Annotated in this window: 54 protein-coding genes and 1 pseudogene (1 of these 55 only partly in view); 29 read left to right on the forward strand and 26 right to left on the reverse strand. The window is 74.2% G+C overall.

What is annotated here, in order from left to right; genetic code table 11:
* The 4 genes from AC6CH9_RS15595 to AC6CH9_RS15610 all read right to left on the reverse strand — a co-directional run.
* The coding region (locus AC6CH9_RS15595) for a 6-phosphogluconolactonase (protein WP_498155713.1) at positions 1 to 366 on the reverse strand (366 nt) is incomplete at its 3' end.
* Positions 366 to 1448 (reverse strand): Gfo/Idh/MocA family protein, encoded by a 1083-nt coding sequence (locus tag AC6CH9_RS15600; protein ID WP_498155714.1) that lies wholly within the window; start codon positions 1446 to 1448, stop codon positions 366 to 368. The genes AC6CH9_RS15595 and AC6CH9_RS15600, both read right to left, overlap by 1 nt.
* Entirely contained in the window at positions 1445 to 2518 is a 1074-nt protein-coding gene (locus AC6CH9_RS15605; RefSeq protein ID WP_498155715.1) for a Gfo/Idh/MocA family protein, read from the reverse strand. The genes AC6CH9_RS15600 and AC6CH9_RS15605 overlap by 4 nt, the downstream gene beginning before the upstream one ends.
* Complete coding sequence (locus AC6CH9_RS15610; RefSeq protein WP_498155716.1) at positions 2515 to 3270, reverse strand: FadR/GntR family transcriptional regulator; 756 nt, start codon at positions 3268 to 3270, stop codon at positions 2515 to 2517. Before AC6CH9_RS15610 ends, AC6CH9_RS15605 begins: the two co-directional genes overlap by 4 nt.
* 100 nt (positions 3271 to 3370) lie before the next feature.
* Here AC6CH9_RS15610 and AC6CH9_RS15615 point away from each other — a divergent pair, with 100 nt between their 5' ends.
* The 9 genes and pseudogenes from AC6CH9_RS15615 (at position 3371) to AC6CH9_RS15655 (ending at position 12943) form a co-directional block, all read left to right on the forward strand.
* Positions 3371 to 4972, forward strand: a complete 1602-nt coding sequence (locus tag AC6CH9_RS15615; protein WP_498155717.1) for an ABC transporter substrate-binding protein — start codon at positions 3371 to 3373, stop codon at positions 4970 to 4972.
* A gap of 150 nt (positions 4973 to 5122) precedes the next feature.
* Positions 5123 to 6079 (forward strand): ABC transporter permease, encoded by a 957-nt coding sequence (locus tag AC6CH9_RS15620; protein ID WP_064316380.1) that lies wholly within the window; start codon positions 5123 to 5125, stop codon positions 6077 to 6079.
* A 1-nt stretch (position 6080) separates the two neighbouring features.
* A complete protein-coding gene (locus AC6CH9_RS15625) occupies positions 6081 to 8180 on the forward strand; it encodes a dipeptide/oligopeptide/nickel ABC transporter permease/ATP-binding protein (RefSeq protein ID WP_498155718.1) in 2100 nt (699 codons plus the stop codon).
* Positions 8177 to 9019 carry an ABC transporter ATP-binding protein gene (locus tag AC6CH9_RS15630; RefSeq protein ID WP_498155719.1) on the forward strand — a complete coding sequence of 281 codons (843 nt, stop codon included), beginning with the start codon at positions 8177 to 8179 and terminating at the stop codon, positions 9017 to 9019. The genes AC6CH9_RS15625 and AC6CH9_RS15630 overlap by 4 nt, the downstream gene beginning before the upstream one ends.
* A gap of 62 nt (positions 9020 to 9081) precedes the next feature.
* Positions 9082 to 10008, forward strand: a complete 927-nt coding sequence (locus AC6CH9_RS15635) for a dihydrodipicolinate synthase family protein (RefSeq protein ID WP_498155720.1) — start codon at positions 9082 to 9084, stop codon at positions 10006 to 10008.
* Complete coding sequence (locus tag AC6CH9_RS15640; protein ID WP_498155721.1) at positions 10001 to 11074, forward strand: ROK family protein; 1074 nt, start codon at positions 10001 to 10003, stop codon at positions 11072 to 11074. Before AC6CH9_RS15635 ends, AC6CH9_RS15640 begins: the two co-directional genes overlap by 8 nt.
* On the forward strand, positions 11071 to 11787 hold the full coding sequence (locus AC6CH9_RS15645) for an N-acetylmannosamine-6-phosphate 2-epimerase (RefSeq protein ID WP_498155722.1): 717 nt from the start codon (positions 11071 to 11073) through the stop codon (positions 11785 to 11787). The genes AC6CH9_RS15640 and AC6CH9_RS15645 overlap by 4 nt, the downstream gene beginning before the upstream one ends.
* 167 nt (positions 11788 to 11954) lie before the next feature.
* Positions 11955 to 12278, forward strand: a pseudogene (locus tag AC6CH9_RS15650) (DUF1016 N-terminal domain-containing protein); the annotation flags it as partial.
* A gap of 140 nt (positions 12279 to 12418) precedes the next feature.
* Complete coding sequence (locus AC6CH9_RS15655) at positions 12419 to 12943, forward strand: PDDEXK nuclease domain-containing protein (protein ID WP_498155723.1); 525 nt, start codon at positions 12419 to 12421, stop codon at positions 12941 to 12943.
* 39 nt (positions 12944 to 12982) lie between these two features.
* On the opposite strand, the gene AC6CH9_RS15660 is transcribed toward AC6CH9_RS15655, so the two are convergent.
* Positions 12983 to 13498: a mycothiol transferase gene (locus AC6CH9_RS15660; RefSeq protein WP_498155724.1), complete on the reverse strand. Its 516-nt coding sequence runs from the start codon at positions 13496 to 13498 to the stop codon at positions 12983 to 12985.
* Positions 13499 to 13721: 223 nt separating this feature from the next.
* Here AC6CH9_RS15660 and AC6CH9_RS15665 point away from each other — a divergent pair, with 223 nt between their 5' ends.
* The gene (locus tag AC6CH9_RS15665) at positions 13722 to 14438 is read left to right on the forward strand and encodes a DUF2306 domain-containing protein (RefSeq protein ID WP_498155725.1); all 717 of its coding nucleotides are present in this window, start codon (positions 13722 to 13724) and stop codon (positions 14436 to 14438) included.
* Here AC6CH9_RS15665 and AC6CH9_RS15670 read toward each other — a convergent pair.
* Both AC6CH9_RS15670 and AC6CH9_RS15675 read right to left on the reverse strand, forming a co-directional pair.
* The gene (locus AC6CH9_RS15670; RefSeq protein ID WP_498155726.1) at positions 14414 to 15115 is read right to left on the reverse strand and encodes a response regulator transcription factor; all 702 of its coding nucleotides are present in this window, start codon (positions 15113 to 15115) and stop codon (positions 14414 to 14416) included. The genes AC6CH9_RS15665 and AC6CH9_RS15670 overlap by 25 nt on opposite strands.
* Positions 15112 to 16500 carry a sensor histidine kinase gene (locus tag AC6CH9_RS15675; protein ID WP_498155727.1) on the reverse strand — a complete coding sequence of 463 codons (1389 nt, stop codon included), beginning with the start codon at positions 16498 to 16500 and terminating at the stop codon, positions 15112 to 15114. The genes AC6CH9_RS15670 and AC6CH9_RS15675 overlap by 4 nt, the downstream gene beginning before the upstream one ends.
* Positions 16501 to 16751: 251 nt before the next feature.
* Between AC6CH9_RS15675 and AC6CH9_RS15680 the strand changes: the two genes are divergently transcribed.
* Together AC6CH9_RS15680 and AC6CH9_RS15685 are read left to right on the forward strand one after the other, a co-directional pair.
* Positions 16752 to 18617 carry a cation:proton antiporter gene (locus tag AC6CH9_RS15680; protein ID WP_498155728.1) on the forward strand — a complete coding sequence of 622 codons (1866 nt, stop codon included), beginning with the start codon at positions 16752 to 16754 and terminating at the stop codon, positions 18615 to 18617.
* A 47-nt stretch (positions 18618 to 18664) separates the two neighbouring features.
* Positions 18665 to 19480 (forward strand): MerR family transcriptional regulator, encoded by an 816-nt coding sequence (locus tag AC6CH9_RS15685; protein WP_498155729.1) that lies wholly within the window; start codon positions 18665 to 18667, stop codon positions 19478 to 19480.
* Positions 19481 to 19482: 2 nt separating this feature from the next.
* On the opposite strand, the gene AC6CH9_RS15690 is transcribed toward AC6CH9_RS15685, so the two are convergent.
* The 5 genes from AC6CH9_RS15690 to AC6CH9_RS15710 all read right to left on the reverse strand — a co-directional run bounded on the left by AC6CH9_RS15690 (position 19483) and on the right by AC6CH9_RS15710 (position 22955).
* The gene (locus AC6CH9_RS15690) at positions 19483 to 19653 is read right to left on the reverse strand and encodes a hypothetical protein (protein WP_156186415.1); all 171 of its coding nucleotides are present in this window, start codon (positions 19651 to 19653) and stop codon (positions 19483 to 19485) included.
* A gap of 90 nt (positions 19654 to 19743) precedes the next feature.
* The gene (locus AC6CH9_RS15695; RefSeq protein WP_498155730.1) at positions 19744 to 20862 is read right to left on the reverse strand and encodes a glycosyltransferase family 2 protein; all 1119 of its coding nucleotides are present in this window, start codon (positions 20860 to 20862) and stop codon (positions 19744 to 19746) included.
* Between the two features lie 175 nt (positions 20863 to 21037).
* Positions 21038 to 21763 (reverse strand): anti-sigma factor family protein, encoded by a 726-nt coding sequence (locus AC6CH9_RS15700; protein WP_498155731.1) that lies wholly within the window; start codon positions 21761 to 21763, stop codon positions 21038 to 21040.
* On the reverse strand, positions 21760 to 22266 hold the full coding sequence (locus AC6CH9_RS15705) for a sigma-70 family RNA polymerase sigma factor (RefSeq protein WP_498155732.1): 507 nt from the start codon (positions 22264 to 22266) through the stop codon (positions 21760 to 21762). Before AC6CH9_RS15705 ends, AC6CH9_RS15700 begins: the two co-directional genes overlap by 4 nt.
* A 20-nt stretch (positions 22267 to 22286) precedes the next feature.
* The gene (locus AC6CH9_RS15710) at positions 22287 to 22955 is read right to left on the reverse strand and encodes a YceI family protein (protein ID WP_498155733.1); all 669 of its coding nucleotides are present in this window, start codon (positions 22953 to 22955) and stop codon (positions 22287 to 22289) included.
* Between the two features lie 250 nt (positions 22956 to 23205).
* Between AC6CH9_RS15710 and AC6CH9_RS15715 the strand changes: the two genes are divergently transcribed.
* Positions 23206 to 23772: a COG4315 family predicted lipoprotein gene (locus AC6CH9_RS15715; protein WP_498155734.1), complete on the forward strand. Its 567-nt coding sequence runs from the start codon at positions 23206 to 23208 to the stop codon at positions 23770 to 23772.
* 75 nt (positions 23773 to 23847) lie between these two features.
* Here AC6CH9_RS15715 and AC6CH9_RS15720 read toward each other — a convergent pair whose 3' ends face one another.
* Both AC6CH9_RS15720 and AC6CH9_RS15725 read right to left on the reverse strand, forming a co-directional pair.
* Positions 23848 to 24288, reverse strand: a complete 441-nt coding sequence (locus tag AC6CH9_RS15720; protein ID WP_498155735.1) for a VOC family protein — start codon at positions 24286 to 24288, stop codon at positions 23848 to 23850.
* Entirely contained in the window at positions 24264 to 25052 is a 789-nt protein-coding gene (locus AC6CH9_RS15725) for a deoxyribonuclease IV (protein WP_498155736.1), read from the reverse strand. Before AC6CH9_RS15725 ends, AC6CH9_RS15720 begins: the two co-directional genes overlap by 25 nt.
* A 162-nt stretch (positions 25053 to 25214) precedes the next feature.
* On the opposite strand from AC6CH9_RS15725, the gene AC6CH9_RS15730 reads away from it, so the two are divergent.
* Together AC6CH9_RS15730 and AC6CH9_RS15735 are read left to right on the forward strand one after the other, a co-directional pair.
* The gene (locus AC6CH9_RS15730) at positions 25215 to 26804 is read left to right on the forward strand and encodes a GH39 family glycosyl hydrolase (RefSeq protein ID WP_498155737.1); all 1590 of its coding nucleotides are present in this window, start codon (positions 25215 to 25217) and stop codon (positions 26802 to 26804) included.
* A 163-nt stretch (positions 26805 to 26967) separates the two neighbouring features.
* Positions 26968 to 28113 (forward strand): ROK family transcriptional regulator, encoded by a 1146-nt coding sequence (locus tag AC6CH9_RS15735; protein WP_498155862.1) that lies wholly within the window; start codon positions 26968 to 26970, stop codon positions 28111 to 28113.
* A gap of 23 nt (positions 28114 to 28136) precedes the next feature.
* Here the strand turns inward: AC6CH9_RS15735 and AC6CH9_RS15740 are convergent, their stop codons facing one another.
* The 6 genes from AC6CH9_RS15740 to AC6CH9_RS15765 all read right to left on the reverse strand — a co-directional run bounded on the left by AC6CH9_RS15740 (position 28137) and on the right by AC6CH9_RS15765 (position 33286).
* Positions 28137 to 29174 carry a hypothetical protein gene (locus AC6CH9_RS15740; protein ID WP_498155738.1) on the reverse strand — a complete coding sequence of 346 codons (1038 nt, stop codon included), beginning with the start codon at positions 29172 to 29174 and terminating at the stop codon, positions 28137 to 28139.
* Positions 29167 to 29802, reverse strand: coding sequence for an ABC transporter ATP-binding protein (locus tag AC6CH9_RS15745; RefSeq protein ID WP_498155739.1), 636 nt, complete (start codon positions 29800 to 29802; stop codon positions 29167 to 29169). Before AC6CH9_RS15745 ends, AC6CH9_RS15740 begins: the two co-directional genes overlap by 8 nt.
* Before the next feature lie 4 nt (positions 29803 to 29806).
* Positions 29807 to 30859 (reverse strand): peptidoglycan-binding domain-containing protein, encoded by a 1053-nt coding sequence (locus AC6CH9_RS15750; RefSeq protein ID WP_498155740.1) that lies wholly within the window; start codon positions 30857 to 30859, stop codon positions 29807 to 29809.
* A 41-nt stretch (positions 30860 to 30900) separates the two neighbouring features.
* On the reverse strand, positions 30901 to 31428 hold the full coding sequence (locus AC6CH9_RS15755; RefSeq protein WP_498155741.1) for a hypothetical protein: 528 nt from the start codon (positions 31426 to 31428) through the stop codon (positions 30901 to 30903).
* On the reverse strand, positions 31428 to 31712 hold the full coding sequence (locus tag AC6CH9_RS15760; protein WP_498155742.1) for a hypothetical protein: 285 nt from the start codon (positions 31710 to 31712) through the stop codon (positions 31428 to 31430). The genes AC6CH9_RS15755 and AC6CH9_RS15760 overlap by 1 nt, the downstream gene beginning before the upstream one ends.
* 212 nt (positions 31713 to 31924) lie before the next feature.
* Positions 31925 to 33286, reverse strand: a complete 1362-nt coding sequence (locus AC6CH9_RS15765) for an enolase C-terminal domain-like protein (RefSeq protein WP_498155743.1) — start codon at positions 33284 to 33286, stop codon at positions 31925 to 31927.
* A 172-nt stretch (positions 33287 to 33458) separates the two neighbouring features.
* Here AC6CH9_RS15765 and AC6CH9_RS15770 point away from each other — a divergent pair, with 172 nt between their 5' ends.
* From AC6CH9_RS15770 to AC6CH9_RS15810, 9 genes are all read left to right on the forward strand, one after another.
* A complete protein-coding gene (locus tag AC6CH9_RS15770) occupies positions 33459 to 34871 on the forward strand; it encodes an ABC transporter substrate-binding protein (protein ID WP_498155744.1) in 1413 nt (470 codons plus the stop codon).
* Positions 34868 to 35848 carry a carbohydrate ABC transporter permease gene (locus AC6CH9_RS15775; RefSeq protein WP_197088843.1) on the forward strand — a complete coding sequence of 327 codons (981 nt, stop codon included), beginning with the start codon at positions 34868 to 34870 and terminating at the stop codon, positions 35846 to 35848. Before AC6CH9_RS15770 ends, AC6CH9_RS15775 begins: the two co-directional genes overlap by 4 nt.
* Positions 35848 to 36744: a carbohydrate ABC transporter permease gene (locus tag AC6CH9_RS15780; protein WP_087470567.1), complete on the forward strand. Its 897-nt coding sequence runs from the start codon at positions 35848 to 35850 to the stop codon at positions 36742 to 36744. Before AC6CH9_RS15775 ends, AC6CH9_RS15780 begins: the two co-directional genes overlap by 1 nt.
* Before the next feature lie 62 nt (positions 36745 to 36806).
* Entirely contained in the window at positions 36807 to 37763 is a 957-nt protein-coding gene (locus AC6CH9_RS15785) for an NAD-dependent epimerase/dehydratase family protein (RefSeq protein ID WP_498155745.1), read from the forward strand.
* A gap of 49 nt (positions 37764 to 37812) precedes the next feature.
* On the forward strand, positions 37813 to 42066 hold the full coding sequence (locus AC6CH9_RS15790) for a glycosyl hydrolase family 28-related protein (protein ID WP_498155746.1): 4254 nt from the start codon (positions 37813 to 37815) through the stop codon (positions 42064 to 42066).
* Between the two features lie 112 nt (positions 42067 to 42178).
* Positions 42179 to 43192: an aldose 1-epimerase family protein gene (locus AC6CH9_RS15795; protein ID WP_498155747.1), complete on the forward strand. Its 1014-nt coding sequence runs from the start codon at positions 42179 to 42181 to the stop codon at positions 43190 to 43192.
* A gap of 108 nt (positions 43193 to 43300) precedes the next feature.
* Positions 43301 to 44041: a ThuA domain-containing protein gene (locus AC6CH9_RS15800; RefSeq protein ID WP_498155748.1), complete on the forward strand. Its 741-nt coding sequence runs from the start codon at positions 43301 to 43303 to the stop codon at positions 44039 to 44041.
* Positions 44038 to 45186 (forward strand): Gfo/Idh/MocA family protein, encoded by a 1149-nt coding sequence (locus AC6CH9_RS15805; protein ID WP_498155749.1) that lies wholly within the window; start codon positions 44038 to 44040, stop codon positions 45184 to 45186. The genes AC6CH9_RS15800 and AC6CH9_RS15805 overlap by 4 nt, the downstream gene beginning before the upstream one ends.
* Before the next feature lie 92 nt (positions 45187 to 45278).
* A complete protein-coding gene (locus AC6CH9_RS15810; protein WP_498155750.1) occupies positions 45279 to 46958 on the forward strand; it encodes a hypothetical protein in 1680 nt (559 codons plus the stop codon).
* A 6-nt stretch (positions 46959 to 46964) separates the two neighbouring features.
* On the opposite strand, the gene AC6CH9_RS15815 is transcribed toward AC6CH9_RS15810, so the two are convergent.
* The 3 genes from AC6CH9_RS15815 to AC6CH9_RS15825 form a co-directional block, all read right to left on the reverse strand.
* Complete coding sequence (locus tag AC6CH9_RS15815; protein WP_498155751.1) at positions 46965 to 47120, reverse strand: hypothetical protein; 156 nt, start codon at positions 47118 to 47120, stop codon at positions 46965 to 46967.
* A gap of 392 nt (positions 47121 to 47512) precedes the next feature.
* A complete protein-coding gene (locus tag AC6CH9_RS15820; RefSeq protein ID WP_498155752.1) occupies positions 47513 to 48646 on the reverse strand; it encodes an RDD family protein in 1134 nt (377 codons plus the stop codon).
* A 68-nt stretch (positions 48647 to 48714) separates the two neighbouring features.
* Positions 48715 to 49953 carry an MFS transporter gene (locus AC6CH9_RS15825; protein ID WP_498155753.1) on the reverse strand — a complete coding sequence of 413 codons (1239 nt, stop codon included), beginning with the start codon at positions 49951 to 49953 and terminating at the stop codon, positions 48715 to 48717.
* A 66-nt stretch (positions 49954 to 50019) separates the two neighbouring features.
* On the opposite strand from AC6CH9_RS15825, the gene AC6CH9_RS15830 reads away from it, so the two are divergent.
* Positions 50020 to 50442: a MerR family transcriptional regulator gene (locus tag AC6CH9_RS15830; protein WP_498155754.1), complete on the forward strand. Its 423-nt coding sequence runs from the start codon at positions 50020 to 50022 to the stop codon at positions 50440 to 50442.
* 120 nt (positions 50443 to 50562) lie between these two features.
* On the opposite strand, the gene AC6CH9_RS15835 is transcribed toward AC6CH9_RS15830, so the two are convergent.
* Positions 50563 to 50988, reverse strand: a complete 426-nt coding sequence (locus tag AC6CH9_RS15835) for a winged helix-turn-helix transcriptional regulator (protein WP_498155755.1) — start codon at positions 50986 to 50988, stop codon at positions 50563 to 50565.
* Between AC6CH9_RS15835 and AC6CH9_RS15840 the strand changes: the two genes are divergently transcribed.
* The 4 genes from AC6CH9_RS15840 (at position 50987) to AC6CH9_RS15855 (ending at position 55232) form a co-directional block, all read left to right on the forward strand.
* On the forward strand, positions 50987 to 51997 hold the full coding sequence (locus tag AC6CH9_RS15840) for an aldo/keto reductase family oxidoreductase (RefSeq protein ID WP_498155756.1): 1011 nt from the start codon (positions 50987 to 50989) through the stop codon (positions 51995 to 51997). The genes AC6CH9_RS15835 and AC6CH9_RS15840 overlap by 2 nt on opposite strands.
* 313 nt (positions 51998 to 52310) lie before the next feature.
* Positions 52311 to 53924, forward strand: a complete 1614-nt coding sequence (locus AC6CH9_RS15845; RefSeq protein WP_498155757.1) for an MFS transporter — start codon at positions 52311 to 52313, stop codon at positions 53922 to 53924.
* Between the two features lie 5 nt (positions 53925 to 53929).
* Positions 53930 to 54574 (forward strand): DsbA family oxidoreductase, encoded by a 645-nt coding sequence (locus AC6CH9_RS15850; RefSeq protein ID WP_498155758.1) that lies wholly within the window; start codon positions 53930 to 53932, stop codon positions 54572 to 54574.
* Between the two features lie 55 nt (positions 54575 to 54629).
* On the forward strand, positions 54630 to 55232 hold the full coding sequence (locus AC6CH9_RS15855; protein ID WP_141388962.1) for a helix-turn-helix domain-containing protein: 603 nt from the start codon (positions 54630 to 54632) through the stop codon (positions 55230 to 55232).
* Positions 55233 to 55392: 160 nt separating this feature from the next.
* Here the strand turns inward: AC6CH9_RS15855 and AC6CH9_RS15860 are convergent, their stop codons facing one another.
* Together AC6CH9_RS15860 and AC6CH9_RS15865 are read right to left on the reverse strand one after the other, a co-directional pair.
* A complete protein-coding gene (locus AC6CH9_RS15860; RefSeq protein ID WP_498155759.1) occupies positions 55393 to 55728 on the reverse strand; it encodes a YnfA family protein in 336 nt (111 codons plus the stop codon).
* 391 nt (positions 55729 to 56119) lie between these two features.
* On the reverse strand, positions 56120 to 56376 hold the end of the coding sequence (locus AC6CH9_RS15865) for a sugar O-acetyltransferase (protein WP_498155760.1). It continues 379 nt past the right edge of the window; the window shows 257 of its 636 coding nt (coding positions 380–636); its start codon lies off the right edge, out of view; its stop codon occupies positions 56120 to 56122.

The following is a 56376-nucleotide window of genomic DNA, read 5'->3' on the forward strand; positions in this document are numbered from 1 at the left end:
GGCCGCCGCGATCGACTCCTCGTAGGCCGCGCACGCCGCGACCAGGTCGCCCGCGTTGCCGTCCGGGCCCTGGACCGCGCCCGGGGCGAAGTCCACCCGCGAGGCGATCTCGGTCTCGATCACGTTCCGGTACCGCTCGGGATGCTCCGCGGGCAGGCCCACGTACTCGTCGAGCATGAACGCCTTCACCCGCGCGAACGACAACCCGTCCTCACGGTGGCGCCGCACCAGCTCGTCGTACACCTTCAACGGCGACGACCCCGTCGCCAGCCCCAGCACCGCCTCCGGCCGCGACCGCACCACCTCCTCGATCGCGTCCGCAGCCAGCACCGCCAACCGCTCCGCAGGAGCGATCACGACCTCCATCAGACCCTCGCCTCCTCGGGCACCGCTCGGTGCTCCACCGCGACCACGTCGCCCGTCTCGACCGAGCGGTACGCCGCGTCGACCACGGCGAGCGACGCGCGCGCCTCCTCGATGCCGTAGTCCGGCCGCTCCCCGGCGAGCACCGCCCCGACGACGTGCCGCAGGTACGCCGCGGCGGCGACCTGCCCGGCGTCGGCGGCGATGGTCGTGCGCCCGTCCGCGCCGAACCGCGCGACGGCCGGTGCGTCGTCGTCCGCGACGGCGTGGCCGTGCGACCCGAGCAGCCGCACCGACGACGTGGTGGGCGTCCCGCCGGGCGCGAACGGGACGCGCCCGAGGGTGATCGTCGCGGTCACGCCGCGCTCCAGCTCGAGCGTGACGACCGCCGTGTCCTCGACCCCGGCCTCGCGGTGCGGCTCCAGGAAGAGCGACCCCGCGAACGCGTGCACCTCGACGGTGCGGAGCCCGGTGAGGTGGTGCGCCGCGTCGGCGCAGTAGCCGAGGAAGTTCAGCAGCTCGCCGCCGCCCGAGAGCGCGCGGTCCACGACGAGCGCGGGCCGCTCCACCGATGTCGCGAAGTGCGCGCCGGACGCGAAGAACTCGAGGTCCAGGTGGCGCGGCAGGCCCACGTGCCCGGCGTCGACCCAGGCGCGCAGGCGGCGCAGCGCGGGCGCGTGCGTGCGGTTCACGACGGCGCACGTCCGGCCCGTGCGGGCGGCGACCGCGGCGAGGTGGTCGGCGTCGGCGAGGGTGGTCGCGACGGGCTTGTCGACGAGCACGTCGAGGCCCGCCTCCAGCAGCGCCGTGGCGAGTCGCGCGTGCCGGGTCGGCTCGGCGCACACGACGACGAGGTCGACCGTGCTGCCCAAGGCCCCCGCGAGCGCCGCCACGTCGGCGACCTCGGCGTACGGCACCCCGGTGCGCTCGGCGACGGCACGCGAGTCGTCGCGCACCCAGGCGGGCGCCGACGCCTCCTCGACGACACCGACGAGCTCGACGCGCTCGTCCGCCCCGAGGATCCGCAGGTAGTCGGCCGCGTGGCGCACGGCGGACGCGAACGCGACGCGCAGGGTCGTGCTCATGCGGCCGCCTCCGCCGGGGCGTACCCGGGGACGTCGGCGACCTGCTCACGCCGCCCGGAGACGAGCGAGCGCTGCGCGGCGAGCGCGGTCGCGAGCGCGGCCCGCACCTGCGGCGTCGTGACGACGGGCGTCGCGTCGCCGCGCACCACGTCGAGCCAGTGCGCGAGCTGGATCCCCAGCGCCCCCTCGACGGAGACCGGCGGGGCGGTCGTCGCGTCGGAGTGCAGGCCGTCCTCCTCGGTGGTCGAGTGCGCGAGCGTGCCCTCCGTGCCCACGAGCACGACGCGCCGCACGAGCTCCCCGCGGCGCCGCAGCGCGTAGCAGAGCTCGAGCGTCGCGAGCGCGCCCGACGCCGTGCGGAGCTGCACGTGGAACGAGTCGGGCGACTCCATGTCGGGCGAGAACGTGCGGAACCCGCGGGCGAAGACCTCGACGGGCTCGTCGTCCAGCAGCCACGTCGCGACGTCCATGACGTGGGTCCCGTTGTGCACGGGGTGGCCGCCCGAGAGCTCGGGGTCGAGCTGCCAGCCGCGCCACCCGCCCGGCCACGCGTGGCCCGTGTACCAGGAGACGTGCGCGAGCCGGGGGGTGCCGATCTCGCCGCGGTGGGCGGCCGCGGCGAGCGCCGCCACGGCGGGCTGGAACCGCACGGTCTGCCCGACGACGAGCGTCGTGCCCCGGCCCTCCGTCGCCGCGACCATCGCGTCGAGCCGGTCGAGCGAGAGCGCGGCCGGCTTCTCGACCTGCACGTGCTTTCCTGCCTCGCCGGCCGCGATCGTGTCGCGCGCGTGGGCGGGCGTCGCGGTGACGACGTCGACTGCGTGGACCGCGTGGTCCGCGAGCGCCTCGTCGAGCGACGTGGTCGCGCGGGCGCCGGGCGCGAGCGCGGCGAGCGCCCGGGCCCGGGCGAGGTCGTGCCCGACGACCCACCGCACGTCCGCGCCGGGCAGGGCTGCCAGCGCGACGAGGTGCTCGCGCGCGAACGCGCCGATGCCGACGACGGCGATCCCGACGGGCGCCCCGGCGGGGCCTGTGGCGCTGGGCGGGTCGGAGGGAAGGGCGGGGTTCACGCGGTGGTCACCCCGAGGGCGCGGTCGATCGGCTCGTAGTGCGAGACGACGGCGGCGCGGAACGCCTCGACGTCGCCGGCCTCCGCGGCGTCGAGCATCTCGCCGTGCGCGCGGGCGGTCTGGTCGAGGTCGGCCGCGACGGAGATGCCGAGCTTGGGGACGACGGCGGTGTGCACGTCCCAGAACGCGGCGACGAGCTGGCCGACGAGGGAGTTGTCGAGGCGAGCGAGCAGTCCGGTGTGGAATGCGCGGTCCTGCTTGGGGAAGCTCAGCCCCTCGGCCGCCGCGGCCACCATCTCGTCCACGAGGCCGTGCAGCTCGGGGTTCGAGGTCCCGGCCAGGCTCGCGACGATGACGTCCGCCATGGCGAGGTCGAGCGCCTGACGGATCTCGACGACGTCGCGCAGCGCGCGCAGGTCGTCGCCGGGGGAGAGCACGCCGCGGAACACGAGCGCCTCGACGAGCGCGTCCAGCGACATGTTGCCCACGAACGTGCCGTGCCCGTGGCGCACCTCGACGATGTCGAGGGTCGACAGGGTGCGGATCGCCTCGCGCACGCTCGACCGGGAGACGCCGAGGTGCTCGCACAGCTCGGCCTCGGTGGGCAGCGGGTCGCCCGGGCGCAGGCCCTCGCCGAGGATGAAGTCCTTGATCCGGTCGGCGGTGGTGGTGCGCCGGGGAGCGGTCGCGCCGGGTCCGCCGTCGCGAGGCGCGTCGAGCGTGCTGAAGGTCCTGCGCCGTGGTGTCGCCATCTTGACCCCTTCGATTTCTGGTCCTAGTGTCATGCTACACAACGTCAGACATCAGACATCTTCTCTCCAGAACGATGTCGGTCTCATGTCAGGAGAACCAATGAAGCTTCACGTCAGCTCACCTCCCCGCAGGGGAGTCGCTGCGGTCGCCGCGGGCGTCGTGCTCGCGCTCGGCCTCGCGGCGTGCTCCGGCGGGGGTGCTGCGCAGGACGACCCGACCGAGGGCAGCGCCGCCCAGGGCGAGATCGACCCGGACGCCGTGATCGAGGCGGGCATCTCGTACTCCCTCTCCGGTGGCTTCGACCCGATGATCACCACCGGTGCCGTGACAGTAGCGGCCAACTGGCACGTGTTCGAGGGACTCACCGAGCTCGACCCCGCGACGCGCGAGGTCTACCCCGCGCTCGGCACCGAGCTCCCCGCCCAGGTCGACGACACGCACTACGAGGTGGACCTCCGCGAGGGCGCGGTCTTCCACGACGGCACCCCCGTCACCGTGGACGACGTCGTCTACAGCTTCGACCGCGTGCTCGACCCGGCGAACGAGTCGCTCTACGCCGGCTTCATCGACTTCCTCGAGTCCGTCACCCCCGTCGACGACGACACGGTGTCGATCAACCTCAAGTACCCGTTCAGCCTCGTGCCCGAGCGCCTCTCCGTCGTCAAGGTCGTGCCGAAGGCCCTCGTCGAGTCCGACTACGAGGCGTTCAACGCGCTGCCCGTCGGCACCGGGCCGTTCAAGATGACCCAGGCCACGCCGGACGACAAGATCACGTTCGAGCGCTTCGACGACTACACGGGCACGCGCCCCGCGCTGGCCGCGGGCCTCGTGTGGAACCTGCTCTCCGACCCGGCCGCGCGCGTCACCGCGATGAGCTCCGGCACGGTGAGCGCGATCGAGGACGTCCCCTACATCGACGTCCCGACCCTCGAGGGCACCGTGGACGTCGAGTCCGTCCAGTCGTTCGGCACGCTGTTCATGATGTTCAACACGGACCTGCCCCCGTTCGACGACGTCCGCGTGCGCCAGGCGTTCTTCTACGCGCTCGACATGGACAAGATCATCGACAACGGCCTGCTCGGCAACGGCGCGGCGGCCACGAGCTTCCTCCCGCAGAGCCACCCGAACTACCACGAGGCGTCCACGGTCTACTCCTACGACCCGGAGAAGGCCAAGGACCTGCTCGCCGAGGCCGGCGTGAGCGACCTGTCGATCACGCTCATGACGACCGACACCGGCTGGGTCGCGGACATCGCGCCGCTCATCAAGGAGAACCTCGACGCGATCGGCGTCGACACGACGCTCGACATCGGCCAGTCCGGCGGCCAGTACACCAAGGTCGACAACGGCGACCTGCAGGTCATGGTGGCGCCCGGCGACCCGTCGGTCTTCGGCAACGACCCCGACCTGCTCATGCGCTGGTGGTACGGCGACAACGTGTGGTCGCAGTCGCGCTACCGCTGGAACGACGACCCCAAGTTCGCCGAGCTCCAGACGATCCTCGACGCCGCCGTGCGCACGTCCGGCGACGAGCAGCAGGAGCTGTGGGACCAGGCGTTCGACCTGATCTCCGACGAGGTGCCGCTCTACCCGCTGCTGCACCGCCAGCTCCCGACCGCGTGGGACGGCTCGACGCTCTCCGGGTTCTCGCCCCTGCCGATCACCGGCCTGTCGTTCCTCGACGCCGGCCTCGTCAAGTAGCCGCGGGCTCGTAGCCCTCGGCGCCGACCGGCTCCGGGCCGTCTCGCCGGTCCCCTCGCCCGCCCCCTCGGGCGAGGGGCCCGGCACCCGCCCGGCACCCAGAACGGACTGACCCATGCACCGCATCCCCGACGCACCGGGAGGCCGACCGTGAGCGCACTGCTGCGGCTCGTCGGACGCCGCCTCCTGCAGCTGCCGATCATGATCCTCGGCATCACGTTCCTCGTGTTCCTCGTGATGTCGTTCTCGCAGGTCGACCCGGCGATCCAGGCCCTCGGCGAGGGCGCGTCCGTCGAGGCGCGCGAGGCGTACCGCGAGGCCAACGGCCTGAACGACCCGCTCCTCGTCCGTTACGTCGCGTTCCTCGGCGGCCTGCTGCACGGCGACCTCGGCACGTTCAGCGCGCGCCAGGTGCCCGTCGCCGACGAGGTCGCACGCGCCCTGCCCATCACGCTCCAGCTCACGCTCATGGGCCTCGTCATCGCCGTCGTGCTCGCGCTCGTCATGGGCATCCTCGCGGCGCTCTACCGCGACCGCTGGCCGGACAAGGCGATCCGCGTGGTGTCCGTCGCGTCGCTCGCGACGCCCTCGTTCTGGCTCGCCGTGCTGCTCATCCAGGTCGTCACCCTCGGGGCCGGCTGGCTCCCCGCGAGCGGGCCGCTGCCGGACCCGTCCGAGGACCTCGGCGGCTACCTCGCCCGCATGGCGCTGCCCGCGATCGCGCTCGCGATCCCCGTCGTCGGCCAGCTCACGCGCGTCGTGCGCACCTCCGTCGTCGAGGAGCTCGACAAGGACTACGTCCGCACCGCGATCGGCGCCGGCATCCCCCGCCACGTCGTCGTCGGGCGCAACGTGCTGCGCAACGCGCTCATCACGCCCATCACGGTGCTCGGCCTGCGCGTCGGCTACCTCATCGGCGGCGCCGTCGTCATCGAGATCATCTTCGCGCTGCCCGGCATGGGCACGCTCATCCTCAACGGCGTCACCAACAACGAGCCCAACCTCGTGCAGGGCGTGACCCTCACCGTGGCGCTCGCCTTCGTGCTCATCAACATCGTGGTCGACATGCTCTACGTGCTCGTCAACCCGCGGATCAGGACGGTGTGACGTGCGCCGACAGCTCACCGAACGACTCTCGACCCCCGGGCTGCGCCTGCGCGCGCTGCCCCTCGGGTCCAAGATCTCCCTCGCGTTCGTGCTCCTCGTGGCGCTCGCGGCGGTGTTCGCGCCGCTCGTCGCGAGCCACGACCCGCTCGCCACCGGCACGCCGGTCCAGCCGCCGAGCGCGGAGAGCTGGTTCGGCACCGACCGCCAGGGGCGCGACATCTTCTCCCGCGTCGTCTACGGCGCGCGGTACTCGCTCGTGATCGGCCTCGGGGCGACGGCGATCGCGCTCGCTGCGGCGGCCGTGCTCGGCTCGGTCGCGGCGACCGCGCGCAAGAGCGTCTCCGAGACGCTCATGCGCGTCCTCGACATCATCATGTCCTTCCCGGGCATCGCGCTGGCCGCCGTGTTCGTGTCCGTCTTCGGCCGCTCGCTGCCCGTGCTCGTGCTGACGATCGCGTTCCTCTACACGCCGCAGCTCACGCGCGTCGTGCGGGCCAACATCCTCGACCAGTACGGCGAGGACTACGTGGCCGCGACCCGCGTCATGGGCGCACGCACGGCCTGGATCCTCGCCAAGCACGTCGCCCGCAACTGCGCGGCGCCCGTGCTGGTGTTCACCACCGTGCTCGTGGCCGACGCGATCGTCTTCGAGGCGTCGTTGTCCTTCATCCAGGCGGGCGTGCCCGACCCGGAGCCCTCCTGGGGCAACATCATCGCCGCGGGTCGCGACCTCGTCATGGGCGGCTACTGGTGGGCGACGTTCTTCCCCGGCCTCGCGATCATGCTCACGGTCCTGTGCCTGAACATCCTCTCCGAGGGCATGACCGACGCGATGGTCGCGGCCCCTCGGGCGACCCGCGCGACGCCGGCGAAGGCCGTCGCGACGGACTCCGACGACGCGGCCGTCGCCGCCGAGCTCACGGCGATGGACGCCGACGAGCCGGTCGAGACGGCGGACGAGGCGCGCCTCGCCGAGTCCGAGCCGGTCGTGCCCGACGTCGAGCCGGACGTCCCGCACGTCGGGCGCGCCGTGCCCCTCGCCTCGCGCCTCGCCACGCTGCGTGCCGCCGAGTCGGCCCGCACGGACCGGCCCGTGTACGACGGCGACGCCGAGCCCCTGCTCGAGGTGCGCAACCTGTCCATCCGCTTCCCGCGCCACGGCGACGTCGCGGTCGTCGACGACGTCTCGTTCTCGGTCCGACCGGGCGAGACGATGGCCCTCGTCGGCGAGTCCGGCTGCGGCAAGTCGATCACGTCGCTCGCCGTCATGGGCCTGCTGGACCCCTCCGCGCAGATCAGCGGCGAGATCCGCTACGGCGGCAAGGACCTGCTCGCGATGGGCAACCGCGAGCGCGGGTCGCTCCGCGGCACCGAGATCGCGATGATCTACCAGGACGCCCTGAGCTCGCTCAACCCGTCGATGCTCATCCGGTCGCAGATGAAGCAGCTCACGCGCCGCGGCGGGACCCGTACGGCCGAGGAGCTCCTCGAGCTCGTGGGCCTCGACCCGCAGCGCACGCTCAAGAGCTACCCGCACGAGCTCTCCGGCGGGCAGCGCCAGCGCGTGCTCATCGCCATGGCGCTCACGCGCGACCCGAAGCTGGTCATCGCCGACGAGCCGACGACGGCGCTCGACGTCACCGTCCAGGCCCAGGTGGTCGCGCTGCTCGACGAGCTGCGCGTCAAGCTCGGCTTCGCGATGGTGTTCGTCAGCCACGACCTCGCGCTCGTCGCGCAGATCGCGCACCGCATCACGGTCATGTACGCGGGCCAGGTCGTCGAGCAGGCGCCGACGAGCGAGCTGCTCACCGACCCCCGTCACGAGTACACGCAGGGCCTGCTCGGCGCGGTGCTCTCGATCGAGCAGCGCTCCACGCGCCTGCACCAGATCCCCGGCACGGTCCCGTCGCCGCGCGACTTCCCGACGGGCGACCGGTTCGCGCCGCGCTCGTCGCGCCCCGACCGCGGCCTCGACGTGCGGCCCGTGCTGCGCGCCGTGGACGCCGACGGGCAGCACCTCGTCGCGATGCCGCCGGACGAGCCGGTCGGCGCCGTCGCGGGCGGTGGCCCCGCCCCGATCACCACCGGAGGGACGCGATGAGCGCCACCGACCAGACCCCGCCCGCCGCGGAGCGCGTGTCCGCGACCGACCACGACACCCCCGTCGTCGAGCTGCGCGGCGTGCACGTCGTCTTCAAGGCCCGCACGGGCACGCTCTTCAAGGCCCATCGGGTGCACGCCGTGAACGACGTGAGCGTCGCGGTCCGCCGCGGCAGCACGCTCGGGATCGTCGGCGAGTCCGGCTCGGGCAAGTCGACCATGGCGAAGGTGCTCGTGGGGCTCCAGGCCCCGACGTCCGGCGAGATCCGCTTCCGCGGGCAACCGGTCGACACGTACACGACGCGCGTGCGGCGCGACGTCGGGCGGGTCGTGTCCGTCGTCTTCCAGGACCCCGCCACCGCGCTCAACGCGCGCATGCGCGTGCGGGACGCCCTGCGCGACCCGCTCGACGTGCACCGCGTCGGCGACGCCGTGTCGCGCGAGGCGCGCGTCCGCGAGCTCGTGCACCTCGTCGGGCTGCCCGAGTCGGCGCTCGACGCGCTGCCCGGCCAGCTCTCCGGCGGGCAGCGGCAGCGCGTCGCCATCGCGCGCGCCCTCGCGCTGTCGCCCGACGTGATCGTCGCCGACGAGCCCACGTCCGCGCTCGACGTGTCCGTGCGGGCCCAGATCCTCAACCTGCTCGCCGACCTCAAGGCCGAGCTCGACCTGGGCATGGTCTTCATCTCGCACGACATCCAGACGGTGCGCCACGTCTCCGACGAGATCGTCGTCATGCAGGGCGGCCGCATCGTCGAGTCGGGCCCCGCCGCGCGCGTGCTCGACGACCCGCAGGACGGCTACACCCGCACGTTGCTCGCCGCGGCGCCCGCGCTGCTGTGAGCCGGGGCCGATCGCGGCCCCGCCCCGACCGAACCACCGCTGAACCAGAACCGGAGCTCCTCGTGACCACCCCCTCCTTCCACGGGATCGTCCCTCCCGTCCTCACCCCCCTCACGACCGACGGGGAGGTCGACGTCGCGTCGCTCGAGCGCCTCGTGGACCACCTCGTCACCGAGGGCGTGCACGGCGTGTTCGTGCTGGGGTCGACCGGCGAGGTCGCGTACCTCACCGACGCGCAGCGCGACCTCGTGGTGCGCACGGTCGTGCGCGCGGCCGCCGGCCGGGTGCCCGTCATGGGCGGGGCGATCGACCTCACGACGCCGCGCGTCGTCGAGCAGGCGAAGGCTCTCGTGGCCGCCGGCGCGGACGCGGTCGTCGCGACCGCCCCCGTCTACGCGCTCAACGACCTCGACGAGATCGAGCGCCACCTGCGTGCCGTCGCCGCCGCCGTGGACGTCCCGCTCTTCGCCTACGACATCCCGGTCCGCGTGCGCACCAAGCTCCCGGCCGACCTGCTCGTGCGCCTCGGCACCGAGGGCGTGCTCGCGGGCGTCAAGGACTCGTCGGGCGACGACGTCGCGTTCCGCCGCCTCGTCGCCGCGAACGCGGCGGCCGGCTCGCCCCTCGCCCTGTTCACGGGGCACGAGGTCGTGGTCGACGGCATGCTCCTGCTCGGCGCCGACGGCGTGGTCCCGGGCCTCGCGAACGTCGACGCCGGCGGCTACGTGCGCTTGTGGGACCTCGCGCAGGCGGGCAAGTGGGACGATGCCCGGGTGGAGCAGGACCGTATCGCCGCACTCTTCGAGATCGTCTTCCAGGCGCGCGGCCGCTCGGGCGACGCCGCGGGCGTCGGCGCGTTCAAGGTCGCCGCGCAGCGCCAGGGCCTCATCGACACGGCCACCATGGCGTTCCCGGTCGAGGCGCTCGACGGCGAGGTCGCCGACCGCGTCGAGGAGATCACGCGCGCCGCGGGGCTCCTGCGTGGCTGACGCCTCCCCGGACGCCGCGGCGCCGACGGTCGTCGTCGGCGTCGACCTCGGCGGCACCAAGACGGCCGCGGCGACCGTCGCGGCCGACGGGACCCTCGGTCCCGTGCGAGCCGTGCCGACCCCGGCCGCGGGCGGCCCCGACGCGGTGCTCGACGCCGTGGCCGGGGTCGTGCGCGAGGTCGTCGCCGCGCTGCCGGGCGCGGCGCGCCTGCGCGGGCTCGGGGTCGGCACGGCCGGGGTGGTGGACGTCGGTCGCGGCGTGATCGTCTCCGCGACGGACACCCTGCCCGGCTGGCCCGGGACCGACGTCGCGAGCGGGCTGCGCCGTCGGCTCGCCGACCTCGCCGTGCTCGCGCCCGAGGGACCGCCCGGGGACGGGACCGCGCTGCCCGTGTTCGTCGAGAACGACGTCGACGCGCACGCCGCCGGAGAGGTCTGGCTCGGCGCGGCCACCGGGGCGCGCAGCGCGCTGCTCGTCGCCGTCGGGACGGGCGTGGGCGCCGCCGTCGTGCTCGACGGGCGTCCCCTGCACGGGGCGCACCACGTCGCCGGGGAGCTCGGCCACATGCCGGTCCCCGGGGCGGAGCTGCTGCGCTGCCCGTGCGGCCGGACGGGCCATCTCGAGGCGATCGGTGCGGGACCGGCGATCCACCGCCGCTACCTCGCGCTCGGCGGCGACGCGGCGAGCCCGGACACGCGCGACGTCGTCGCGCGCGCGGCGGCCGGCGACGAGCTCGCGACGTCGGTCGTGCGGGACGCGGCGGAGGCCGTGGGCCGTGCGGTCGCCGGGGTCGTGACCGTGCTCGACCCGGAGGTCGTCGTGGTCGGCGGCGGGCTGGCGGGCGCGGGCGACCTGTGGTGGTCGGCGCTCGAGGACGCGCTGCGCGCGGAGGTCGTCGACGTGCTCGCCGACCTGCCGCTGCGCCGGGCGACGCTCGGCAACGAGGCGGCGATCGTCGGGGCGGCGCGCGGGGCGTGGAGCCGCGTCGGCCGGCCCGGTGACGAACCCGGGACGAGACCCTGCGGGCTGGGCGAGGAGACCCACCGAGAGAGGACGACGGCATGACCGGACCGCAGGAGACGCGGCCGACCTGGACGCGCGAGCGCGTGCTCGACGCGATGCGCGGTCGGCTCACCGTGTCGTGCCAGGCCTACCCGGGCGAGCCGCTGCGCGACCCGCGCACGACCGCCCAGATGGCGCGCGCCGTCGTCGCCGGGGGAGCGGCCGCGGTGCGCGCGCAGGGTCTGGACGACGTCGCGGCGGTCGTCGCCGCGGTGGACGTCCCGGTCGTCGGGCTGTGGAAGGACGGCGACGGCGGGGTCTTCATCACGCCGACGCTGCGGCACGCGCGCGCCGTCGCCGACGCGGGCGCGCACGTCGTCGCGCTCGACGGCACGCGCCGGCCCCGACCCGACGGGCTCACCCTGGCCGCGACCGTGGCGCGCCTGCGCGAGACGACGGACGCGCTCGTCATGGCGGACTGCGGGTCGCTCGGCGACGCGCTCGCCGCTCAGGACGCAGGCGTGGACCTGCTCGGCACGACGCTCGCCGGGTATACCGGCGAGCGGCCGAAGACCTCCGGGCCGGACCTGGAGCTCGTCGACGAGGTGGTCGCGGCGTGCTCGCTGCCCGTCGTCGTCGAGGGGCGCGTGCACACGCCCGCGCAGGCGGCCGAGGCGATGGCGCGGGGTGCGTTCAGCGTGTGCGTCGGCACGGCCATCACCCACCCCACGACCCTCACGTCCTGGTTCGTGGACGCGTTCCCGACGCACGGCTGAGTCGTCCGCACGACCCCTTGACAGCGCAAAGTCGCGATGCCCTACGTTCGGCGCAGCGCGCCGGGACGCGGCGCGCACGACAGTCAGGGGGACGTGCCGTGCCGTCATCGAACGAGGACCTCGAGCCGGCGGGATACGCCGAGCTGCTGACCGACCTCAAGGCGCGCGTGCACGCGACGCAGTTCCGCGCCGCGCGCGCGGCGAACACCGAGGTCCTGCGGCTGTACTGGTCGATCGGCCACGACATCCTCGAGCGCCAGCGCACGGCGGGCTGGGGTGCGAAGGTAGTGACCCGACTCGCCGCTGACCTGCAGCGGGAGTTCCCGGAGCAGCGCGGCTGGTCGCCCTCGAACTTGAAGAACATGCGCAGGGTCGCCGAGGTCTGGCCGACGCTCGAGGAGTTCGGCCAACGTCCCGTTGGCCGATTGCCCTGGGGGCACGTGATCACCCTCCTCGAGCGGCTCACCACCCGTGACGAGCGTGACTGGTATGCCGCGGAGGCTGCCGAGAACGGCTGGACCCGACCCGTGCTCGAGTATCAGATCAAGTCCAGCGGCGCGATGCTCTCGGGGCTGCGCCGACGAACTTCACCGCGGCGCTCGACGCCCCAGACTCGGAGCTGGCACAGGCGATGGTCAAGGACCCCTACGTCTTCGAGCACCTCGGACTCGTCGCGAAGCGCGCCGAGCGCGACGTCGAGCAGGCGCTCATGGACCGACTCCAGGACACGATGCTCGAGCTCGGGCGCGGGATGGCGTTCGTCGGGCGGCAGGTGCGTCTGACCGTCCCCGACGACGAGAGCGACGCCGTCGACGAGTTCTTCGTCGACCTGCTGTTCTTCCACGTCGAGCAGCTGCGCTACGTCGTCGTCGAGCTGAAGGTCGGGAAGTTCGAACCGGCCCACCTCGGCCAGCTCGGTACGTACGTCGCGATCGTCGACGACCAGTACCGCCGGCACGAGATCCACGCCCCGACGGTCGGGATCCTGTTGTGCACGGGCCGGAGCGGCGCCGTCGTCCGCTACTCGCTGGCGAGCACGAGCGCGCCCGTCGCGGTGGCGGACCTCCAAGGGCTGCCCGACGAGGCGCGCGGCGCGCTGCCGAGCGTGGCGGAGCTCCAGGCGGTGGTCGCGGACGAGCTCGAGCAGCGCTCGTGAACGAGACCGGCGCGGGCGTGCGCCGACCAGGACGCGTCGTCAGGCGCGACCCGTGCGCTCGAGGACGCCCCGCACGAAGGCGGCCTGGCCCGCGTGCTGGAGGCTGTCCACCGCGACGCTCACGAGCCGGACGCCGAGCGTGACCGGCGGGTCCCACGCCTCGTCGACGACGCGGTCGAGGTCCTCGTCGGTCAGCGCGGCGAGCACGTCCTGGGACTCGACCTGGACGGCGTGCACGTAGCCGAGCAGGAGGTCGTCGCTCGCACGCACCCGACCGACGTCCGCGGCGGACTGCCCGTAGCCCGTGGCCCCGTCGTCGAACGGCAGGTCGAACCGGCGTGCCCAGCCGTCGCGCGTCCACACCTGCTCCCGCCCGACGGCGGCGGCGACCTGCGCGTCCTGGCCCCGGGCGAGGTGCCACGCGAGCCAGGCGATCGTGTTGGCGCGCGGGTCCAGGCGCGCGGTCAGCGCGTCCTCCCCGAGACCGTCGACGGCGCGCGTCGCCGTCGGTCCGATCCGGCCGAACAGGTCCTCCAGCATCGTGCGGGCGTCCACGTCTCTCCCTCTCGTCGTCGGCCACCGTCTCCAGCAGCCTCCGACGACCTGCGCGCGGTCGCGACCCGAACGGCACTCCCGTCCGAGGGGGCCGCCGGGCCGCCCGCGCCCCGAACCCGTTCCCCCGCGCCCGTGCGCGCGACCGCCGCTCAGGGACCGGTCAGGGCCACGACCAGGGCGTTCCCGGATCCGTCGGGGCGAGCCGACGTGGTTCGGTGCCGTCATGACCGCCACCCGGCTCGTCCGCCCCGCGCACGTCGCCCGTCGCGCCCGCGGCGCGCGCACCGCCGTCGCGACGCTGACGCTCACGTCCCTCGCGATCGCGGCGTTCGCCGTCCTGCCCTACCTCACGGCGTCCCTCCCCGCGCTGGCCCGCGACGACGTCGGGCTCGCCGCCGCGTACGCCGGGGCGCCCGGGTTCGTGCTCGGCGCGTTCTACGCCCACGTCGTCGCGGGCGGGGTCGCGCTCGTGGTCGCCTCGTTCCAGCTCTGGGCCGGGCTGCGTCGCCGGTACCCGGGCGTGCACCGCTGGACAGGACGCGTCTACGTCGCGGCCGTCGCGGTCGGCGGTGTGGCCGGGCTCGTCCTCGTGCCCGTGAACCAGGCCGGGCTCGTCGGGACGCTCGGCTTCGGCGCGCTCGCCGTCCTGTGGCTGTGGACGACGTGGCGCGGCTACCGCGCCGTCCGCGGCGGCGACGTCGCCGCGCACCAGGACTGGATGACGCGCAGCTTCGCGCTCACCTATGCCGGCGTGACGCTGCGGCTGTGGACGACGGCGCTCGTCGTCGCCCAGGCGCTCGCCCTCGGCGACGCGGTCGACCCCGAGGTCGCGTTCGACCGTGCGTACGCGCTCGCGCCGTTCCTCTCCTGGGTGCCCAACCTCGTCGTCGCCGAGCTGATCGTCAGGCGGCGCCGTCAGCGCACGAGGCCCGACTCGTAGGCCGCGACGACGAGCTGGACGCGGTCGCGGCAGCCGGTCTTGCGCAGCGACTCCGACACGTGTGACTTCACGGTCGTCTCGGAGATGAACAGCTCGGCCCCGATCTCGGCGTTGGACAGCCCGCGCGCGACCGCGAGCACGACCTCCCGCTCGCGCGCCGTGAGGTTGTCCACGCCGGGGAACGGGCGGCTCGCGGAGCGCGCGGCGAAGTCGCCCACGAGGCGGCGCGTCACGTTCGGGCCGAGCAGCATCGAGCCGTCGGCGACGAGCCGCACGCCCTCGACGAGCCGCGGCGCCGGCACGTCCTTGAGCAGGAACCCGCTCGCCCCGGCCCGCAACGCGTCGTAGACGTACTCGTCGAGGTCGAACGTCGTGAGCACGAGGACCCGCGTGCCGGGGTGGCGGGCCACGAGCTCGCGCGTCGCCGCGATGCCGTCGAGCCGGGGCATGCGGACGTCCACGACGGCGACGTCGGGCCCGACCGCCGCGACGACGTCGAGCAGCTCGCGCCCGTCGCCCGCCGACCCGACGACCTCCAGCCCGTCCGCGGCGTCGAGGATCGCCGCGAACCCGTGCCGGACGACGGGCTGGTCGTCCGCGACGACGACGCGCACCGGCACGCGGGGCGGACCGACCGTCGGCGACGCGGCCTGCGCCGGTGCCGCATCCCGGCTCACGCGCTCGCCACCGGCTCGGACGCCGCGGGGCTCGCGACCCCGACGAGGAGGATGCGGGCCTCGACCACGAACGTCGCGCCGTCGTCGCCCACCCCGGTGGAGAGCGTCCCGCCCAGGGCCTCGACCCGCTCGCGCATCCCGGCGAGGCCGCGCCCGGCAGCGCCCGCACCGCTCTGCCCCGCGCCGTCGACCGGGTTCGTCACGCGCAGCACCGCCGTGCGGTGCCGGTCCGGTCCGACGACCCGCGCCTCGACCACGACGGGACGGCCGGGCGCGTGGCGCCGCGCGTTGGTCAGCGCCTCCTGCGCCGCGCGGTAGAGCGCGTAGCCCGGCGCCGCCGGCACGGCGTCGAACCCTCCCGTGAGCGTCACGTCCTGACCCGCCGCCCGGGCCGCGTCGACCAGCCCGGCGACGTCCCCCGCCCCCGGCTGGGGCGTCAGGTCGGGCGCGGCGTCCTCGCTGCGCTGGAGCACCGCGAGCACCTGGCGCAGCTCGCCCAGCGCCTCGCGCGCGTCCGTCGCGATGTCGGCGAGCACGGCACGCGCCGTGTCGTCGAGGTCCGGGTGCACGTACGGCGCCGACTCCGCGCGCACGGCGACGAGCGAGACGTGGTGCGCGACGACGTCGTGCAGGTCGTGCGCGACCCGCGCCCGCTCCGCGGTGACCGCCTGCGCCTCGGCGGCGCGCCGCGTCGCGACGGCCGCACGACGCGCATCGGCCCGCCACCGCGCCAAAGTCCCGAGGAGCGTCGCGACGGCGATCGTCGCGACGACCCAGAAGCAGTACAGCGCCCAGACGATCAGGTGGTCGCCCGGCGCGGAGGAGATCTCGCTCGTCGTGCCGGACGCCGTGATCTCGGTCCACCGCGGGTCGTTGCTCGACACCGCCCAGACGGGCCCGATCGGCAGCAGGGCGACGATCGGCAGCCACGCGTACAGTCCCGCGAGCACGATCGCGGCGAGGCCGGGGACGACGGCGCGGCGCCAGCCGTCGACGGCGGCCACCACCGCGACGCACAGCACCCCGAGCCACCAGCCCCACAGGAACGCGCCCGTGACCACGACGCTGACGGACGGAAGCACCGTGAGGGCCGTGCCGAGGACGGGTGAGCGCCGGGCGAGGAGCACTCCGGCGACGACGCACAGGTCGAGCAGCGGCAGCACGAGGCCGGCGCCGAGCAGGAGGTCGTCCGTGAGGACGGGAGACTCCCACAGCCCAGCACCGCCGGACCTGCCCCACGTCGGGGTCGCGAGGAGGAACAGCCCCACGACGAGCGCGAGGAAGCCCGGCAGGGCCCAGGGCTGGAGCCGGACCCACCGGTCCGACGGGGCGGGCGTGGCGGGCCGGACCGGAGCGTCCTGCGGGCGAGCGGCGACGGCGTTCATGCCGCCGATCCTCGCGCGCCCGACCCGCCACCGGCCACCGTCCTGAGGAGGAGCCGCCGTCGACCGTGCGCAGGCGCCGAACCCGGGGTCCCTCCCCACGATCGGCCCGCCGTGAGGAGCGATCCCGGGTTCGGCACGGTGGGGTGACACGCGATCCGGGTCGGCGCGCGGCCCGTCGGCGACCCGGGCCGTTAGCGTTGTCCCGTCCCCGCGCGCCGTGCCGCGCGCTGCCGCGGCCGCCGGAGGTGCCGATGGAGTTCCCGTTCAGCCTCACCGAGGAGCAGATCCTCTCGCTCATCGTCGTCGGCACGCTCGCGGTCGTCGCGATCGTCGGCGTGAACGTCCTCGCGCCCAAGGCGGGGGTGGCGGCACCGCTGGTGCTCGTCGCGGTGGGCGTCGCGGTGAGCTTCGTCCCCGCGGTGCCGGAGATCGAGTTCGAGCCCGAGTGGATCCTCGCAGGCATCCTGCCGCCGCTCCTCTACTCGGCCGCGGTGGGCCTGCCGACGATGGACTTCCGGCGCGACTTCACCGCGATCAGCGGGCTCTCGGTCGTGCTCGTCCTGCTCAGCACGGTGCTGCTCGGGTACCTCTTCACGTGGCTGATCCCCGGCATCCCGCTCGCGGCGGGCTTCGCGCTCGGCGCGATCGTCAGCCCGACCGACGCCGTCGCGACGTCGATCGTCAAACGGCTCGGGGCGTCGCCGCGCGTCGTGACGCTGCTGGAAGGCGAGAGCCTGCTCAACGACGCCTCCGCGCTCGTGCTCCTGCGCTCGGCGATCGCCGCCATCGCGCTCACGGTGGCCACCGACGGAGCAGCCCCCGCGTTCTCGCTCTGGGCGGTCGCGGGCGACTTCGTCTTCGCCGTCGTCGTCGCGGTGCTCGTCGGGTCCCTCGTCGGGTTCCTCGGCCTCACCGTCCGGCGCCGGCTCGCCAACCCGGCGCTGAGCACCGCCGTCTCGTTCGTCGTCCCCTTCATCGCGTACCTCCCCACGGAGGAGCTCGGCGCGTCGGGCCTCGTCGCCGTCGTGACCGCCGGGCTCGTCACCGGCAACGGCGCCGCCAAGTACCTGCGGCCGCAGCACCGCCTCGCCGAGGAGTCGAACTGGCGCACGGTCGAGCTGCTCCTCGAGGGCACGGTCTTCCTCCTCATGGGCCTGGAGCTGTTCGCCCTCGTCACCGACGTGCAGGAGGCGCACGGGAGCCTGTGGCGGGCCGTCGGCATCGCGGCGCTCGCGGCGGTCGTCATCCTCGTCGTGCGGTCGGCGTACGTCGCGACGCTCCTGCGGTCCCTGGCACGTCGGGCGCGCCGCGGCGAGTCGATGCGCGGGGTGATCGAGGGCATGCAGGAGAAGCTCGACGCGCGCTTCGCGGCCGACGGGACGCCCGTCGCGCCCGTCGTAGGAGAGAAGCCGGCGCCCGGGACCCCGGAGCGCCGTGGTGCCGCGATGGTCGCCAAGGCGCCGCCGGAGCGAGTAGGCCGACTGCGGTCGTCGCTGCGCCGACGCGCGGCCGACATCGACTACCTCACGGCGGAGCCGCTGGGATGGCGCGAGGGCACGCTCCTCGTCTGGGCCGGCATGCGCGGCGTCGTGACGCTGGCCGCGGCGCAGACCCTGCCCACCGACACCCCGCAGCGGTCGTTCCTCGTGCTCGTCGCGTTCGGCGTGGCCGCGGGCACGCTCGTGGTCCAGGGCGGCACGCTGCCGTGGGTCGTGCGCCGGCTGGGGCTGGCCGGCGGGTCGTCCCGGGCCGACGAGGACCGCGGCGCGGTCCGCGTCGAGCTCGACGCCGCCGCCGTGGCCGTCATCGACGCGCCCGACCTGCGGCGGCCCGACGGGAGCACGTACGACGGCGACGTCGTCGCCCGCGTGCGCCGCGACGTCGTGCGCGAGCTCGAGAACCGCGACACCGACGCCGCGACGTCGGCCGACCTGTTCGCGCAGTACAAGGAGCTCCGGCTCCGGGCGATCGCCGCGCAGCGCGTCGCGCTGCTCGACGCGCGGACGTCCGGCGCGTACAGCTCGCAGGCGCTGCGGCACGCGCTCGACCTGCTGGACGCCGAGCAGATCGACCTCGAGCTCCGCCGGGGGCCCTACGTGCCCGGCGACGACGACTGAGCCGACCCCTTGCGGCTGCCCCAGGGGAACGCCCTAGCGTCGCGGGCATGGACGAGTACACGACGGGTCAGGTGGCGCGCGCGACGGGGCTGAGCGAGAAGGCCGTCCGGATGTACGTGGACCGCGGGCTCCTCGACGCGCGCCGCGCCTCCGCGGACGGCCCGCGGCTGCTCGACGGCGGTCAGGTGGAGCGTGCCCGCCTGGTCCGGCTCCTGCGGGGCGTCGGGCTGTCGCTCGCCGAGGTGGGCGACGTGCTCGCCGCCCCCGACCCGGTCCCCGCGTTCGACGCCGTGTGGAGCGACCGCCGCTCGGCGCTCGCGGCGTCGCTGACGGCGGCGGAGTACGTCCGGACCGCGCTCGTCGGCGCGCCACGGCTGGACGTCGTGGTGCACCGACGGCACGTGCCGGAGCGGCTCGTGCTCGGGACGGAGCGTCGCGCGACGCTCGCCGAGCTGCCGTCCGTGCTGCCCGAGGCGACCGGAGCGGTCTTCGCCGTGCTGCGCGCCGCCGACGTGCCCCTCGCCGGCCACCCCTACGTCGAGCTCCACGAGCGCGCGACCGAGGGGTTCGCCGCCCGCCTCACGCTCCGGGTGCCCGTCCCCGCGCCCGTGCGGCCGCCGTCGGGCTTCGCCCTCACGACGGACGACGCGCACGAGCAGGCGTACGTCGGGCTGACGGCCGCGGAGGCCCGCGACCAGGAACGTCTGGTCCTCGTGCACGACTACCTGGCGTCCGGGCGGGCGCTCGCGGGCGGTGTGCCCGCAGGGGACGACCGGGAGGTCTACCTGCCGACCTGGGAGGCAGGCGGTCCCGGCCCGGTGATGGAGGTCGCCGTGCCGGTCGCGCCCGCGCCCGGTCCCTGAGGTCAGGCCTGCTCAGCGCGGCGGGCGGCGGCCCGACGGCGCAGGACGCGCGCCGTCGTGACGAGCGCGAGCCCGGCGACGAGGAGCGTCCAGGCCGCGACGACGTGGAACGCGGTCGCGACGCCGGTGACGGCGAGGACGGGGGCGGTCTGGGCGAGGGTCGAGTTGTACATGGCTGCTGTCCTTCCGGGACGGGTGAGGGCATGCCGAGGACGTCCCGGTCGCGTGCGCGACGGGGCGGGTCGGCGAGGGGAGGGGTGAGGTCAGGCGGTGGCGGCGACGTGGTTCCACGTCGTCTGGCGCCGCGTGACGAACAGCGCAGCGGCGTGCAGGAACGCACGCTGCAGGGCGAGGTCGTAGAGGAGCTCCGGCAGCACGAGCACGGCCAGCAGCCGTGCGCGCCGCCCGGCACCCCAGACGGTGACGAGGCGCTCCGCGACGAAGACGAGCCCGACGGCCGCCCACAGCGGGGACAGGGTGAAGGTCCCCGTCACGAGGGTGACGGCCGTGAGGAGCAGGTAGGCCGCCATCATGAGCGTGCCGACGGCGAGCATCACCTGCTGGCCGACGTAGCGCCACGTGGTGCGCGTGAGCCCGTACTCGGCGAGGTTGTCGAGCATCCCCTTGTACCAGCGGACGCGCTGGCGGTGCAGGTCCCCGGCGGTCGGCATGAGCTCGGTCGTGCAGCTCATGGTGACGGGCGAGCGCAGCTCGTGACCGAGCGTGCGCAGCGCGAGCGTGAGCTCGGAGTCCTCGGTGATCGCGTGCCGGTCGTACACGTCGCCGCGCTCGCCGGGCAGGACCGAGCCGCGGGCGTCGGCCACCTCCTGGAGCGCGGTGCGGCGCACGAGCGCGGCGGTCCCGGTGAGCACGGCCGTGCGGCCGGTGAGGTCCACCTGCACGCCGTAGCGCGTGTACTCGTTGGCCTGGCAGAGCTGCAGGTAGCCCCGCGGTGGCCGCCCGCGGAACACGCCGCCGACGGCGGCGACCCCGGGCTCCGAGGCGAGCACGGCGAGCCCTTCCTCGACGAACGTGGGGGCGATCGTCGTGTCCGCGTCGAGGACCATGACGACGTCCTCGGTCGCGGTCGCGATCGCCTGGTTGAGCGCGCCCGCCTTGCGGGCCGTGTTGCCCACGGTCTCCATGACGTCCGCGCCGGTGGCCCGGGCGACCGCGACGGTCGCGTCCGTGCTGTTGTCCGAGACGACGAGCACCCGGTCGGGGCGGCGCGTCTGGGCCGTGAGCGAGGCGACCGTGGCGCGGAGCGCCTGCTCCTCGTCGTGGGCGGGGATGACGACGACGACGCGCACGGCGGGCCCGTCCGCGGGACGGGCCGCCGCCTCGGCGCGGTGGCGGGGGGTGTGCGGGGCAGTGGTGTTCACCGGAGGCTCCAGGTCGACGAGTGCTGTCGACAAGGAGCCTCCGGCGGTCACCTCAGCGTTTCCGCGAGGGCGGCGCGGCGGTCGGCGAGGTCTGGCTCAGCGTTCCGGAAATCTGATTGAGGGTTCAACCAGAGGATTTCCTGAGGTTCGCGCCGCCCTCGCGGCGCGGACGCGGTCAGACGTCGGCGGCCGCGAGCGCGCCGTCCACCCCCACGACCCCGAGCTCGAGGCGCGCGATCCCGTCCACCGGCACCGCCGACGACGCACCCAGGCCCGACGAGCTCCCCGCCTCCGTCGACGACCACGTCGCCACGACCGAGCGCGTCCCGTCGTCGTCCACGAGCACGAGCTCGTACGTCGCGCCGTCCTCCCACACCCCGGCCGGGTACGAGCACGACCAGTCGAGGCGCGTGCCCCACGACGCCGGGGTGAGCGTGAGCTCGGCGCGCACCTCCGCGCCGCCGACCGGCTCGAGCGCGACCTGGGTCGTGGCGGACGTCGCGGGGGGCGGGACGTCGTCCGACCGCGTCACCGCCACCCCGCCCGCCGCGCCCGCGACGACCAGGCCCACCGCCGCCACGGACAGCAGCGACCGCCGTCGGGTGCGGCGCCGCCGGGCGCTCGCAGCCACCACCGCGAGCGGTACGACGGCGCCCCCCGCCTCCCCGGACGGGTCGGCGGTCGAGTCCGGGCGCGCGTCGTCCACGAGCGCGTCCGCGTGCTCGACCGTGAGCATCCCGAGGATGCCCGGCATGCCTGCGAGCTCCGCGACGGCCTCGCGGCATGCCGCGCACGTCGCGAGGTGCTGCTCGAACTCGCGGCGGTCGCGCGGGCTCAGCGCCCCCAGGACGTACGCCGCGTCCCACTCGCGGTACGGGTCCGGGGGAGGGGTGGCGGTCATGACGAGACTCCCTTCTCCTGCAGCGCGAGCCTCAGCGCGCGGAGCGCGTAGTGCATGCGGGACTTGACGGTCCCGGGCGGGACGCCGTGCGCCGACGCCATCTCGGCCACGGAACGCCCGTGGTAGTACGCGTCGACGACGACGGCCCGGTGCTCGGGCGAGAGCGACACGAGCGCGTCCGCGACGAGCCACGCGTCGAGGACGGCCTGGGTCGCGTCGGCCTCGCCGTGGTCGGGCACGTCGGCGCTCGCGAGCTCGCGCCGGTGGTGCGCGCTGCGCAGCTCGTCGACGACGAGGTTCCGCGCCACCGTGAAGAGCCACGCGCGCACCGAGCCCTCCGGGCGCTCGAGCACCTCGGGGTGCCGCCACGCGCGCAGCAACGTCTCCTGCACCACGTCCTGCGCCTGCGCCGGGTCGTCGGTGAGGCGCGCGACGTAGCGCTCCAACGCGGGACCGTGCACGGCGTGGACCGCCCGCAGCAGGTCGTCGGCGTCGGATCGCACGCGCGGCACCTCCCCGTCCGTCACGACCCGGACGCCGGCACGAGGTCGAGGCCGAACTCGACGCTGCCCGCGTCGTCGACCGTGACGAACCCGAGGCTCGGCGCCTCGACGTCGAAGTCGGAGAACGTGATCGGCACGCTGCCGACCACCTGGACGCCGTCGGTGGTCGGGCCGACCTGCGCCTCGACCGTGACGGCCTGCGTCACGCCGTGGATCGTCAGGTCGCCGGCGAGCTCGACGTCGGCCGAGCCGGTCGGCAGGTCCACGGGACTCGTCAGCTCGAACGTCGCGGTCGGGTACGTCCCGACCTCGAGCGCGTCGCCCCGGAAGTACGCGTCGCGCGGCGGCTCGTCGGTCGCGACGCTCGCCATGTCGACCTCGATCGTCGCCTCCGTGAGCGCGCCGTCGGCGACGGTGAACGATCCCGTGACCTCGTCGGTCCGCCCGGTGACCGTGACGTCCTCGCCCTGGAGCACCTCGTGGACGCGGTACCCGGCGTAGGAACCGTCGGCCACGGTCCAGTCGCCCGCGAGGCTCGCCGGGTCCAGCGCCCCAGCGTCGCCCGACGACGCGTCGAGCGCCGGCTCCTCGGCCGCGGCGCGGTTGTTCCAGTCCGCGTACAGGCCGGGGCCGAACGCGACCACCGCACCGCCCAGCACCACGACGCCGACCCCGACCCCCACCAGCATCTTCGTCCTCCTGCGCACGTCTGCCCCTTCCGATCATCCTCTGCGACTCCGTCACCTGGGAGACGAGGCAGCGGCCCGATCGGTTCACCCGGGTCCGTCGACGGGCGGCCGGGGATCGTCCCGGCGGGCGGACGGGGCCGTCGGACGGGCGTGCGGCGTGCGGGCGGGCCGGTGAACCTCGCGGCGCGCCGCGCCGTCGTGAGAGTAGGGGCCGTGCTCGCGACCCCGACCGTCCTTCCGAGGAGTCGACATGCGACGCACCCTGACCACCGCCGTCCCGGCCGCCACCACCTGGGCCGTCACCGCCCTGCTCGCCGCCACCCTCGCCGGGTGCTCCGGCGGGGGAGGCGGCCTGTACGGGGGCGGTGGCTCCAGCCCGTCGCGAGAGACGTCCGACGGCTCGACCTCCGACGGTTCGGCGGGCGGCGGTTCGGCGGGGGTCGCGCTCGGCACGGCGGACTCCTCGCTCGGGACCGTCGTGGTCGACGGCCAGGGCATGACCGTCTACTACTACGACAAGGACACGAAGGGCGCGGGCTCGAGCGCGTGCGAGGGCGAGTGCGCCGCCGCGTGGCCCGCCGTCCACGCGGCGAGCGCGGACCCCGAGGTCGACGGCGTGACGGGCGAGGTCGGCACGATCACCGGGGTCGACGGCGAGCTCCAGGTGACCGTCGACGGCCGCCCGGTCTACACGTACGCGGCCGACACCGGCCCCGGCGACGTCACGGGCCAGGGCGTGAACGGCGTCTGGCACGTCGTCGCGCCGGACGGCACCGAGATCATGGACGCCGCCCCCGCGGCCGGGACGGACTACTGACCGGTGCGCCGGCCGACCTCGCGCGGGCTCGTCCCGCGCGGTCGGCCGCGTGCGTGCCCACCCCACGCGGGTGGGTCACGGGTGGTCGAGCGGCGGTGAGCTGAGGCAGAACGGGTGACCCTCGGGGTCGGCGTAGACGCGAAAGAGGTCGTCGGGGTGGCCCTCCTCCTCCGGCGTGCCCGTGAGCGGGCGCGCCCCGCACGCGAGGGCGTGCTCGTGCGCCGCGGCGAGGTCGGGCACGTCGAGATCGACGTGCACCCGCGCACCGCCGGGCCAGGGCGGGACGTCGGCGTCGGACCGTTGGAAGGCGAGGCGCGACGCTCCGCCCGGGATCTGGAGGGAGAGCCAGTCGTCGCCGGCCGGGTCCGTGCTCTCGTGGCCGGGCGTGTACTCCCAGCCGGTCAGGCGACGGTAGAACTCGGCGAGCGCGCGCGGGTCGCGCGCGTCCACAGTCGCGTTGCGGAGCCGCATCGGCCGCGGGTCCGCCACGGTCAGCCGACCTGCTCGCGCAGCCACGCGACGTCGGCGGGGACGTCCGCGTGCGTCTCGCAGACGACCGACGTCCCGGCCGCCCGGACGACGCCGAGCAGGGCCTCGGGGTCGATCGTGCCCGCCGTGAGGCCGGCGTGGCGGTCGGCGCCCGACCCGGCGGTGTCGCGGCTGTTGTTGAGGTGCACCAGGTCGACGCGGCCGGTGATCGCGCGCACGTCGTCGACCGCCGTCGTGAGGTCGATGCCGCCCGCCCACGCGTGGCACGTGTCGAGGCAGAACCCGACGTTCTCGGCGCCGTCAGCCTGCTGCACGGCTGCCCACAGGCCCTCGATCCGGTCGAGGCGGCGGGCCATCGAGAAGTCGCCCCCGGCGGTGTTCTCGATGTACACGGTGACGTCCGTCTGGAGCGCGTCGATCGCCTTGCGCCAGTTGTCGAACCCCTTCTCCGGGTCCTCCTTCGCGGTGACGTGCCCGCCGTGGACCACGACGCCCGTCGCCCCGACCGCCGCCGCGCCGTCGACGATCTGCTGGAGCAGCTTGCGGCTCGGGATGCGGATGCGGTTGTTGGGGCTCGCGACGTTGATGACGTACGGCGCGTGCACGACGAGCTCGAGGTCTGCCTCCGCGGCCGCCGCCTTCAGCGCCTCCGCCCCGCCGGGAAAGGTGAACTCCGGTCCCTTCCAGGACTGGGGGTCGCCGAGGAAGATCTGGGCGACGTCCGCGCCGATGCTCGCTGCCTGCGCGACGACGTCCGACTGGTCGAGGTGGGCTCCGATCCGCATGGGCACCAACCTACGCGGACCCGCCCACGGGCGCGGAGCGGGCCACGTCACGGGCAGACCTGCTTCGCTCCACAGAAAATCCATCAGTTTGATTTATACTCGTCCCACGGCGCGATCGCGTCGAGCGCCGTGCGTCGGCACGTCGCGCGCACCCGACGAGGAGGACGAGTGGCCGAGCCGATCACCCTGCACGCGAGCGCGACGGAGGCGGGGCGACCCCTGACCCACTTCTGGAGCACGGTCGTCGGCGCCGGGCGCGCGAACGAGGGGCTGCGCGCCGACTGGCAGCGCCACCTCGCGGAGGTGCGCGCGGAGTGCGGGTTCGAGTACGTGCGGTTCCACGGCCTCCTGCACGACGACATGTTCGTCTACACCGAGCGCGAGGACGGCACGCCCGTCCTCAACTTCCAGTACGTCGACGCGCTCTTCGACGCGCTGCTCGACGCCGGGGTGCGGCCGTTCGTCGAGCTCGGCTTCAGCCCCCGCGCGCTCGCCCGCGAGACCGAGACGGTGTTCTGGTGGGGCGCGCACGGCGCGCCGCCCGTCGACCTCGACCGGTGGTCGTTCCTCGTGCGCTCGCTCGTCGAGCACTGGGTCGCGCGCTACGGCCTCGCCGAGGTCCGCGGGTGGTACTTCGAGGTGTGGAACGAGGCCAACCTGCGCGGCTTCTTCCGCGGCACGCGCAGCGAGTACCTCGCGCTCTACGCGGCGTCGGCCCGCGCCGTGAAGGGGGTCGACGAGCGCCTGCGCGTCGGCGGCCCCGCGACGTCGAACTTCGTGCCCGACGCGCGCTTCGACGGCGAGACCGAGGACTTCCAGGTGCACGAGGCCACGCTCGGCGCCGACCTCGACTCCCTCGACTGGAAGCCGGTCTGGCTCGAGGCGTTCCTCGACTTCTGTGAACGTGAACACCTGCCGGTCGACTTCGTCTCGACCCACCCGTACCCCACGGACTGGGCGCTCGACGAGCACGGCCAGGGCGCGCGCCTGACCCGCGAGGTCGACGCGACCCCGAAGGACCTCGCCCTCCTGCGCCGCCTGGTCGACGCCAGCGCGTTCCCCGACGCCGAGATCCACCTCACCGAGTGGAACTCGTCGTCGTCCCCGCGCGACTTCACGCACGACTCGGTCCCCGCCGCCGTGTACGTCGTCCGGTCCGTGCTCCGCTCGGTCGGCACCGTCGACTCGCTCGCGTACTGGACGTTCACCGACGTCTTCGAGGAGGGTGGCGCGGGCGACGAGATGTTCCACGGCGGGTTCGGCCTGATCACGCTCCAGGGCGTGCCCAAGCCGACGTTCCACGCCTACCGCATGCTGCACGCGCTCGGCGACACCCTCCTCGCGACGGCCGACGACGGCGTCGTGACGCGCCACGACGCGACCGGCCGCGTCACGGCCCTCGTGCACCACTACCCGGCCGAGGTCACGCGCTCGGTCCCCGCCTCGTTCGACGACCGCACCGTCGCCGACGAGACGGAGGCGGCCGGCTCGCCCCGCGACGTCGCGCTCGTCGTCGAGGGCCTGGCGCCCGGCGCCGTCGTCGAGCTCGAGACGCTCGACCCCGAGCACGCGAACCCGGTCGCCGCGTGGCGCGCGATGGGCGCGCCCTCGTCCCCGACCCGGGAGCAGACCGCGCTCCTCGACGCCGCGGCCCGCGCGACGCGGCGCGAGTCCGTCGTCGTCCCGGCCGACGGCGTGCTGCGGGTCGAGCGCACGCTCGCGCCCTGGTCGCTCCTCCTCGCCCGACAGGTCGCGTGAGGGGCCCGATCGTGCGCGCCGGTGGGAAGATGTGGCGGGGCGGGCGCCCGGCCCGGTCGTCGTCGACCGGGCGCGAGCAAGGAGGCAGGGCGTGACGATCGACCAGGCGGAGCCGCAGGCGGGCGCGCAGTCCGCGGTGCGCCGCGGCACGAACCTGCCGCGCATGGGCGACTTCAACGAGTCCGTCATCCTCGACGCGATCCGGCGCGCGCCGGAAGGACTGAGCCGCGTCGAGCTCGCCGGGGCGACGGGCCTGTCGGCCCAGACCGTGTCGAACATCTGCCGTCGGCTCCTCGACTCGGGGCTCGTCGCCGAGGCGGGCAAGAAGAGCGGCCGCGCGGGGAAGCCCCGCACCGTGCTCCAGATCGTCCCCGGTGGCCGGTACGCGCTGGGCGTCCACCTCGATCCGGCGGTCATCACGTACGTCGTGCTCGACCTCGCCGGGCGCGTCGTCCACAGCCTCCGGCGCCCCACGCCCGCGATGGTCGACCAGGAGTCGACCATCGCCGCGATGGCCGAGACGATCGACGCCGTCATCGACGCGTCCGGCGCCGACCGGGACCGCATCCTCGGGCTCGGCATCGCCGTGCCGGGACCGATCGACCTCGCGAGCGGGTCCGTCGTCGACCCGCCCCGCCTCGAAGGGTGGGGGCGCGTCCCGCTGCGCGACCGTCTCGCCGAGGCGACCGGGCTCCCCGTCCTCATGGACAAGGACGTCATCGCTGCCGCCGTCGCCGAGCGGTGGGCCGGCGCGGCGACGCACTCCGGCAACTTCCTGTTCTTCTACCTCGGCGCCGGGTCCGGTATGGGCGTGGTGGTCGACGACGTCGTGCTGCGCGGCGCGTCCGGCAACGCCGGGGAGGTCGGCGGCCTCGACGCGAACTGCACCACGCGCGCCCTCGTCAACGAGGCGGTCTCCGCGGGCGTGCTCGACGCCGTCCCGGGACGCGGCCCGAGCGTCGAGGGCGAGCAGCTCGCCCGGCTCGTGGACCTCGCCGCGGCGGGGGAGCGCGGCGCGCAGGTCATCATCGACCGGTGGGCGCGTCGCGTCGGCACCGGCGTCGCCGCCGCCGCCGCCCTCCTCGACTCCGAGCTCGTCGTGTTCGGCGGACCCAACTGGCCGCTGCTCTCACGCCGGTTCTTCGCGACGGTCGAGCCGATGATCTCCAGCTCGCCGTTCGTCGACAAGATGCACGACATCCGCGTCGTCAGCACGCACCTCGGCGAGGACGTCGGCGCCGTCGGCGCGGCCTGCCTCGTGCTCGACCAGACCCTCTCGCCCCAGCCCCAGGCCCTCCTCCTCGGCTGAGGGCGAGGTCCAGCCGACCGGGGTCAGCGGTCCTTCGCGAGGTCCGTCGGGCGCCGGACAGCGAGGTCCGCGGTCGCGGCGAGGGTGACCGCGGACCAGGTCCCGGCGAGGACCAGGCCCCACAGGACGGGCGTCGTCGGATCGAGGTACCGGGCGTGGAGCACGACGGCGGCCAGCGTCGTCGCCGTCGCGGCGACGCCCGCGACGAGGAGGGTCTCGAGCGCGACGAGGACGAGCAGAGAGCGTGCGGACGTGCCCGAGAGCCGGTACACGGCGAGCTCGCTCGCGCGCAGCCGGTACGTGACAGCGGTGGTGACGGCGCCCAGCAGCCCCAGGAGCACGGGCAGGAAGCGGCTCGGCCGGTCGAGGAACTCCTGCACCGGGTCGCTCGTCGCCCGCAGCGCCTCGGTGCCGACCACGGCGTTGCCGCTGACGTGCAGCGAGGCGATCTGGGTCGCGGCGACGTCGTCGAGGGCCACGAGGGGATCGAGCACGACGACGCAGCGCTCGACCTGGGCGTCGTCGGATCGGAGGGGCACCGTCAGGGAACGGCCCGTCCCGATCCCCTCGCGCAGGACCGGGGTCCGCGCGGAGTCGAGCGCCTCGTCGCCGACGAGCACGCGCTGGTCCGCGGGCCCGGTCCGGTCGAGCAGGCCCGCGCCGACGAGGGCGTCGACGTCGGCGAGCCCGGGGACGAGGGTGGTCGACGCACGCTGCACGGGGACGTCCGGCCCGACGGGTACGACGAGCACGCTGCCGCCCGGGACGACCGCTCCCGCGGCCTCGACCCCCGGCGCTCCCGCGAGCGCCTCGCACGACGCGCGTGAGACGAGGGCGGGCTGGTCGGGGTTCGCCTGCATGTAGCTGACGACGCCGCGCCCGCGCTCGGCGAGGTCGTCCAGCTCGTCCTGGAGCGACGCGGTCTCGAGCGCGACGAAGGCGGCGGTGCCCGACCCGAGGACGACCGCCAGCGCGACCACGGGAAGCAGCCGTGCGGAGCGGCCGACGGTGTTGCGCAGGGCCTCGCGCGCGAGGTCGGCGACGCGCCAACCGTCACGCACGGACGACCGCCTCCCGCCGGAGCGGGACGGTCGCGTCCGCTGCGGCGACGAGCACCGGGTCGTGGGTCGCGACGACGATCGTCGCGTGCGAGACGAGCCCGGCGAGGATCCGGGCGACGAGCTCGGTGTTGGCGGCGTCGAGGTTCGCCGACGGCTCGTCGGCGAGGATGAGCTCCTTGCCCGACGCGAGGGCGCGCGCGAGCGCGACCCGTTGGAGCTCGCCGCCGGACAGGCGCCGGGCCTGCTCGCCGGCCCGGTCCGCGAGCCCGACCTGGTCGAGCGCGGCGCGCGCGGTCTCCCGGGCCTCTCGTCCGGGGCGGCCCGCCGCGAGCGGCGCGACGAGGACGTTGTCGAGCACCGAGCGGCGCCCCAGCGCGTTGGACCCCTGGGGGACCCAGGCGACGACGCCGGGCGAGGGCGGCCTGGCCGACCCGTCGGGTCCGTGGAGCTCGATGCGGCCCGTCTCGAGCCGTTGGTACCCCGCGACCGCGGCGAGCAGCGACGACTTGCCGCTCCCCGACGGTCCGACGAGCGCGGTGACGCGCGCGGGCTCGAACGTCGCGGTCAGCCCGGCGAACACCGGGACGGGCCCGAACGCGATGGCGGCGTCGATCACGTCCACGCGCACGCCGCTACCCGCACCCTGACGTACCGGTGGCCTGCGTCGCGTCGCGCAGCACGCGGGAGCCGACGAGGTCGGCGTCGACGAGCACCGTCGCGAGCTCGTTCCCGGGTTCCGCGACCTCGAGCCGGCGGGGTTGCGCCGCGGCCGTGGAGCCGTCGCTCAGCAGGACGCACGTCGTGCCGTCGTGGGACACGCGCACGGCCGTCGAGGGGACGGCACCGCGCTCCGCCGGGTCCTGGAGCGCGAGGATCGCGCCCCGGTAGCGCACCGTCGACGTCGACTCGTCCGCGATCCGCTCGAGCGTGCCCGCGGCCGCGGCCTCCTCGAGCGCCGCCACGACGCCGTCCAGCTCGGCGCCCTGGGGCGCCGCGCTCGACATCGCTACCTCGACCTCGCCCAGGCGCAGCACGACCGGCTCCCGAGCGAGCCGGCCGAGACCGCCGCCCTCGGCGATCGGGGCCACGGTCAGCGCCTCCACGGGCTGCGAGCCCTCCAGCACCGCGTCGCCCGCCTCGACCCGGTCCCCCAGGCCGACGAGCGGACCGGTGACCGCCGGCACGGCGTCGTCGACCCGCACGACGTACGAGAGGCGGAACTCCCCGTCCCGGGGAACCCCGAGGCGCTCCTGGAGCGCCCGGACCGCCTCGCGCGTCGCCGGGCCGAACCGGTCGTCGACGCCGACCGCGTCCAGGTACCCGAGCGACACGAGGTAGTCCCCGAGCGCGCGCACGTCCGTACCGCGGTCGCCCGAACGCAGGTCGCGCCACAACGGGCTGCCGCGGTACACGAGCACGTCGACGCCGTCGAGGGCGAACAGCGGCTGCCCGACCTCGACGGGACCCGCCTCGGCGAGGGCTGTGACGACGCCCCCCGCGGGAGCGCGCACCTCGGGCGCCACGGCGCGCACCGTCGCGACCTCGACCGCGGTCCGTCCGTCGTCGGAACGGGCGCCGACCTCGACGACCGTCGGCGCCGGCACCGCGACGCTCCGCTCCTCCGCGGCGTCGACGAGCGGGAACGCCACGGCGACCGCGACCACGGGCACGGCCCACAGCGCCACCAACGGCACCAGGCGCACCCAGCCACGGGACCGGTCGCTCCTCACAGGGCGTCGTACTCCGCGAGGCACGCCGCCTCGTCCAGCCCGGCGCCGGCCACGGCGCGCTGCGCCTCCGCGAGCGTCGACGGGACGCCCAGCCCGCGCTCCTGCAGGCAGTACCTCAGCGCGTCCAGCAGCGACGTCTCCTCCTGGTTCGAGGTCTGCCAGATGATGTCGACGAACTTGAGGTCGCGGTCGTAGCAGGTCTTCTCGACTCCGGAGTCGACCGCCTCGGCCGGGATCCCGCCCTGCCACACCACCCCGACGAGCTCGACGTCACGCAGCTCGTAACCCTCAGCGCGCAGACACGCCCGAAATCTCTCGAACCCCGCCGTGTACTCGTCCTGGGACACCTCGCCGTCCATCAGCGCCTCGCGCTGCTCCGGACCAGCCGAGGAGAGGTCCTCGTCGGCGTTGATCGCGTCGAAGTGCGGGATGTCGTCGGAGCCGGTGCCGCCGCAACCTGATACCAGGAGCGCTCCCAGGAGCGTTCCCAGGAGCGCGCCGGTGCGACGGGACGAGCGCGCCATCACACGTTGGTCGTGAACACGCCGGTACCGGCACCGCTGTGCTGGGCCTGGGTGAAGTTCGTGCCGGTCCGCTTGGCGATCGCGTTGGATCCGCTCTTGTAGGTCCAGGTCGTCCACGACGCGCCGCCCATGTGGGCGTAGTAGCCCCGGACGCCGACCGTGCCGCAGTTGCCGCTCGCTGCGGACTGCACGGTCGACGAGTTCGACGCCCCGAAGACCTCGCCACCTGTGCTGCACAGCCGTGACGCCAGTCCGGCGGACGCGGGGGCCGCCGTCGAGACCATCAGCCCCACCGAGACCGCCACCGCAAGGAGCGCCGAAGCCCCCTTCGTTCCCTTGCGCATCACTGTTTCCCCTCAACATTCGTCGTCGAACATCGGACAGTGGTGCTCAAGGTAGGGGCACCACCAGTATTGCGCAACCCTGGAAAACAAAACACCGGATCCGGAGGTGGCGCGCGGCTCCGCAGGTCAGAGCCGTCGTGGGCGTCGCCGCGTCAGGCGCGGTGGGCGCTGCCGTCGGTGGCGCGCAGGAGCGCCCAGCGGTCGTGCTCGAGCGGGGCGCCGACGGGGTAGCGGCGGGCGGCGACCTCGTCGAAGTCGACGCCGAGGCCGGGGGCCTCGGGGGCGATCAGGTGGCCGTCGGTCGGGACGGGGGCGCCGGGGAAGACCTCGAGCGTGGCGTCGCGGAAGGTCGCCGCCTCCTGGACGCCGAACGCGGGGGAGGAGATGTTGAGCGCCATGTTGGCCGCCATCCCGACGGGCGTGACGTCGCCCGGCCCGTGCGGCGCGGTGCGCACGCCGAACATCTCGCACACGGCGACGAGCTTGCGCGTGGGCGTGAGCCCGCCGAGCGTGGGGATGCGGATGCGCGCGAAGTCGATCGACCGGCCCGCGACCAGCGGGAGGTAGGCGCGGGGGTCGTGGTAGAGCTCGCCGACCGCGAGCGGGGTGGTGCCGGCGGCGCGCAGCTCGGGGAAGTGGGCGGCGTCCTCGGGCGCGAGCGCGTCCTCGAGGAAGAACAGGTGGGCGTCCTCGACGGCGCGCACGAACTGCCGCGCCTCGGCGGGGGTCATGCGCTCGTGGGCGTCGTGCAGCAGCTCGACGTCGGGACCGACGCGGTCGCGCACGTCGGCGAGGATGCCGGGCACGTGGCGCAGGTAGGCGAGCGTGTCCCAGCGGTCGGTGCGGGCCCGACGCCGCGCGGCCTCGGCCTCGTCGCGGGGTGCGGTGCCGTAGGTGTCGCGGCCGGGGACGGCGACCTGGACGCGCACGTGCCGGTAGCCGCGCTCGACGGCGGCGAGGACCTTCTCGGCGACCTCGGCGGCGTCGGCGCCGTCGACGTGCGTGTACGCGTCGGCGTACGCGCGGGCCTTCCCGCCGAGGAGCTGGTGGACGGGGAGCCCGGCGACCTTGCCCTTGAGGTCCCAGAGCGCGACGTCGACCGCTGCGAGGGCGTTGTGCTCGATGGAGCCGCCGCGCCAGTAGCCGCTGTTGAGCAGCAGGCGGTGGAGGTCCTCGATGTCGGAGGGGTCGCGACCCACGAGCATCGGGCCGAGGTACTCGTCGATCACCGTGCGCGTCGCGAGGGGGCGCTGCGGGTCGCTGCCGTCACCGAGCCCGTAGAGGCCGGGCTGGTTGGTCTCGATCCGCACCACGACGTACGGGCAGCCCTGCGGGCCTGTGAGGAACGTGCGCACCGCGGTGATCCGCAGGCCCTCGTCCCCGGCGCCCGAGCGCTCGGGGGCCCACGGCGCGGGGGCGAGGACCTCCCGGGCGCCCTCGTGGACGACCTCGGTCCCGACCTCGGGGAGGTCGGCTCCGGTGCCGTCCGTGCCGGGCTGCTGCGCTGCTCTCATCGGTGACCTCGTTCCGCGGGTTCGGGAGTGCGCGGGACGGTCCGCGCGACGGTGGACGGGGCCGGGACAACGGGGTGGCCGGTCGCCGTCGTTGACACTGTACATCGAATTGATTTATGTTTCCGGAACCGCGACGCTGCCCCGGCGTCGCCCGTGGACCGAGAGGCTTCCCGTGAACCGACACCGACGTCGTCCGTTCCCTGCCCGCATCACCGCGACCATCGCCACCTCCGCCCTGCTCGCCGGCGCGCTCGCCGCGTGCAGCGGGCCGGCCGGTGGCGGCGGCAACGGCGGCGGCTCCGGCGAGGGCGACCGCGACAGCCTGACCATGTGGACCTTCAAGCAGTCCCACGTCGAGCCCCTCCAGAACGCCGCGAAGACGTTCGAGGAGGAGACCGGGATCTCGGTCGACGTGCAGGCGTACACCCCCGACGACGCGTTCATCACCAAGGTCCAGGCGGCCGCGCAGACGGGCGACCTGCCCGACGTCATGGAGGTCCACACGCACGGCGACGACTTCACGTTCGGGGGCGCCGGGCTGCTCGAGGACCTGTCGGACGACGTCGACGACGACTGGAGCTCGCGCTTCCTGCCCGCCGTCGCGGAGGACGGGACCGTCACCCCGGCGTACTACGAGCAGTCGCTCGCCGAGGGCTCCAAGACCGCGGGGATCGAGGAGGGCCAGCGGTTCTCCGTGCCCTTCACGATCGGCACGTTCGGCATCGTCTACGCGAACAAGGAGCGCCTCGAGGCGGCGGGGGTCACCGAGGCCCCCAAGACCTGGGAGGAGTTCGTCGCCGCGCTCGACGCCGTCAAGAAGACGAACCCCGACGACGGCGGCGTGAGCATCGGCTTCCAGTCCTCCACGACGGGCCTCGAGTGGCTCATGCAGCCGATGGCCTACGGCCAGCTCGGCAAGGACGACTTCGGCGCCCTGTTCGGCCAGGACCCGGCCAAGAACTTCGCGTCGCCCCACGGCGTCAAGGTGCTGGAGACCTACAACCAGATCCAGCCGTACTGGATGCCGGGCACGCAGTCCCTGACGATCGACGACGCGGACATCGCGTTCGCGCAGGGCAAGTCGACGTTCGACATCGGCGGCACCTTCACCCTCGCCTTCCTCGCCCAGAACGGCATGGACGCCGAGAACATCGTGACCTTCCCGGTCCCGGCCCCCGAGGGCGGCGCGATCGACGACCTCCAGCTCGCCCCGTTCGGCCTCACCGGCCTGTCGGTCTCCGCGACCACGGGCAACAAGGACGGCGCGCTCCAGTGGATCAAGTACCTGTCCGAGCAGGACGTGGCGGCCACGTTCGCCCAGGACGCGCTCGACGTCCCGCCGGTCGACCTCGGTGACGACCCGTCCTCGACCGTCGGCCCGGTCCTCGGCGCGATGATCGGCGCGTTCGGCGAGGGCGAGAACGCCTACAACCCCGGTGACACGTCGTACCGCCCCGCGGCGTACGACGCGGCCCAGGTGGGCGACGCCGTCATGGAGCTGACGCCGCTCGCGACGCAGGACGTCGCGACCGTCTCGACGACCGTGGCCACGCTCATCGACACGTTCTGGTCGCAGTCGAAGTGACCACCCCCGCGACGATCGCCGCCGACGCTCCCGCCCACGGGAGCGTCGGCGGCGGCCGGCGCCGCGGCCGGCAGAAGATGCGCTACCGCGGCAAGGAGGTGGCGTGGGGCTACGTCTTCATCGCTCCCGCGCTCCTGCTGTTCCTCGTCATGGGCGTGTATACGCTCTTCTTCGGCGCCCAGCTCTCGTTCGTACGCTGGAACGGCCTCACGCCCACGTGGGAGTGGGTCGGTCTGAAGAACTACGCCGACCTGCTGTGGGCGAGCCCGATCTACGCCCCGGTCGTGCACCGCGCCGCGCTCAACACGCTCGTCGTGATGATCGCCGTGCCGATCCTCATCCTCGCGGTCGCGTTCCCGCTCGCGATCGTGCTCAACCAGGCACGCCGGTTCGCCGGCGTGCTGCGCTCCGTCTACTTCGTCCCGTACGTCACGGCGGGCATCGCGGTCTACATGGCCTGGCAGTACGTGCTGGAGCCCAACGGCGCGATCAACCTCCTGCTGCGCGCGCTCGGCCTCGGCAGCCTCGCGCAGCCGCAGGGCTGGCTCGGCAACCCGTCCACCGCGCTGCCGACGCTCATCGTCATCATGGTCTGGTCCGGGGTCCCGGTCGCGATGCTCCTCTACCTGACGGGCCTCCAGTCGATCGACTCGTCCGTCCTCGAGGCGGCCCAGCTCGACGGCGCCGGGTGGTGGCGCACCAACTTCTCCGTGGTGCTTCCGCTCCTCAAGGGCACGACCGCCGTCATCATGCTGCTCAACGTGCGCGACGCGCTCCAGGGCTTCCAGATCTTCCTCATCATGACGAACGGCGGCCCGGCCGGTCGTACGAACGTCCTCGGCCTCGAGACGTACGACCTCGCGTTCCAGCAGCAGCTCGCCCCGACCCTCGGCCTCGCGAGCGCGCTCGGCTGGCTCCTGTTCTTCGCCGCGCTCGCCGTCGCGATCGTCAACCAGCGCGTCACGAGGGAGAAGTGATGACCACCGTCGCCGACCGCACGCAGCTCCCGGACGTGCCCGCCCTCACCCCGCGTCGTCGCGGCACCCCCGCGAAGGTGGTCGTCGCGCGCGTCGTGGTGGGCGTGCTCCTCGTCGGGTACGCCGTCGTGAGCCTGTACCCGTTCCTGTGGATGGTCTCTGCCGCGTTCAAGACGCAGCAGGAGATCGTCATGGGCGGGGGCAACCTCATCCCCGCCGAGCCGACGCTGTCGACGCTCGTCGACACGTGGAGCCGGCTGCACTTCTTCGACTACTTCCTCAACAGCGTCAAGGTGACGGGCCTGACCACGCTCGGCGTCGTCGTCGTGTACTCGGCCGCGTCGTACGCGTTCGCGGTGCTGCGCTTCCCGGGGCGGCAGGCGTTCTTCCGCCTGTTCCTCGTGCTGCTGTTCGTGCCGGGCGTCGTGACGCTCCTGCCGATCGTGCTGCTCGAGAACCAGCTCGGGATCCTCGGCACGCACCTGGGGCTCATCCTGCCGTTCGTCAACGGCACCGCGCCGCTGTCGATCCTGCTGCTGACCAACGCGTTCCAGTCCGTGCCCGGGGAGCTGCGGGACGCCGCGCGGGTCGACGGCGCGGGCGAGCTCCGCATCTTCGCGCGCGTCTACGTGCCGCTCGCGCGGCCCGCGATCATCACGATCGCGCTGCTCACCGCGATCCCCACGTGGAACGAGTACCTGCTGTCGCGGGTGTCGCTCAACGACCCGTCGACGTTCACGCTCCCCATCGCGCTCCAGCAGCTCCAGTCGTCGAACGTCGTCCAGTACAACCAGCTCATGGCGGGCGCGCTGATCGTCGTGATCCCGGTGATCATCCTCTTCCTCGCGACGCAGCGGTACTTCGTCAACGGCCTGGTGGGTGCCGTGAAGGGGTGACCCCGGGGGCCTCTCGGCCCCGACCGCGCAGCACGCACCACCGCACAGATCGGAACCTCGCCATGAACTCCACCACGTCCACCGACGCGCCCGCCCTCCTGCCCGGCGCCACCGTCCTCGTGACGGGGGCCGCCGGAGTCATCGGGCGCGTCGCCGTCCCGCGTCTCGCCGCCGCGGGCTACCGCGTCGTCGCGACCGACCGGGCGGCGTTCGACGCGCCGGCGGCCGTCGCGAGCCTCGTCGGCGACACGCGCGACGCGACCTTCGTCGACGCCGCGCTCCGTGCGGGGCAGGGTCCGGACGCGCCCGCCGTCGACGGCGTCGTGCACCTCGCGGCGATCGCGTCGCCGGGCCAGGTGCCCGACGACGAGACGGTCGCCCAGAACGTGCAGGGCGCGTTCTGCGTGCTCGACGGCGCGGGCCGGGCGGGCGTGCGCGTCGCCGTCGCGGCGTCGTCGTTCTCGGCGTACGGGTACCCGTGGGCGGGCCGGCACCTCTCGCCCGCCTACGTCCCGGTCGACGAGGCGCAGGAGTCGGTCGCGGTGGACGCGTACGCGCTGTCGAAGCTGCTCTCCGAGCAGGTGGGGGAGTACGTCACGCGGCGCTACGGCCTGCCGACGACGATGCTGCGCATGCCGTTCGTCGGGTCGGGCGACCGACTGCGGGAATGGGTCGACCTCGCGCACCGCGACCCGGGCGCGATCCGGCAGGAGCTGTGGACGTGGCTCGACACGCGCGACGCGGTGGACGTGGTGCGCGCGATCCTCGAGTCGGGCGTCACCGGCCACCACGTCGTCAACGTCGCGGCGCCCGACACGACGAGCGACGTCCCCACGGCAGAGCTCCTCGAGCGCTTCCACCCGGCCTCCCGCGTGACGCGTCCCCTCGACGGGTTCGCGTCCGTCATCGACACGACCGCGGTGCGCGAGCTGTTCGGATTCGTCCCGCGCCACGACTGGCGTACGGGCGACGCGCTCGACCCCGCGAGCGAGGCGCCGGCCGAGGGGGTGAGCGCCTGACCCCCTGAGCACGCACGCGTCAGTCAGTCCGAGAACAAGGGTGTTGAGGATGAGCATGCATGCTGGAGCAGGACGGGTCGTCGCCACCGGCGCGGCCCTCGTCATGGCGGTGACGGGGCTCGTTTCCCCCGCCGTCGCGAGCCCGGTGGTCGACGTCGACCGCTACCCGGTCGGGGTGGGCGCCGACCTGTCGACGACCCCGCGCACGCACGGGATCGCGGTCGCGACCGCGCCGACGACCGGTACGCAGGAGACGGGCGAGGAGGGCGGTCGCGCGTTCTGGCGCACCGACGCCGCGGCCGGCGCCGAGCGGATCGCGCTCGACGTCGCGGACGCGTACGTCGGGCGCCTCGCCGACGTGCCCGGGTACCTCGTGGTGGACCACCGCGCGGGCGAGCAGGTGGTCGCGACCGCGGCCGACGGCTCGGTGCTCGGCGCGGGCGCGGGCGCGCCCGAGCCGGACGCCGACGGCGACGGCTGGACGTCGACCGTCGTCGCGCTCCCCGCCGGGGCGCTGGGACCGGGGACGGAGGCGGGCGGCGACCCCGAGGTGTCGCTCGCCGCTGCCGAGGGCGAGCTCTCCGTCGCGTCCGTGCGCGTCGTCGCGCAGGGCACGAGCGTGGACCTCGGTGCGACCGTCGCCGAGCGCGGGATCTCCGTCCGCGCGGGCGACGCGACGGCGGGACTCGTCACGGGGACCGCGGACGGGCGCGGGTACTGGCAGACCGGCCGTGCGCAGGGCACCAACTTCGTCTACGCGAACGTCTCGGACGCCTACGCGCTCGACACGCGTGACCGCGTGCTCGTCGACGCGACCGTGCAGCAGGGCGGCGGCGACATGTTCCTCCAGTACGACTCGCCGGGCGACACGATCCCGCACATGTTCAAGCCGTCGCCGCGCCTCGCGCTCGGCACCGACGGCACGTGGGTGTCGCGCTCGTGGTTGCTCGACGACGCGATCCTCACCAACCGCTCCAACGGCTCCGACTTCCGGCTCTCCGTGGAGGGGTCGCCGCAGGACGTGCGGATCGACTCGCTCGCCGTGACCGTCGTCCCGCGCGACGTCGACCCGGCGATCGCGCTGCGGCGCCTCGTCGAGCGCGCCGACGTCACGTACGCCGCCGCCCGCGAGGGCGAGCGCGACGGCCAGTACCCGGCGGGCTCACGCGCCGGGCTGCGTGCCGCGATCGACGCGGCCGACGCCGTCGCGCAGGACCCGGGCGCGAACGGCGACGCGGTGGACGCGGCGACGACCGCCCTGGAGGACGCGCTCGAGGACTTCCTCGGGTCGCAGGTGACGACCGACCTCGCGCGCGGCAAGCCCGTGACCGTGAGCTCGGGCGGCCCCGCCGCTGCGGCGACGGACGGGGACCGCGGCACCGCGTGGACCTCCGCGCGCGACGGCGACGCCGAGTGGGTCCAGGTCGACCTGGGCGCCGTCACCGAGATCGACGAGGTGCTGGTGCGCTGGACGCCGGACTACGCGCACGTCTACCGCGTGGAGGTGTCGACGGACGGCACGACCTACGACGAGGTCGCGAGTGCCGGCGCGATCGACGCGACGGGGGTGCGCACCCGGTTCGAGCCCGTCGACGCGCGGTACGTGCGCCTCGCGCTCGACGAGCGGGCGACGCAGCGCGCGACGTTCGCGCTGACGGACCTCGAGGTGCGCCGGGCCCCGGCCGTCCCGGTCGAGCCCCGCCTCGTCGAGACCGTGTTCCCGACCGAGGACGTCGTGGTCGCGGACCAGGTGGTCACGGACTTCGGCGCCGACCCGACGGGCGAGGCGGACTCCACCGCGGCGATCCAAGCGGCGCTGTACGCGTGCCAGGACGCGACGGGCGGCACGGTGTGGCTCCCCGCAGGCACGTACCGCGTCACGGGCACGCTCGAGGTGCTTCCGCACTGCACGCTGCGCGGCGACCACCCCGACCGCGCGGTCTCGCCTGACGCCGACCCCCTCGACGGGACGGTCGTCGTCGCGGACCTGCCGTCGGGCGACGACGGCCCGAGCCTGTTCCGCGTGGGCGGAAACGCCGGCGTCGTCGGCGTGACGACGTACTACCCCGGCCAGGACGCCGCGGACCCCGTGCCCTACGGCTTCACGGTCGAGCTCCCGGGCCGTGCGTGGCAGGGCGAGCAGAACTACATGATGAGCAGCGTCGAGCACGTGACGATGCTCAACTCGTACCGCGGCATCGGGATCTCCACGATGGCCCACGACCGCGGCGAGGGCGGGCCGGGCTCGCAGGTGCACGAGATCGCGAACGTGCGCGACGTCGTCGGGACCGCGCTCCACGAGGGAGTCGTCGCCTACAACGGCGCCGACGTGGGCACGTGGCAGGACGTCACGTTCGACAACGGGGTGTGGGCCGGCGCGGGCGCCGCGTACGACGCGCCGGAGCGCGCGGTCCTCGACGCGTGGACGCGCGAGCACGGCACGGGCCTGGTGCTCGGCGACCTCGAGTGGGACGAGTTCTCCGGGATCTCGGTCGCGGACTACGCGGTCGGCATCCGCATCGTCAAGGGTCAGCGCGCGAGCTTCACCGGCTCGTTCCTCGACACCGAGGTGCGCCGCACGGACGTGGCCGTCCAGGTCGAGGTCTCGGACGACCGCTGGGGCACCGCCTTCGCGGGCGGCACGCTGGAGGGCTCCGAGGCCGCGGTCCGCAACACGTCGGGCGGCTACGTCAAGCTCACGGGCACCGCCGTGAGCGGTGCGCTGGAGGGGACGGTCCACGTCCTCGACGGTCCGGACGGCGGCGTGCCCGCACGGCCGGAGCCGGTCCTCGCGCCGCGTCCCACCGAGCGCCTGGTCGACGTGACGAAGGCGCCGTACGACGTGCCGCGCACCCCGGGCCAGTTCTCCGACGTCGACGTGACCGACGCCGTCCAGGCGGCGCTCGACGACACCGCGGCCGCGGGCGGCGGCGTCGTGTACCTGCCCGCGGGCTGGTACACCGTGCGCGGGCACCTCACGGTCCCCGCGGGCGTGGAGCTGCGCGGCTCGGCGGGCGTCGCGAACCGCGACTCGCTCGAGCTGAGCGGCGGCACCGTGCTCCTCGCGTACGAGGGCGGCGTGGCGCCGGCGGCGCCGGGCGAGCCCGACCCGTCGGTCGGCGAGACGGCGTTCGTCACTCTCGCGGGCGAGGACGCGGGCCTGCGCGGGCTGCGCGTCTTCCATCCCGAGAACAACCCGGCCGGCCCGGACGGCGTCCGGTCCTACCCGTTCGCCGTGCGCGGCGACGCGCCAGAGACCTACGTGGTGAACGTCGGCCTGACGAACGCGTGGAACGCGATCGACCTCACGGCCGCGGCGGACGGGTTCCTCGTGCGCCGCGCGGTCGGCCTCTTCCTCTCCGAGGGCGTGCACGTGGGTGCCAACGAGGGCGGCACGGTCGAGAACGTGCTGTCCAACGGCAACGTCATCACGCGCCTCGCGTACGGGCTGCCGGGCTGGGTCGAGGGGGCCGACCTGTTCGGCCAGGTCATCGACCCGGTCGCGCGCGAGCGCGAGGTCCTCATGCGGGCGACCGGGTCGCAGGACCTCACGGTGCTCAACACGTTCGCGTACGGCACGCACGACGGCATCGTCGCGAGCGACGGTGCCGCGGTCCGGGCGTTCAACCTCGGGACCGACAACCTCGGCCCGGGCGGCCACACGGTCGACGCGGACGCGTCGAGCACGGTGAGCGTCGTCAACCTCATGCGGTTCAACGGCACCACGAGCCGCGGCCCGGTGACGATCGTCAACCCCCTCGCCATCCACATGGCGACGTCGGCGCTGGGCGTCGCGGCGGACGCCGCGGAGGGCGCCGCCGGGACCGTGCGCGTCGAGGGCAACGAGGCGGAGCCGGGCCGGTACGAGACCGGGAGCGCGGTGGCCGTGGTCGCCGAGCCCGCCGACGGGTCGGCGTTCGCCGGCTGGCGCGACGCCTCCGGCGCCGTGGTCTCCCGCGACGCGCGGTACGCGTTCGCGCTCGCGGCCGACACGTCGCTCACGGCGACGTTCGCCGTCGCGCCGACGACCGGCGTCGAGGTCGAGGCGACCGGGCGGTGCCTCGCGGGCCGTGCGTACGTCGCGGTCCGCGCCCGCAACGGGGGCGACGACCCCGTGGCGGTGCGCCTGGCGACGCCGTTCGGGGAGCGCACGGTCGACGACGTCGCACCGGGGAAGAGCGCCTACCAGTCGTTCGCGACGCGGGCGACGGCGGTCGAGGCGGGCGCGGCGCAGGTCACCGTCAGCGCGGACGGCGGCGACGTCGTCCTCACGGCGCCGTACGACGCCGTGCGCTGCGGCTGACGCATCCCGGCCGCGCACCCGCGCGGCCGGCACGACGGCGGGGTCCGGGGCGACCCGGACCCCGCCGCGCACGGACGGGCCCGCAGGAGGCCCGCAGGAGAGGACGCAGGACATGACGGCAGCGGGCGACGAACCCGGCACGATCCACGGGGCGGACCCCGGCGAGGTCCGGCGCCGAGCCGGATGGCTCGGCCAGGTCGCGCGCGTCGAGCAGCTCGTCGACGCCGACGGCCCGGCCCGCGGGGCGCGCCGCGTGCGCGTCGTGACGGGCGGCGGGCTGGAGCTCGACGTGCTGCCCGACCGCGCGCTCGACCTCGGTCAGGTGACGGTGCACGGCGTCCCGCTCGCGTGGATGGCCCCCGCGGGGCTCGCCGCCCCCGGGCTCTACCAGGGCGACGACTTCGGCAGGTCGTTCGGCGGCGGGCTGCTCGTCACGTGCGGCCTCGACCACGTCGGGTCGCCCACGGTGGACGACGGTCGCCGGTTCCCGCAGCACGGCCGGCTCACCGCGGTCCCGGCGAGCGTGGAGCGCGCCGCCGTCGTGGGCGACGAGGTCGTGGTCGAGGGCGTCGTCCGCCAGGCGTCGCTCCACGAGGAGCACCTCGTGCTCCGGCGCCGGGTCCGCGCGGGTCTCGGGGCGACGTCGGTCACCGTCGAGGACACCGTGACCAACGAGGGGTGGCGCCCCGAGCCGCACCTCGTGCTCTACCACGCGAACCTCGGGTGGCCGCTCGTCTCCGAGGCCGCGGAGCTCGACGTCTCGTCGCAGCACGTCGAGCCCGACGGGCCGGACGCCGTCGGCGACCCCTGGCGCGAGATCACCGCACCCGCCGACGGCTACCGCCAGCGCGTGCACCGGCACGACCTCGCGCCCGGGACCGGGCGCGCCGTCGTGACGAACCGCGAGCTGGGGCTCCGCCTGACCGTCTCGTTCCCGACCGCGACCCTGCCCGTGCTGTACCAGTGGAAGATGTTCGCCCCCGGCCAGAACGTCCTCGGGCTCGAGCCCATGAACGCGCCCGCGATCGGCGGCCGCGTCGCCGCGCGCGAGGCGGGCGTCCTGCCCGTCCTCGCGCCGGGCGAGTCCGTCTCCTACGCCGTGCGGTTCGACGTCGAGCGCGTCTGACCAGCGTCCCGCCCGGAACGTCCCGCACCGCGAGCCCGCGTGACCCCGCGAACCGTCCCCGACCCGCCAACCCGCGCGCCGCGCGAGTCCGCCCAGGAGGCCCGCCGCATGACCGACAGCACGTCCCCACCCACCGCCCTCGTCGTCCGCGGCGGCTGGTCCGGGCACCGGCCCGAGGAGACGACCGACCTGTTCGTCCCCTTCCTCAGCGCGCAGGGATACCTCGTGCGCGTCGAGCCGTCACCCGCCGTGTACGCCGACGCGCGCACCATGGCGCAGGTCGACCTCGTCGTGCAGAGCGTGACCATGAGCGAGATCAGCGCCGAGCAGGTCGCCGGTCTCGTCGCCGCCGTCGAGGCGGGCACGGGACTCGCGGGCTGGCACGGCGGCATCGTGGACTCCTACCGCGCGAGCAGCGAGTACGCGCACCTCGTCGGCGGGCAGTTCGCCCACCACCCGCGCCGCACCGCCGGCCCCGGCACGCCCCTCGGGCCGCTGCGCGGCGACGAGACGGACAGCTTCGTCACGCACACGGTGCGCGTCGTCCCGGAGCGGTCCCAGCATCCCGTCGTCGCCGGGCTCGACGACTTCGAGATCACCACCGAGCAGTACTGGGTCCTCACCGACGACTACGACGACGTCCTCGCGACGACGACCGTCGAGGCCCGGCCCGAGGACCCCTGGCACGACCCGACGACCTCGCCCGCCGTCTGGACGCGGCGGTGGGGCGCGGGCCGGGTGTTCGTGTGCACGGTCGGGCACCGGCCCGAGGACCTCGAGCACCCGACCGTCCGCACGATGGTCGAGCGCGGGATGCTGTGGGCGAGCCGGCAGGAGCACACGCTGTGACCGCCGAGGCGCGGACGCTCGAGGTCTCCGTCGGCGCGACCGGTCGTCCGGCGGGCGTCGGGATCGTGGGCTGCGGCGCGATCAGCGGCCAGTACCTCGAGACGCTGCCCCGGCTCGACGGCCTGCGGCTCGTCGCCGTCGCCGATCTCGACCCGGGTCGCGCGGCGGTCGTCGCAGCCGAGCACGGCGTGCGGGCCCGCACCGTCGACGCGCTCGTGCGCGACCCCGAGGTCGACGTCGTCCTCAACCTCACCACGCCCGCCGCGCACGAGGAGGTGGCGCTCGCGGCGGTCGCGGCCGGCAAGGACGTGTACGGCGAGAAGCCGCTCGCCGCGGACCGGGCCGCCGCCGCGCGGGTCCTCGCCGCGGCTGACGCCGCGGGCGTGCGCGTCGGGTGCGCTCCGGACACCGTGCTCGGGACGGGCGTCCAGACCGCGCGTCGCGCCATCGACGACGGCCTGCTCGGCACGCCCGTCGGGGCGACGGCGACGATGGTCACCGCGGGCCACGAACGCTGGCACCCGCACCCCGACTTCTACTACCTCGCGGGCGGCGGACCCCTGCTCGACATGGGCCCGTACTACGTCACCGCGCTCGTGCACCTGCTCGGCCCGGTGACCTCCGTGATCGGCGCGTCGAGCCGGGCGCGCGCCACGCGCACGATCGGCTCGGGTCCGCGCGCGGGCGAGGAGATCCCCGTCGAGGTGGACACGCACGTCACGGGTGCCCTCACGCACGCGTCGGGCGCACTCTCGACCCTCGTCATGAGCTTCGACGCGCCCGCGAGCCAGGCGCCGCCGATCGAGGTCCACGGCACGCTGGCCTCGCTCCAGGTCCCGGACCCGAACGGGTTCGACGGCGTCGTCCGCCTCCGGGGCGTCACCGAGGGCGCGGCCGACGCATGGCGCGAGCTCCCCGTGAGCGCGGGGTTCCCCGGCGCCGGGCGCGGGTACGGCCTCGCGGACCTCGTGGCCACGCCCGACGGCGCCGAGCCGCGCGCGAGCGGCCGGCTCGCCCTCCACGTGCTCGACGTCATGGAGTCGCTGCTCGACGCCGCGCGCACGGGTGCGCGCGTGGAGGTCGGCACTGCCGCCGACCGCCCGCGTGCCGTCCCGCTCACGACCGTCCCCGGCGAGAGGGGGTAGCTCGCCGACGCTCTGCACGAGACGTGACCGACCGTGCCGGGACCGTGACGACGACGTCGCGCCGGCACCCCCAGAGAAACGGACTTGAGCACATGAGCTTCACCCGACGTTCCTTCCTCGGCCTGACGGCCGCCGCCGCGGCGACCGCCGCCGTCGGCACCTCCGCCTCCGCCGTCGGCCCGGCCGCGGCCGCCCTCCCGGGCGCCGCCGTCGCGGCGAGCCCGCCCGGCGACGTCGTCGGCAAGATCACCGCCGGCTACCAGGGCTGGTTCGCGTGCCGGGGCGACGGCGCCCCCATCGACGCGTGGTGGCACTGGGCCCGCCAGGCCGACCAGGCGCCGTCGGCCACCAACACGGTCATCAAGTCGTGGCCCGACGTCCGCGAGTACACGACGACGTACCAGACCGCGTTCCCCGCGCTCGGCGACGGCCGCCCCGCGCGCCTCTTCTCGTCGTACGACCAGCAGACGGTCGACGCGCACCTGCGGTGGATGGCCGAGAACGGCATCCACACGGCCGCGCTCCAGCGCTTCGACCCGTTCGGCGGCGAGGGCCCGACGCGCGACGTCATGGCGAGCCGCACCCGCACGGCCGCCGAGCGCGCGGGCGTGAAGTTCTACGTCATGTACGACGTGAGCGACTGGTACGCGATGCGGAACCAGATCACGCAGGACTGGACGACGAAGATGTCGGCCCACGTGGCCTCGCCCGCGTACGCGCGGCAGAACGGCAAGCCCGTCGTCGGCATCTGGGGCTTCGGATTCGACGACGCCCAGCGCCCCTTCACGCCGCAGGAGTGCCAGGAGGTCGTCGACTGGTTCAAGGCGCAGGGGTGCTACGTCATGGGCGGCGTGCCGACGTGGTGGCGCGAGGGGACCGGCGACTCGCGCCCCGGGTTCGGGGCCGTGTACCGGTCGTTCGACATGATCTCGCCGTGGCTCGTCGGCCGGATCGGGAACGTCGCGGGTGCGGACGACTTCTACGCCCGGGCCACGGTGCCTGACCTCGCGGAGTGCGTGCGCCTCGGCATCGACTACCAGCCGTGCGTCCTGCCCGGCGACCTCCAGGAGGGTCAGCGCGCGCACGGCGACTTCATGTGGCGCCAGTTCTACAACCACGCGCGGGCGGGCGTCGCGAGCGCCTACGTCTCCATGTTCGACGAGTACAACGAGGGCAACCAGGTCGCGAAGACGGCCGCGACGGCGGCGGACGTGCCGGCAGGCTCAGGCATGCGCGCCCTCGACGAGGACGGCACGGCCTGCTCCTCGGACTACTACCTGCGCCTCACGAACGACGGCGGCCGCCTGCTCCGTGGCGAGATCGCGCTCACGGCCGTGCGCCCGACGCCACCCGTCGTCGGCGGCCCGGGGCCCGTGACCGGCCTGGTCACCCTCCGGTCGCGTGCGAACGCGCAGTACGTCCAGGCCCGGCAGACCGACGGCGGGACGCTCGTCGCGGCCGGACCGACGGTCGGGTCGTGGGAACGGTTCCGGCTGGAGGAGCTGGGCGGCGGGCTCGTGGCGCTGCGCGCCGAGGTCGACGGACGCTACGTGTGCGCCGAGGGCGCTGGGGCGCAGCCGCTCGTCGCGAACCGCGCCGCCGTGGGCGCGTGGGAACGGTTCCGGCTGGAGGACCTCGGCGGCGGCACGGTCGCGCTGCGCGCCGAGGTCAACGGCCGGTACGTGTGCGCCGAGGGCGGGGGTGCCCAGCCGCTCGTCGCGAACCGGACGGCCGTCGGGCCGTGGGAGACGTTCGACCTCGTCCGGCTCTGACCTGCCTCACCACCCGTTGGCGCTCCGGCGGATCACGTCGCGGCGCAGGTCCAGCAGCGCGGCGCGGGCGCGGCGGCGACGGTCGGCCGGGTCCACGGTGAGCTCGTCGCCCGGGTTGGCGCGACGCTGCGGCTCCTCGCGGGGACGCAGGTCCAGCGTCACCCCGAGCTCGGCGGGTCGGTGACCAGACGTCCGGTGGTCTGCCGTCCGGGTGCTTCCGGACGGTCCCGTCGGCGGAGCGTCTGCGCGACCGGTGGTCGACGGGGCGGAGAAGAGCGGGCGGTTGTCCGGCACGGGTGCCTCCTCGGGTCGCGGTCGCGCTGTGCGGCCGCGAGGTCGGGACGGATGCTGGTGCGCCGGGCTCGGGGCCCAGCGCACCCCCATCGTGCGACCGCGACGTTTCCCCCGGTCGTCCGAGGCGTTTCGGCAGTGTTGCAGCAAGTCCGTGCCGCTCTGAGAGGTCCCCGCCCCTGGCGCCGAACACGACACGGGGGTCGCTATCCGGCGGATAACGACCCCCATGTCGTGCTCGACAGCGGGTGAGGTCGTGCTCGTCAGGACGGGCCGCGACCTCCGCAGGAGGCGACCGTCTCGCCCTCGACCACGACCGAGGCATCCCAGCTCCACGCCGCCGGGAGCGCCGCGACGGTCGCGGCCGGGACGTGGACCCCGTCGAGGCCCGAGCCGGCGGGCGTCGGCGGGACGACCTCCCACTCGCTGCCGCCGTCCGCGTGCTGCTCGACCCGGAACGGCGACTCGAACGTGCCGAGCTCGTCGCCCTGCCAGGTCTCGAGGCGCAGGACGAGCGCGGCGTCGAGAGGCTGGTCGAGCGTGGCGTCCAGGTCGAGGTCGACCGCGAACGACGCGTCGAGGCCCGTCTCGTCCCCGGCCTCGTCGGGGAGCGGGCTCGTCCGGGTCACGCCCCACCGGCTCTCGGTGCCCGGCATCGACCAGCTGACGACCTGCACGTCGCCCACGGTCAGCGGAGACTCGTCCGACACCTCCGGGGTGCACGTCGCCGTCCACACGTCGCCGCCGGTGTACGACGCCGGGCCGAGGACGAAGACGACGCTCCCCACGGACAGGACCGCTGCCGCGGCGGTGACGGTGCGCGACGGCGTCGGGTCGCCCAGGCGGGTCCCCGGGCCGAGGAACGGCACGGGCGGCCGGACCTGGTGCAGCACGACCGTGCTGCACACCGAGTCGGCGAACGTCCGGCGCTGCGCGTGCCAGAGCGGGCGGAGGAAGCCGATGTACAGGATCGCGTCGAGGAGGTGGGCCAGGTGGCGCAGGACGGTGCGGACCAGCCCGGCGGGCCGCCCGGTCGCGTCGTGCACGACGACGATCCCCACCGTCCGCTTGCCGGGCGTCGCTCCGGTCCAGCCCTGGAGGGCGAAGAGCGCGGCCGCGGTGCCGAGAGCCCACCAGGTGCCGCCGGGGACCACGGTGCTCGTCGTCATGCCGAAGCTGATCGCCGGGAGCCAGGCCACCTCGTAGGCGGGCCCGACCGCGAGGAACAGCACCGTCGCGACGATCGCCGTGTCGAGCAGCGACGCGACGACCCGGCGGGACCAGCTCGCATACCCCTCTCGCGTCGGCTCCGGACCGAGTCCGGGAAGGGCGGGCTCGAGGTCTCCGGCTCCGACGTCGTGCGTCGGCCCCCTGCCGGTCGGGGCGTCGATGGCCACGCGCCGATCCTGGCAGAGACGCCGCCCGTCGGAAAGCCCGCCCGGATCCCGCCGAGCGGCGGAGCGGGTCAGCGGAAGGAGTGGCGCCGACCCGCGACGACGGTCGTCAGGACCGGGACCATGAGGGCGAGCGAGACCCACGGCAGCCCGGCCGGGCCGGCCACGGCGAGCGCCGCGCCGCCGACGGCCCCGCCCAGGGCGACGGACGTGTTCCACACGGTGACGAGCGCGGACTGCGCGACGTCGGCGCCGTCGCCCGCGGTCCGGGCCGCAGCGGTCGTGTAGAGGGTGCCGGCCCCGCCGAACGCGAAGCCCCACGCGGCGACGGCGACCACGACGACGGCCGTCGACGTCGGCGCGAGGCCGAGCACGAGCATCGCGAGGGCGAAGACCACGACCGAGCCCAGGGTGAGGGCGCGCAGGCGGTGGTCGATGAGCGCCCCGACGAGCACGAGCGCGCCGGCGGACGCCGCGCCGAGGACGAGGAGCAGGGCGCTGGTGCGCGAGCCCTGGCCGAGGTGCGCGAGGTGGACCGCGACGTACGTGTAGAGCGACGTGTTGGCGAGGACGTTGAGGCCGGTCACCAGCAGCACGGGCCGCAGCCCCGGTCGGCGGAGCACGGCGCGGACCGCGGGCTGCGCGCCTCGGGGCGTTCCCGCCGCGTCGGGGACGCCGAGACGGACCCACGCGAGCAGAGCGAGCCCGAGCACCGAAAGGACACCGAACGTCCACCGCCACCCGACGGCGGAGCCGAGCACCGCGCCCGCGGGCACCCCGAGCGTGAGGGCGAGCGGGCCGCCGGCCATGGCGATCGTCATGGCCCGCCCGACCCGGTCGGCGGGGACGATCCGGCGCACGTAGCCGGGCAGCAGCGCCCACGTGAGGCCCGCGACGAGCCCCGCGGCGAAGCGGGCGACGAGCGTCAGCGCGAACGACGACGACACCGCGGTGACGGTGTTCGCGACGACGAACCCCGCGACCGTCACGAGGAGCAGCGTGCGGCGGTCCCACCGCGCCGTGGCGCGCGTGAGCGGGATCGCGGCGACGATCGCGCCGACCGCGAACGCCGTGACGGTCTGCCCGGCGGCACCGGCTCCGACGCCGAGGTCGCCGGCCATGGCGGGCAGCACGCCCGCGGGCAGGATCTCGGTGAGCAGCGTGAGGAACCCCGACGCCGCGAGCGCGAGGAGCGCGCCGACCGGCAGCGCGCCGGGGCTGCGGGCGCCGGAGGCGGGGCGAGGGGCGCCGGCCGACGCGGTGCCGGGGTCCGGGACGGTGGCGGTGGTGGGTGTGCTCGTCGTGGACATGGGGTTAGCATCGATGTCTGACATTGATGTGAAGGTCAAGCGACACGACCAGGTGAGGTGGATCACGTGCGGATCGGCGAGCTGTCCCGGCGCACCGGGACCCCGGCGCGGCTCCTGCGGTACTACGAGGAGCAAGGGCTGTTCACGCCCGAGCGGGCCGAGAACGGCTACCGCGAGTACGGCGAGCACCTGGTCGACCGCGTGCTCCAGATCCGCGGCCTGCTCGAGGTCGGTTTCACGACCAAGATCATCAAGGAGTTCCTGCCCTGTCTCGGCAAGGCCCCCGAGATCCACCTGCACAACGCGTACCCGGACAAGATCGAGCTCCTCGAGACGGAGCTCGGCCGCCTGGAGGACCGCATCCGCATCCTCGAGAAGAACCGCGACGCCATCGCCGACTACCTCGAGCGCATCCGTCCGTTCGCCCAGCGCCCCGAGGACCGCCTCCCGGCGCGGTCCGCCGTGACCGCACCGGCCGCTGTCGTCTAGGACGCGGCTCCCCCACCCCGGAGCCGGCCCTTCTCGCGGGAGCCCGGCGTCGGCCGTCTCGGAGCGAGGTCAGCTCGTCCGCTCTCCAGCCTGAGGCGCAGCGGCCGCCTCGGGCCGCCGTCACGCGATGCGGTTGTCGTAGTCCTCGCGGCTGGCGAACACGTCGTCCATATGGTCCTGCGCCCAGGACTTGAGGGCACGCATCGTGTGCTGGAGGGAGACCCCGAGCTCGGTCAGCTCGTAGGAGACGGTGACCGGCACGGTCGCGATCACGGTGCGGGTCACCAGGCCGTCGCGCTCCAGCGAACGCAACGTCTGGGTGAGCATCTTCTGGCTGACTCCGGCCAGTCGGCGGGAGAGCTCCGAGAAGCGCATCGGCCGGGCTTCGGCGTCGGGCCCGGTGCAGGCGTCGCCCAACGCCGCGAGGACCAGCGTGACCCACTTGTTGGAGAGCCGGTCGAGCAGCTGGCGGCTCGGGCATGCGGCCAAGAAGGCGTCGTACTCGGCCTTCGCGTGGACGCGTTGCTGAGCCGCGGTCATCGTCATGATCGTTCCTCCTCGCGACGCCGAGGTGCCTTACGCACTTTCGGGTGCCTACTTCCGTCAAGAAACCACACCTTGCATCCTGGCATGCCAGCGCTCGCACGACGAGCACTCCGACCTCGAACCGAAAGGCAGCCCCTTGAGCACTGTTTCGACCACGCTCCCCGGCGGCACGTGGACTCTGGGCGACCTGCCCGTCACCCGCTTCGGATACGGCGCGATGCAGCTCGCCGGCCCCTGGGTGATGGGGCCCCCCGCCGACCACGACGGCGCGCTGGCAGTCCTGCGTGAGGCTGCCGACCTCGGAATCACTCACCTCGACACGAGCGACGCCTACGGTCCGCGGGTCACCAACGAGCTGATCCGCGAGGCGCTGCACCCCTACGCCGACTCGCTGAACATCGTCACCAAGGTCGGCGCCGACCGCGACGCCCAGGGCGGCTGGCCCACTGCCCGACGGCCCGAGGACCTGCGTAGGCAGGTCCAGGAGAACCTCGCGTCGCTCGGGCTGGACGCGCTCGGCGTGGTCAACCTGCGACTGGGCAACGCCCAAGGTGCCGTCCAGGAGCCGATCGCCGAGGCCTTCGCGTCCCTCGTCGAAATGCAGCAGCAGGGCCTGATCCGCCACCTCGGGGTCAGCAACGCCACCCCGGAGCAGGTCCGTGAGGCGCGGTCGATCGCCCCGATCGTGTGCGTGCAGAACATGTACAACCTCGCGGTGCGGCACGACGACGACCTGATCGACGACCTGGCGCGCGACGGCATCGCCTACGTGCCGTTCTTCCCCCTCGGGGGATTCACGCCCCTGCAGTCCTCGGTCCTTTCCGCGGTGGCGGGACGGCTGCACTCCACCCCGATGGCCGTGGCGCTGAGCTGGCTGCTCCAGCGTTCGCCCAACATCCTGCTCATCCCGGGTACCAAGTCGGTCGCGCACCTGCGCGAGAACGTCGCCGGCGCCGCCCTCACCCTCTCCGCGGCAGACCTTGCCGAGCTCGACCAGATCGGACGCTAGGCGTCGCACGCTGCGAGGGCGTGTCTCCAGACCTCTCACCCGAGGTGTGGAGACACGCCCTTGCTGCGTCCACAGGTCGGTTTCTCCACGGGCATCCGTCAGCTCGCTCCGCCCGGAGCGGCACGGCGCCTACCGACTGGGGGTTTGCCGATCAGCAAGTTTCCTTGCCGCCCTCTGTCCCAGGCCCACATGCTCGGTCCAGTCGCCCTCTCTCTCGTGAGAACGACCGACCCGCGCTGACAAGGACCGGGTCCACGTCGGGCACGACCTGTCCGCGCCGCGATCTCGCGCGCCCTCCACCGGAAGGACTCCTATGACCTCGCCCCCCGTCACGACAACAGCCGACGGCTCGTCGACGATCGACGACCCGCGCCGACGCCGTTCGATCCTGCTCGCGGTGAGCCTTGCGCTCATGGCCGTGGTCGCCTCGGTGTCTGGGCTGAACGTCGCCCAGCCGCACCTCGCGCTGGAGTTCTCCGCCTCGCAGAGCGAGGTGCTGTGGATGATCAACACCTACACGATCACTCTGGCCGCACTGTTGCTGCCTCTCGGTGCCGTCGGGGACCGGTGGGGCCGCCGACCGGTTCTCTTGAGCGGCCTCCTCGTCTTCGGCGTCGCGAACGTCGCGGCCGGTCTTGCGCCGACCATCGGAGTCATGGTCGGTGCGCGGCTTGCGAGCGGTGTGGGCGCCGCGCTCGTCATGCCGGTCACGCTGTCGGTGATCACGTCCACGTTCCCCGACGGAGAACGGTCCAAGGCCGTCGGAGCATGGACCGCGGTCGCCGGCGGCGGCGGGATCCTGGGCATGTACCTTTCGGCACTGTTGGTAGATGTGGCCGACTGGCGGTTCCTGTTCGTCCTGCCGGTCCTGCTCGTTGTCGCCGCAGGTGTGGTCGCGCTGCGCTCCGTGCCGAACTCGCGGGAACATCGGACGCACCGATACGACATCGTCGGGGCGCTCACCTCAGTCGTCGCCGCGGTCGGGTTCACCGTCGCGCTGCACGAGGGCCCTGAGCGGGGATGGTCTGCCCTGGTACCGAGCGTCAGCCTCGTCCTGGCGCTCGCAGGCGCGGTGGGCTTCGTGCTGTGGGAGCTGCGCACCCCTGCGCCCCTGTTGGACGTCCGCCGGTTCCGCACTCGGGGACTGTCTAGCGGGTCGACCCTTCTGTTGGTGATGTTCGGGGTACAGGCCGGCGTCTCCCTGGTGCTCTACCCCTTCTTCCAGGTCGTGCTCGGCTGGACCGGGCTGCTGTCGACCCTCGCCATGATGCCGATGGCACTGCTCATGATGCTGATGTCCGGTCTTGCTCCTCTCGTCGCCGCTCGCGTGGGCGCCCGGGCCACGATGGCTGCCGGCGTTCTGGTCGCCGGCGCAGGGCTCGCGACGATGGCCTCGCTCGTGTCCGTGGAGGGCGGCTACCTCACCGTCCTGCCGGGGCTCGTCGCCATGGGCCTGGGCATGGGACTGGCCATGACTCCTTCTACCGAGGCCATCACGTCCTCCCTGCCACGCGAGCAGCAGGGTGTGGCCTCGGCCCTGAACGACCTCACGCGCGAGCTCGGCGCGGCTCTCGGCATCGCACTGCTCGGGGCGCTGCTGACCGCCGGCTACCGCACCGCGGTCGAACCGCAGCTGGTGGGCGTGCCTGCCGCGGTCGCCGACGACGCCCGAGACGGGATCGCCAACGCCGTTGCCGCCAGCGCGGACGCGGGCCCCCTGGCCGCCCAGGTCGTCCGCGCAGCTCAGGAGTCCTTCGTCACCGGCTGGCAGCAGTCGATGTGGATCGGCGCCGCCGTCATGGCAGCCATGTTCGTCTTCGTCCTCCTCCGTGGCCCGCAGCGAGGACCCACGCTCTCTGCCCCGACGCCCGAGCCGTCGCTCGAGACCGACGCCGACCAGCCCAGCCACCCGCTCACCGCGAAGTGAGCGCCATGGCCGACAACACGCCCACGCCCGTCCAGGTAGAGATCTGGTCCGACCCCCAGTGCATCTGGTGCTACATCACCCAACCCCGTCTCCGCGCGGCGGTGGCCGACTTCGGCGGTCAGGTCGAGGTCACTCACAGATCTTTCGATCTCAGCCCGCACGCACCCGTCGACATCGACCGAGACGCGCACGTGCGCAGCCACAGCGCGATGCCGCCCGACCGACGGGATCGCGTCCTCGGCCGGCTCGCCGAGCTCGCGCGCGCCGAGGGTCTCACCTATCGACCCCACCACACCCAGCCGACGAACTCCCACCTCGCGCTCGAGCTCCTGCACCATGCAAGCGCGACGGGACGACGCGCACAACTGACCGAACGACTGTTCACCGCCTACTTCGCCGAAGGGCGTCACATCGGGCACCTCGAGGACCTCGTCACCCTCGCTGCAGAGATCGGCCTGGACCCGGACCACGCCGCGAAAGCCCTCGTCGAACGTCGGCACGTCCGCGCCGTGGACCGCGACACCGAACGCGCCCGCTCGCTGGGCGCCACGGGTGCGCCGTTCATCGTCATCGACAACACCTGGGGCCTGCCTGGGGCCCAGTCCAGGCAGACCTACCTGATCGCCCTCGAACGGGCCGCGACCTCTTGACCACGCCCTCATGACCCCGACCGCCGAGCAGCATGCGCGCTGGCAGACTGACCGTATGCCCGCCGACACCGACCGCACCCTCGACGCCGTCGGCGCACGCCTGAAGCTGCTCCGGCAGCGACGCGGGCTCACCCTGGCCGAGCTCGCCGACCAGACCGGCATCTCCGTCAGCACGTTGTCCCGCCTCGAGGCGGGGCTACGCCGACCCACCCTCGAGCAGCTGCTGCCCCTCGCACGCACCTACGGCGCGACACTCGACGAACTCGTCGACGCCCCGGCAACCGGCAACCCCCGGGTCAACCTGCGCCCCATTCCCTGCGCGGACGGCTCCGTCATCCTCCCGCTGACACGCCGCCCGGGCGGCATACAGGCCTACAAGTTCATCCTCCCCACCGGCGACGACGACAAGCAACCCGAGCTGCGCACCCACGAAGGACACGACTGGGTCTACGTCCTCAACGGTGCGCTCCGGCTCGTCCTGGGCGAGCACGACCTCCTCCTCGAACCCGGGGAGGCCGCCGAGTTCGACACCCGGACCCCGCACTGGTTCGGCGCCACCAGTGCGGGCCCCGTCGAATACCTCAGCCTGGTCGGACGACAAGGCCAACGCGCCCACGTCCGCGCTTCGTCCGAGCGCGACCGCCACGCCCACCCCTGAACGGGCGTCGTCGTGACGGCGGCGCTTCGTGGAGCACTCGGCCTCGGCGGCACGCCCGACCCGCGTGGGGCCCGGTGGGCTGCACGCGGACGGTGGCTGGAGGTGACCGCCACCCACGACCGCGGTCCGCAAGGCCGGGTGTCGCCGCTCGGGAGAGGGGCTAGTCCGGGCGGGGGGCGTACATGATGACCGCGACGCCGACGAGGCAGAGCAGCGCGCCGACGACGTCCCAGCGGTCCGGCCGGAAGCCGTCCACGACCATGCCCCACGCGAGCGACCCGCCGACGAACACGCCGCCGTAGGCGGCGAGGATGCGACCGAAGCTCGCGTCGGGCTGCAGTGTCGCGACGACGCCGTAGAGTCCGAGCGCGACGACTCCCGCCCCGATCCACAGCCAGCCCCGGTGCTCGCGCAACCCCTGCCACACGAGCCACGCCCCACCGATCTCCAGCAGCGCGGCGAGCACGAACAGCGGGATCGAGCGCGCGAGGTCCATGCGCGCCAGCGTAGGCGAGCGTGCGCGCACACCCTGGGGGTCCCGAGTCCGGGTGCGGCCGGCGCGGGCCGCGTGGGCGCTACCGCCGGACCTGCTCCAGCGGCTCCGCGAGGCGCGTGCACTCGCTGCACCGCAGCCGTCGTGCCGTCCGGACCACGGGGTTCCCCACGGAGCTGGAGGGGACCTCGATCCGCACCTCTCGCGTGTGCTCCGCGCACGTGGCTGCGCCGCACTCGCTGCACACGGCCGTCGCGACCCGTCCGTCGCGGGAGGTGGTTCCGCACTCTGCACACTGCATGAGTCCTGCTCTCCGCCGGCACCGGCGCCGGCTGTTCGGGTGAATGCGTCGTCGAGCGCCCCGGGGTGTCGTCGCCCCGGCGCGCGGGCTGGTTCAGCGAGAGGTGGTGTCCTCGGGGACGGTCGTGATCGCGCGGACGGGACGGCACGGGTTCCCCACCGCGACGACGCCCGCGGGGACGTCTCGCGTGACCACGGACCCCGCGCCGATGATGCTGTCGTCGCCGATCGTCACGCCGGGCGTGATGGTGACCGAGCCACCGATCCACACGTTGCTCCCGATCGTGACGGGCTCGGGCCGCTCCCATCCCTCGCGGCGGCGGACGACGTCCTCGGCGTGGTTCGGCGTGT

The organism is Cellulosimicrobium sp. GQ32 (genome assembly GCF_059758455.1).

Excerpts from the sequence above, each read along its gene's own strand:
- AC6CH9_RS15600 (WP_498155714.1), bottom strand. The coding sequence starts at position 1,448 with ATGAGCACGACCCTGCGCGTCGCGTTCGCGTCCGCCGTGCGCCACGCG.
- AC6CH9_RS15610 (WP_498155716.1), bottom strand. The coding sequence starts at position 3,270 with ATGGCGACACCACGGCGCAGGACCTTCAGCACGCTCGACGCGCCTCGC.
- AC6CH9_RS15615 (WP_498155717.1), top strand. The coding sequence starts at position 3,371 with ATGAAGCTTCACGTCAGCTCACCTCCCCGCAGGGGAGTCGCTGCGGTC.
- AC6CH9_RS15630 (WP_498155719.1), top strand. The coding sequence starts at position 8,177 with ATGAGCGCCACCGACCAGACCCCGCCCGCCGCGGAGCGCGTGTCCGCG.
- AC6CH9_RS15645 (WP_498155722.1), top strand. The coding sequence starts at position 11,071 with ATGACCGGACCGCAGGAGACGCGGCCGACCTGGACGCGCGAGCGCGTG.
- AC6CH9_RS15655 (WP_498155723.1), top strand. The coding sequence starts at position 12,419 with ATGGTCAAGGACCCCTACGTCTTCGAGCACCTCGGACTCGTCGCGAAG.
- AC6CH9_RS15665 (WP_498155725.1), top strand. The coding sequence starts at position 13,722 with ATGACCGCCACCCGGCTCGTCCGCCCCGCGCACGTCGCCCGTCGCGCC.
- AC6CH9_RS15675 (WP_498155727.1), bottom strand. The coding sequence starts at position 16,500 with ATGAACGCCGTCGCCGCTCGCCCGCAGGACGCTCCGGTCCGGCCCGCC.
- AC6CH9_RS15680 (WP_498155728.1), top strand. The coding sequence starts at position 16,752 with ATGGAGTTCCCGTTCAGCCTCACCGAGGAGCAGATCCTCTCGCTCATC.
- AC6CH9_RS15685 (WP_498155729.1), top strand. The coding sequence starts at position 18,665 with ATGGACGAGTACACGACGGGTCAGGTGGCGCGCGCGACGGGGCTGAGC.
- AC6CH9_RS15690 (WP_156186415.1), bottom strand. The coding sequence starts at position 19,653 with ATGTACAACTCGACCCTCGCCCAGACCGCCCCCGTCCTCGCCGTCACC.
- AC6CH9_RS15700 (WP_498155731.1), bottom strand. The coding sequence starts at position 21,763 with ATGACCGCCACCCCTCCCCCGGACCCGTACCGCGAGTGGGACGCGGCG.
- AC6CH9_RS15710 (WP_498155733.1), bottom strand. The coding sequence starts at position 22,955 with ATGCTGGTGGGGGTCGGGGTCGGCGTCGTGGTGCTGGGCGGTGCGGTG.
- AC6CH9_RS15715 (WP_498155734.1), top strand. The coding sequence starts at position 23,206 with ATGCGACGCACCCTGACCACCGCCGTCCCGGCCGCCACCACCTGGGCC.
- AC6CH9_RS15735 (WP_498155862.1), top strand. The coding sequence starts at position 26,968 with ATGGGCGACTTCAACGAGTCCGTCATCCTCGACGCGATCCGGCGCGCG.
- AC6CH9_RS15755 (WP_498155741.1), bottom strand. The coding sequence starts at position 31,428 with ATGGCGCGCTCGTCCCGTCGCACCGGCGCGCTCCTGGGAACGCTCCTG.
- AC6CH9_RS15760 (WP_498155742.1), bottom strand. The coding sequence starts at position 31,712 with ATGGTCTCGACGGCGGCCCCCGCGTCCGCCGGACTGGCGTCACGGCTG.
- AC6CH9_RS15765 (WP_498155743.1), bottom strand. The coding sequence starts at position 33,286 with ATGAGAGCAGCGCAGCAGCCCGGCACGGACGGCACCGGAGCCGACCTC.
- AC6CH9_RS15780 (WP_087470567.1), top strand. The coding sequence starts at position 35,848 with ATGACCACCGTCGCCGACCGCACGCAGCTCCCGGACGTGCCCGCCCTC.
- AC6CH9_RS15785 (WP_498155745.1), top strand. The coding sequence starts at position 36,807 with ATGAACTCCACCACGTCCACCGACGCGCCCGCCCTCCTGCCCGGCGCC.
- AC6CH9_RS15790 (WP_498155746.1), top strand. The coding sequence starts at position 37,813 with ATGAGCATGCATGCTGGAGCAGGACGGGTCGTCGCCACCGGCGCGGCC.
- AC6CH9_RS15795 (WP_498155747.1), top strand. The coding sequence starts at position 42,179 with ATGACGGCAGCGGGCGACGAACCCGGCACGATCCACGGGGCGGACCCC.
- AC6CH9_RS15800 (WP_498155748.1), top strand. The coding sequence starts at position 43,301 with ATGACCGACAGCACGTCCCCACCCACCGCCCTCGTCGTCCGCGGCGGC.
- AC6CH9_RS15810 (WP_498155750.1), top strand. The coding sequence starts at position 45,279 with ATGAGCTTCACCCGACGTTCCTTCCTCGGCCTGACGGCCGCCGCCGCG.
- AC6CH9_RS15825 (WP_498155753.1), bottom strand. The coding sequence starts at position 49,953 with ATGTCCACGACGAGCACACCCACCACCGCCACCGTCCCGGACCCCGGC.
- AC6CH9_RS15840 (WP_498155756.1), top strand. The coding sequence starts at position 50,987 with ATGATCGTTCCTCCTCGCGACGCCGAGGTGCCTTACGCACTTTCGGGT.
- AC6CH9_RS15835 (WP_498155755.1), bottom strand. The coding sequence starts at position 50,988 with ATGACGATGACCGCGGCTCAGCAACGCGTCCACGCGAAGGCCGAGTAC.
- AC6CH9_RS15845 (WP_498155757.1), top strand. The coding sequence starts at position 52,311 with ATGACCTCGCCCCCCGTCACGACAACAGCCGACGGCTCGTCGACGATC.
- AC6CH9_RS15850 (WP_498155758.1), top strand. The coding sequence starts at position 53,930 with ATGGCCGACAACACGCCCACGCCCGTCCAGGTAGAGATCTGGTCCGAC.
- AC6CH9_RS15855 (WP_141388962.1), top strand. The coding sequence starts at position 54,630 with ATGCCCGCCGACACCGACCGCACCCTCGACGCCGTCGGCGCACGCCTG.
- AC6CH9_RS15860 (WP_498155759.1), bottom strand. The coding sequence starts at position 55,728 with ATGGACCTCGCGCGCTCGATCCCGCTGTTCGTGCTCGCCGCGCTGCTG.